The organism is Lysobacter sp. Root76 (assembly GCF_001428685.1).
In the GTDB taxonomy this organism is placed as follows: domain Bacteria; phylum Pseudomonadota; class Gammaproteobacteria; order Xanthomonadales; family Xanthomonadaceae; genus Lysobacter.
Genome location: NZ_LMIK01000001.1, coordinates 345,330 through 402,578, shown reverse-complemented (window position 1 = coordinate 402,578; position 57,249 = coordinate 345,330). Strand labels below are relative to the sequence as shown.

Here is a 57,249-nt window from a genome sequence, read left to right as displayed (position 1 = left end):
CAGCGAGTTGCCCTTGATCTTGACCTGGTTGCCGGCGTTGGCGACCGAGTAGATGCGGCGCAGCGTCACGTTGGTCGTGTCCGCACCGTCCATGTAGCGCAGGTCGAGGCCGTCGGAGGTGTTGTGATGGATGAAGGCGTCTTCGATCAGCCATTGGCCGCCGGTGTCGACCGTGCCGAAACCGTCGCCGTAGCCGCCGGTGGTCTGCGCCCAGCACGCCCACGGCTCGCCGGTCGCGACGCGCTCGCCGCAGCCGTTCCAGCCGATCTCGATGTCGCGCATGATCATCTGGCCGGAGTTCGAACCGGTGCCGACGTTGCCGTCCCAACCGGCGCTGCCGTTCTTGTTCATCTTGACGCGTTCGAGGGTCCAGTTGGACAGGCCGCCGGCGTTGAAGCCGCGCGCCGCCATGCCGTGCACGTTCACGTCATGCATCCACACATTGTTCGACGCGGTGGCGTACACGCCCACGCGGGCCCAGGCCATCGCGCTGGTGCAGGCCGCAGCGGCATTGGAATGGTTGTAGACGCAATCGCTGTTGTCGGTGATTTCGAGGTTGCCGACTTCGACGTTCGAGCTGCCGTCGAGGTTGAGCACGCGATGGGTGCCGGCGACGCCGACCAGCTTGGTGCCGGCCTTGCCGAGGATGCGGGTGCGCGAGGTCGCGCTCGGGCCGCTCGGGATCTTCTGCATGTAACCGCCGCTGCCGATCTGGAAGCTGCCGGCGCCGATCATCAGGGTGTCGCCGCCTGCGATGCGTGCGCTACCCGAAGAGGGCATGGCGATGTTGGGGTTCTTCCAGGCGCAGGCCTGGGCGGTTCCGCTGCCGGGATAGGCTGCATCGGCGCGGCCGGTGCATTGGGCGGCATCGCCACCATCGGTGCGGACATAGAAGGTTGCGGCTTGGGCGGAACCGATAGCGGCGAAGCCAAGCGACGGAAGCAGGAGCGAAAGGAAGGCTCTGGGCAGCTTGCGGCTGCGAAGGGTGGAAGGGGACATTTAGACGTGCGACTCCGGTTCGTGATTGGTGATGTGGTGGCACCTCCTATGTGGCCGGGGGCGGATGCTAGGGACGGGGGAGGGGGTGTTTTGTGCGCTACGTCACAGTTCACAAGATCTTCACGGGTCACATGTCGACCAAGAGCGTCTTTTGTGACGCGCAACCTGACAAATCTGGTCATATTCAGCTGGGGTTCGAAGACATAAAGGCTGAACAGGGGAATTGCGGCCGTATTTGCGGCGTGGCGCAGCCTCGCCCGGCCGCTGAGTCCTTAAGCGCGTAATGGAGGGGTTGCGGAAGCGTCCATTCCGATAGACCCGGAATAGAGCGTGCCAAGCGACAGGTATGCCTTCACCCGTAGGCGACTTGGCTGACTGCGTCTGTGACAATTGCGTCGCAATATAAGATGAGACGAGGGCCTGAATCTGGTCTCGTCAGACCTCTGCGCATCCGGTGAGGACGGAAGGAAACGCGCGGGGCGGCTCAGGTGACGCAGGGCCGGTATGGGTCGCGGCCGGCGTGGTGTCGCCGCTCTCGGGCGGCGAAAAGGCGGCCCGGCGGTTAGCCGAGTTTTCCGTCGTAATCCGTCCTGTTGACGTAACCCGCCGAGCCTTCCTGGGAAATGATCCTGCCCGGTACGCCGACCACCACCGAGTCGTCGGGGATGTCCATCGTGACCACGCAGTTGGCGCCGATCGCCACGTTGTTGCCGATGCGGACGCTGCCGGCGATCACCGCTCCGGGGCCGATGTAGATGTTGTCCCCCAGGACCGGATAGCCCCGATTCCTGCCGCGGTTCGCCCGCCCGATCGTCACGCCCTGGGAGATGTTGCAGTTCCGGCCGATCGTGGCCTTCTGGCTGACGACGATGCCGCCGAAGTGGCCGATGTAGAACCCGCTGCCGATGGAGGTGCCGGCAGGGATGGAGATTCCCAGTTTGTAGACCAGATGCCCGAGCACCAGGCGTGCGAATGGATACAGTGTGTACCTGAGCAAGGGACGGCCCTTCGCGTACGCACAGGTGCGCATCCAGAAATTGTATCGGTACGACTCGCCGTGGAAGACGTAACGAAGCAGCGAAGCACGCTTCGCGTTTCCGGTGATCCGGTACAGATCGGAAAGCACCAGGAATCTGTACTGCGCAAAGGTCATGGGCCTTCCCGCCTGCGAGCGCTCCGAGGACGCGTCGCCGATCCTCGAAGCATCGTCCGATGGCCGCACGCTGTCGCCCATCAGTCGCTCGCCTTCATGAGCGAAACCACGGCCTTGAATTTTCCGTTCGCGGATCGTGGTATCGATTCGACGGCTTCGACGATCACGGCGACTTCTCCAAGGCGCTGGCGAACGCGCCTCTCTATGTCGGCGGCATCGGTTGGGCCGAAAGCCGCGGCCGGCACGACCTTCACGCGGATGCGGTCGAGCGCTTCCTGGATGATCTGCCCTTCGACGACGTTGTCCTGGCCGATAAAGATGCCGTGGAACCGGACCATCTGGCGTCCGTCCGGTCCGACCACCACATCTTCGATCCGCCCGACCACCTCCTTCAGTACCGGCATCGAGCGTCCGCAAGCGCACGGCTGCGGATCCCACGAGGCGAGGTCGCCGACCCGATACCTGATGAAGGGCTGGTACTGCCGCACGAATCCGGTGGCCACCACTTCTCCCGCCTCGCCCGGATCGCAGGCGCGGCCGTCCGGGCGAAGGATCTCGACGACGCCCGCATCCGGACTCAGGTGCAGGCGCTGGTGCGCGCATTCGCTGGCGAAGACGGCGTTCTCGACCGTGCCGTACTCCTCGAACACCCGGCATCCGTATGCCCGCTCCATGACCGAGCGCATGCTCGGCGTTAGCTTTTCGCTGGTCGTCACCACGGCTTTCAAGGCAGGAACGCTGAGGTTGCGGTCCAGGATGTGGCGCGCGAGCAGGTAGTACGACATGGCGTACCCCGTCAGCCAATGCGTCCCGTGACGCCACAGCGCTTCCACGTACTGATCGGCGTTCTCGCGGCTCAAATGGAAGGCCGAAAAGTAGATCTGGTTTTCCACCCGATTGTAGCGATGGAAAGGGCCGCTGCTGTTCGCATCGGGAACGACGATGCGTCCGGAGAAGGTCGCGCGGCCCTCGCTGAAGGACGTGCCCGCCCAGTTCGCCGATCGCGCTTCGCGCAGCGCCCTGGCGTCGCGCGCTTCCCTGGCCGTCCATAGCGTCGATATCGGCGTGCCTGTCGAGCCGCTGGTGAGGAAGCGGTAACGCAGCAGCGGGCGAACGTCGTCGCGGGCGAAATCCTGCGGATCGCTACGGATCGGATCCTTCGACAGCAGCGGAAGCTCCGACAGGCGTCCCGCACGTGCCGCGGCTTTTTCCTCATCGCTCCAGGTCCGTCGATAGTAGGGAATGTGGTCCGCGGCATTGCCGAGCAGGATCTTCAGTTTTTCAGCCTGATAGGCGTTGAACCCGTCGAGCGGCCAAGAGTCGCGATCGCGGTAGCCATGGACCAGATCGCCGTATCCCGGTCCCGAGCGCAGCCAATGCCGATAGAGGCCGAACGCCGATGCGGCGACGTCCTGGCCCCGTTGCGGGAGATGCGCGTAGATCTTGTCCGTCAGGCCCATAGTGGATTCCGTCCCGCTAGCGGATCGGCGCCTTGCCGCAAGGCACCGCGCCGGCTTTGCCGCTTGCGGGGCTGCCGGCGAGCGGTTGGGCATCGAAGGCGGCCAGCGTCATGTTGGCGAGGTGGGGGTTCTGGTCGCAAACCGTGTCGCCGGGGCAGTCGCGCACGTGCCAGGCGATGTTGCCGGCGTAGCTGGTGATGGCCCAGGTCCTGCCGCCGCTGAACGCGGTCAGATTGTCGGGCCGCAGGTAGTACGGCGATCCGATCACGAGATTGTTTCTGACCTGGATGCGGTCGGTCGGGTTGCCCTCGCTGTGGCCGATCTGCACCGCGCCTTCGCCGCTGATGGTGTTGTGGCGGACGATCGCAGTGTCGTGGCCGGTCATCACCAGTTGCAGGGTGCTGCCGTCGGCGCGGCACAGGTCGCGATCCGTCATGAAGAACTTGTGCTTGAAGTAGCTGCAGTTGCCGACCAGAACCGAGTTCTCGATCAGGGAGTTGCCCTTCACCTTGACCTGATTGCCCGCGTTCGCCACGGCGTGGATGCGACGCAGGGTCACCCGGGTCGCGTCGGCCCCGTCCATGTAGCGCAGGTCGAGTCCGTCGGAGGTGTTGTGGTGGACGAAGGCGTCCTGGATCAGCCACTGCCCGCCGGTATCGGTGGTGCCCAGGCCGTCGCCGTAGCCCCCGGTCTGCTGTGCCCAGCACGCCCACGGCGCGCCGGTGGCCACGCGTTCGCCGCAGCCGTTCCAGGCGATTTCGACCTCGCGCAGGACGATCCTGCCGGAGTTGGAGCCGCCGTCGCCGATGTTGCCGTCCCAGCCCGCGGTTCCGTTCCGGTTGAGCTTGACGCGCTCGACCGTCCAGTCGCGGAGACCGCCTGCGTTGATGCCGCGCGCCGCGAGTCCATGGATGTCGAGGTCGTGCAGCCACACGTTGCTCGAGGCTCGGGCGTACAGCCCAACGCGGGCCCAGGGCATGGAGCCGGCGCAGGCCGCAGCGGGGTCGGGATGCTTGTAGACGCAGTCGCTGTTGTCGGTGACTTCGAGATTGCCGATTTCCACGTTGGAGCTGCCGTCCAGATTGAGTACGCGATGCGTGCCCGCGATGCCGACCAGTTTCGGAGTCGCGCCGGGTTTGCCCAACAGGCGTGTCGGATTCGCGCGGCTGGGCCCGCTGGGTATGGATTGCATAGGCCCGCCGTCGCCGATTTCGTAAGTACCGGCGCCGATCATCAGGGTGTCGCCACCGGCGATGCGCGCAGGGCCGGAGGCGGGCAAGGCGATGGCCGGATTGTTCCAGGCGCAGCCATCTGCGGCGCCGCTGCCGGAGTAGGCGGCGTCGACGCGGCCGTTGCACTGCCTGGCATCGCCGCCGTCGGCGCGAACGTAGTAGGTCGTTCCGCCTGCCGATGCCGTGGCCGCTACCGGAAGATCGGACTTGCCGGAATGGCCCGATGGACACAGTTCCGTTGCGGGTTCGGTTTCGTCCGCGCACGCGGCCAGCGAAGCGAACGCGAACGCCGCGAGCGCGAGTCGTGGCGTTCGGCGATGCGTGCTCCCGGTGTGGCTGCAATGGCGGCGGCAGATGCTGATGCTGTTCCCCCTGTCCACGCTCGAACATCAACGCAACAAACGCCGGGACCTCGCAACTCCGGCAAGGCGCGGCAGCGCCCGCGCCGCGAGCGGGAAGCGTTGCCCGGCAGGAATCGGCGCCGGGATGGGCGCGTCGGAGGCCGCGGCCTCCTGGCCCGCGTAGGCCTTGAGGATGCCGTAGCGTTCCATCAGTCCGCACAGGATCCAGAAGTTGGCCATGACGACGCTGTCGAAGAAGGGACTGCCATACATGTTGCCGAGCGCCATCGACAGGACCGCGAACGTGAAGCCGAGCTCCAAGGTGCGCGCCTGCGATGGCGCTACCGCCGCGGCGGAACGGCGCAGCGAAGCCGCCAGCCGCCATAGCCGCCAGAACACCCAAAGCAGTGCCAGCAGGCCGAGCGGCCCGCACTCGGCCAAGGTCAGCAGGAAACCGTTGTGCGCGTCCTTGCCGGCGTAGGTGGTGTAGTCGCCGATATGCTCGCTGAAGCGTCCCAGGCCGACACCGGCGGGATGGTCGCGCAACATGTCGATCGTGCCGTTCCAGATCGAGAAGCGGCTGGTGGTGCTGACGTCGAAGGTCACCGAGCCGGTGCCGGAGACCTGCTGGGTCTGCTGGACGCGGTCGACGACGCTTCCGGGCAGCAAGGTCGCCGAGGTCGCCACGAGCAGCAGCGCGGCCAGCATCGCCGCGGGAATGCTGCGCGATACCAGCAGGATCATGATCGAGAACAGGCCGATCAGGTAGGACTGGCGCGAGTAGGTGAGCAGAATGGCCATGGCCAGGATCACACTGCCCGCGAACGCCGCCCAACGCACCCACCGGCGCTGCCGGTACTGCAAGGTCGGTGCGAACAGCATCGGCAGGAACATCGCAAAGAACACGCCCGCGCGATTGGCCATCTTGATCTGGCCGAACGGGCCGGTGGCGCGTTGGGTTTCGGAAAATTCGCCCAGGTTGAACGACAGCCCCTGCAGGACGGCTTCCAGGCCCGCTCCCACGGCGACCAGCAACACCAGCAGGATGAGCTGCCTGGTCTGCTTCATGTCCAGGCCGCACTTGCGGTAGGCGATGTACAGCAAGGGATACAGGACGGCGACTTTGGCTTCGCGCAGATCTTTCTCCGCATCGGCCAGGTCGTGCCAATGGGCGGCGATGAAACCGATCAGCATCGCCAGGAACAGGGCGAGCAGCGGCGGAATGAGGTAACCCGGACGTTTCAGGTACTCGGGCTCGCGCCCGCCCACGAGCATCGCGAGCACGAGCAAGGCGACCGAAGTGCCGACACTGACATCCGGCGGCAGGTGCGCCGTGTTCGGAAGCAGGATGATCGGAATGGCATAGAGCAGGCGCATCGGATCAGTTCGTCCCGCCGGCGATGCCGGTCGCATGTTTCGCAGATGCGGATTGAGTGTTCATTTCGCCTGGCCGCGGGCAGCGCGCACGAGCACGCCGTTGTCGGTGGAGGCGTCCGGCCGGAGGCAACGCTCGTAGACGGCCGATGTCGCGGCGCCCAGCGCCTGCTGACTATGGTGCTGGCTCACGTGTTGCATGGCCGCCTGTGCGAGCCGCGAGCGCAGTAGCGGGTCGGCCATGCGCGACATCGCGACAGCCAGCGCCTTGGCATCGTCGGGGCGGAACAGCAGGCCCGTGCGCTCATCGTCGATCAGCTCGACATTGCCGCCCACGGCCGAAGCGATCACCGGACAGCCAGCGGCCATGCTTTCCAGCAGCGCGTTCGAGAGCCCTTCGAAATGGGAGGGCAACACCAGGAAATCGGCGGCCTGCATCAGTCCGGTCGCATCCGAGCGCTCGCCGAAGAAGCACAGGTCCGCTTCCACGCGGTGGTCCGCCGCAAGATCCTCGGTGGCGACCCTCAGCGGCCCATCGCCGGCAAGCGCGATCCACGGGCGCTCGCTCGGCCGCATCGTCGCCAGCGCCCGGACCAGGCAAGGCAGGTTCTTGGCCGATACCAGCCGTCCGACGAACAAGCCGAACTGGCGCCCCTCCGGTACGCCGAGCGAGCGCCGGAGCGCTGCGCGTTCCTCGAGGGAGATGGCCGCCGGAATGCCGACGCCGTTGGCGATGGTTACGAACATCGCCTCGCGCGCGCCGGTACGCCGGGCGGTAGCGCGGGCGCCCGCGCTCGAGTTCGCTATGACGGCGGCGCTTTGGCCAACGATGAGGCGCTTGAGCCACCAGAACCAGGCCGGTCTGTCGAGCGCAAAGCTGCGCTCGGACGCGACGAGCGCCGGCCGCCGGCGCGACAGCAGGCGCGCGAGGACCGTCGACCATTCGGCGGTCAACGAGAAGGCGTGAACGATGGCGTAGTCGCGATCCCGCAACAGGCGCGCGTAGGCGCGCAGGAACGCAAGGTCGATCCGGCGGCGCTTCGGCAGGTAGTGCACCGGAACGCCATCGCGCCGGATCGCGTCGGCCAGGAAGGAGTCGCAACGGAAGAACGCCAGCTCGGGCTCCCATCGCTGGCGATCCAGGCCCATGAGCAAATGCTGGACCTGGCGTTGGCTACCGCCTACTTCCATGCCGTCGATCACCACCAGGAGCCGGTCACGCCGCATGGTTGATGGCCCCCGTCATCAGGCCATGCAGCTTGACGGCTTCCTTGCGGGCATCGAACTCTATTTCTATACGCTGCCGTGCCGCGACCGACAGCCGCCTGCGCAGCGCAGCGTCGTCCAGCAAGCGCTGGAGCGCCTGCGCGAGCGATGCGGCGTCGCGCTCGGCCGCCAGAAGTCCATGCACGTCGTTGCCGATCAGTTCCGGCACACCGGAAACAGGGCAGCTGACGACAGGGCAGCCCGCGGCCATCGCTTCCATCAGGGCCACCGGGATGCCGTCGCGGCTGCCATTGGCGGCGATCTGGCAAGGAAGGGCGAATACCGTGGCCTGTTCCAGCGCCGTGCGCACGTATTCCTGCGGTTGGGCTCCGGCCAACTCCACGTGTTGCCGCAGTTCGTGGCGATCGATCAGGCCCAGCAGTTCCTGGCGTGCCGGGCCCTCGCCGACCAGGGTGCATTGGAAGGGCGTGCCGTTGTCGCGCAGAATCGCCAAGGCTTCGATCAGCGTGTGGAATCCCTTTTCGGGAGACAGGCGGCCGACCCCGAGTATCCTGTTTCCGGAGGGATCTTCCGTGCGCAGGGGAATCTGCCGCAGGTCGACGCCGCAATGCACGACCTTCAGTTTGTGCGGCGCCAGCGCGGATATGTTGCGATCGAGCCAACCGACGTTGTGGCGCGAAATCGTGACCGCCAGAGCGGCATCGGCGATCTTGCGCGGCAGCAGCTGATGGTTCCTGAACACATCGTGGGCGTGGCAGGTGAAGCCGAATGGACGTTGCATGGCGCGCGCCAGTACCCAGGCTGCCGTGGTCGGATACGTCGACCAATGCGCGTGTATGAATTGCGGATCGAATGCCTGGAGCCAGGGAATCTGGCTCAGGCTTCGGACCAGGGTCGCCAGCGATTTCGCCATGACGGCCGGAGTGCGCCAAGTGTCCGCGACGACTATGGCGACGCCGCTGCCGATGCGGACGGGATGTACGAACAGGGCGCGCAGGGTATTCCACAAGGTCGGCAGCAGACCCAGCGGCTGGCGAACGCGATCCAGCAGCGCTGCGGCGTCCGCCTGGACCATGGTTTCTTCGGAGCGCTTCAGGGAAAGAATTCGTACGTCGACCCCTACCTCGATCAGGGTACGGATCTCGCGAACGATGAATGTCTCCGACCAGCTGGGAAACTGCGAGACCACGTACACGACCCGGCGCAATGGCTGGGGCGAAGTCGCCGCGAACTCGGCGCAGGCCGTGTCCTGCGGCATCGCGGCCGGAGCGCCTTCGGAGTTGGTGAACTCATGGATTGCCCGCGACTGCATTGTCGTTTGCCCGACCGCTGTTCAGTAAAAAACAACGTTGCGTGGCGCCACCGACGGCCAGTGGCCGCGCGGCGGTCGGCGGCCGGCAGGAAGGGCGCTTTCGCTCAGCGCTGGGGAGTCCAGGTCACGATGCGTTCGCCGCGCAGGAACCGGAACAGGCTGACGGCGGAGGCCAGGTTGGTCAGCAGGAAGTAGTATGGCTTCGTGAGAAAACGCGACTTCCCCGACAGGCGCAGCGTGGTGAATCCAAGCAGGCCCGAAAACAGCAACGCGAGTTGCAGCGCCAACAGCCATACGTAGCGTCCCTGCAACGCGAGCGCCAGGTTGGCCAGCAGTGCCAGCATCCAGAACACCGGCGACAAATAGCGGAGCAGCTTGTGCGACCAGAGCTGCCAGGCGAACGCGCCGAATCTGAACGGGTTGAGAAAGCGTTTCTGGCTCGCCAGCGCCGACAGGCTGCGCATGCCGACGCGCACGCGCATGGCCAGTTCCCGATCGGGGTGGTCCAGGGTCTGTTCGTAACACATCGCATCGGGTTCGAGTACGGTACGCAGACCCTGCTCGCGGACCACCATCGCGACGACGAAGTCGCTGATCAGTTCCGGGGCGATCTCGCGGTAGGCGCTGCGACGGACCGCGTACAGGCAGCCGGAAACGCCGATGAGCGAGCCGAGATCGCTTTCCGCCATCCGCAGCATGATTTCGTAGTTCCAATAGGACGTCCCGCCCTGGCCGGTCGCATCGTCCTGCTGCGCGACATAGCTGAGGCGGCCGGCGACGCAGCCCACCGACGGGTCGTGGAAATTGCGGGTTATCGCCCGCAGGGCATGCGTTTCGATCCGGGTCGTGGCGTCGGTGAAGAGCAGGATGTCCCCGGATGCGGCGGCCGCGGCCGCGTTCTGGCAGGCCGTCTTGCCCTGGCGCCCTTCGATGCGGAGCAGACGTACATTGCGGGCGTCGAGGCCGCGCACGACGCGGTCGGTTCCGTCGCTGGAGGCATCCGAAGCGACGATGACGTCGATCTGCTGCCGTGGATAATCCAGGGCCAGTACGTTCCGGACCTTCTGCGCGATGTCCTTCTCTTCGTTGTACGCCGTGATGATCACGGTGACCGACGGAGTGATGGCTTGCTTGCGCGGCGCGCGCGGGCGGATGCGTGCGAGGGCGATCGCCAGGACCGGATAACCCGCGTAGACGTAAGCCAACAGGCAGACCGAACCCCAGAACAGAACTTCGAGCATGGCTCTGGGTCCTCCGTCAGCGCTGCCACCAGAGCGTCAGGAACACGGCGTTTTCCGTGTATTCCGGATCGGGAATATTGGACTTTCGCTCGTTCCGGATCGCTTCTGCGCGCCAGCCCCAGTGCTGCGTCATCTGATAGCTGATGCCCAGGCTGTACACGCGATCGCGGTCTTCTTCGTCTCGGGCCAGGAACTCGCGGTTGCGCAGCGAACCGGTGAGGAACACGGTGACCAGGGGGCGCGGCCGATAGTCGACCTGGAAGAACGCGCCGCGCTCGGTGCGGTCCGCATCGGTGCGGTCTATGTAGCGCAACTCCCTGTACAGCGGACGCACCCGGAAGCCGAAGCGCTCGCCCCTGTAGCGGTAGTCGAGTTCGACGTCGCGCTGCCGGTACACGCCCGACGACACCAGCGAGGAGGACGAGTCCACCAGGTCCGGAACCAGGCTTTCATCGGGGTCGCGCAGCCGCACCACTAGATCCTGGACCTGGTCGGCGAACTGATGGCGGGCGCGGAAACGAACGCGGCTGCGCGTATTCGGTTCCCACTGCACCGTCGCCCGGGCGATCGTCGTCGTGGGATCTTGGCCGACGTCGCGGTTCAGACGCGAATGGCCCAGGTCCAATTCATACTGGATCTTGCGCAGCCTGCCTTCATAGCGGACGAAGCCGTCGTTTCGCGTGTAGTCGACGGCCGTCGTGGCGTCGTCGAACTCGGCTTTCGTGGATACCACGTTGAGCGAAGCTTTCGAGGTGGGGCTCAGGTCGCGTTGCAGGGAGGCGGCCGCGCTACGGCGCTTGCCGTCGAAGTCGGGCGCCACTTCTGCATGCGTGCGGACCCCTCTGAGGTCCAGTTGGAAGCGGGTCGCATCGCCAAGTCGCGCGAAGAAGCTGGGGCCGCCGAGGAAGACGTTCACCCGTTGCAGGTTGCCCGGGTACCGTCCGCCGCGGAAATTGATCGGCTCCTCGCTCAGATAGTCCTCGGCTACGAGGTTCAGCCGCTGCGGCAGCAGCGACCAGTTGAGCTGTCCCGCGAACTCGCTCCGGCTCTCGTCGTCGAACCGGCTGCCGAAATAGTGGCGACGCTCGAGTTCGCCGCGTGCCTGCAACTCGACCGATGCGCCTTCTTCCTTGAAGTTGAACTTGACGCGGGGGACCAGGACCGTTTCCTTCGCCTGGTTGTCTTCGCTCTGGTTGATGTTGTCGCTGTGCAGCGTTTCCAACTCGAAGCGGTAGTCGAGCTTTCCAGCGTGGGCGCTGCCTGCCAGTGCCGCCGCGGCAAGGATCGCCACGTGCAGCTTTGTCCGACGCGCGCGCGTCCGGGGGAGGGGAGGGCACGCCGAGCGGCGGTCAGGCGCTCTCATTGAAAATCACGCCGGCGAACTTAGCGGGATCGAAATTGGCGGCGGCTGCGGCGATTTCCGAAGGGGTGTTGCGGCCGTATCCCGCAACCAGGACCACCACGTCCGCCAGGTCCGACAGGATGCGCGCATCGGGCGCGCCGAGCGTCGGCGGGCTGTCCAGGACGATGTAACGGTCGGAATAACTGCTGCGCAGCGAATCGAGCAGAAGACGCATGCGGAACGAGGAGAAGTACTCGGTCTCCATTTCGCTGTAGGCCGACCGTCCTGCCGGGATCAGCTTGAGGCGCGGGATGACGGTGCTGTAGATCATATCTTCCACGTCCGCATCCGGGTCTTCCAGATAGTTGATCAGGCTGCCGCGTGAGTCGTTGACCTTCATCACGGAATGCTGAACGGGATGAAGCAGGTTGCAGTCGATCAGCAGCGCGCTCCTTTCCTGGTCGAGGGTGATCGTGAGCGCGAGATTGCGGGCCACGAAGCTGCCCCCGCAGCCCGGCCCGACCGGCGCGACCAGGGTGATGAAGTTGTCCGTCGCGGTCGCCAGCAGGCGAGTGCGCAGTTCCCGGAAGGCGTTGACCAGTTGCCGGTTGGCACCGTCGGCGAAGGGAATGATCGAGCGTTCGACCAGTTGCTCTGGCGTCAGGGTCGTTCCCCCGTCGCGGCGCGCGACGCTTTTGTTCCCATGCTTGATATCAGTCATCTTGGCCGAGGCATCTGCTGCGTGGCGATTGAAATCGTTCATAGGACATCCGCCATTTTCAGGACGAACACGAGACCGTAGATAAGGGGCACGACTGCGAACAGGATCGTTCCGAGCTTCATCCGCTTGGCGTGCAGTTCGGTCTGGTCGTGCGTCAGGTGCAGCGGGATGACCGCGAGTACCGGCAGGCCCGCATCGCGTTCGATCTGCAGCGGCGAGCGCACGCGCGGGTCGTGCTTGACCAGCATCGACAGCATCACCAGCGGGATGACGACCGCCAGCAGCAGGCCGGCCACGGCGAAATGCATCAGGCGCAAGCCCGTGGCCTGCAGCGGGATCGAGGCGGGCTCGAGGATCTGGAAGCCCAGGCTGCGGCCGTCCGCGTCCAGGCTCATCGAAACGCGCGCGTTTTCGCGGCGCTTGAGCAGATCGTCGAACATTTCCTTGTTGACGTCATGCACACGGGTCAAGGCGGTGACGGTGCCCTCGTCGCTGATGATCTTGCGGCTGCGTTGGAGTTCCTCGCGAAGCAGCGCCTGCGCCGTGGCCAGGCGCGACGCCGAGGCCGCGCCCTGTCGGCGGACCTCCGCCAGCTGCGTGCGCAGCTGCTGGTAGACCGGATTCATCGACGCGGTCTCGCCGGGCAGCACCGCTATTCCGCTGGATCTCGCCCCCGGATTGTTGCGCAGCTCGCGAATCTGATTGCGGACCCGGACGACGTCCGGATGCTGGGCCGTATAGGTCAGCATCAGACGATCCTGCTCCGCCTGCAGCGTTGCGAGCTGGACATTGGTCTGCGTGGAACGCGAGATGGTATTGAGCTGGCTTTCGCGCGAGAGCTGGCTCATCACCTGACGCTCCTGCGCACCGACGTCGGCCAGATCCATGCTGGCGTTGTCGGCCGCCCGGCGCAGCTCGGCGATGCGGGCGGAAACGTCGGTATCGACGCCCGGCATCGCATCCGGGTTCGAGCTGCGGTATTCGCGCAGCTTCCGGTCGGCGTCGGAGAACGCGCGCTGGTAATTGTCCACCTGCGCATCGATGAACTGATACGCGGAACGGCTGGCGCGCGCCCTGGAGTCCAGCACCTGCTCGATCAGCGCCTCCGAGAACCGCTTGGTCACGGCATAGGCGCGCTTCGGGTCGGAATCCGAATAGGTGATCTTAACCAGGCTGAGCTTCGGGTCCGACGAGCGCGTCTGAGCGCGATCGGTGACCGCGATGTCCGTGCTGTTGATGATGGAATTGATCAGCTCCTGCTTCCGCAGCGGGCTGGGGTGCCCTTCCAGCCATCCACCGGCCTTCAGCACATCTTCCATGACGCGACGCCCGAACAGCACTTCGCGCGAAATGACCGCGCGGGCGACCTCGTTGGGCGCATTGGTGCGCCCCTCCATGAGCGGTGCGATCGGGGTGTTGTCCTGGACCAGTACCATCGCCGACGACTTGTACGTGGACGGGTTGAACAGTCCCCAGGCCAGGAAGAGCAGCGCGATCACCGCGAAAATGGTGGCGAGCGGCAGCAGATAGCGCCGGAATTCCCTGCGGGCGAGCGACAGCATGGTCAGCGCCGGCAGGCGCTCGGCCGACGGACCTGGCAACAGCGGTTGCCCATACGGGTTGTTCACAAGACGCGCTCCGGCACTGTGATCACGTCGCCAGGGGCGACCTTGTAGTTGGTGCTGAGATCACCGGCATTGAGGATGTTGTCGAGCTGGACGCCGTAGGCCTGCGCGCCGTCGCCGTTCCTGCGGTGCAGGCTGGAGCGGTCGGCTGCGGCGAACTCGGTGACGCCGCCGGCCGCAAGGACCGCATCCAGCACGGTCATGCCCTGGCGGTAGGGAATCGACACCGGCGTACGCACCGCGCCGGTGACCCGCACGCGCGACAGGTATTCGTGGCTGCGCAGTTCGGTGATGATCACCGTCACCTGCGGCTCGATCACGTAGGTCGCGAGCTTGCCCTGCAGTTCTTTGGCGACGGCATCGGGTGTCCGGCCGCCGGCCATGACGTCGCCGACCAGCGGAACCGAGATCTTGCCGTCCGGACGGACCGGGGCGGTGATGCCGAGTTCGGGATTTCGCCACACCGAAACCTGGACGATGTCGTCGACGCCGATCTGGTACTCGTCCACGACCGGGGCGGCGGCCGGTGGGGCGCCCGAGGTGAGGTTCCCCGAACTGACGCAACCGGCTAGCAGTAGGGGCAGACCCAAAGCCCGAAGGGAGGCTGCAAGGCGCATGGCGATTCTCCGATTGACCCCTCTTGAACAACGCCGAGCACCGTTGCGCCCGGCCAAAATCCAGCGGTGGCAGGAGCCCGTTCCTTCAGGCCCCGTAGTAATCGCGGTACCAGTCGACGAACCGCGCGACCCCGACTTCCACCGGAGTCGACGGCGAGTACCCCACGTCCCGGCGCAGCGCCTCGACGTCGGCGCAGGTGTCGGGCACGTCGCCCGGCTGCATGGGCAGCAGGCGTCGTTCAGATTTGCGGCCCAGGCAGACCTCGAGCACCTCGATGTAGCGCAACAGTTCGACGGGCCGGTGGTTGCCGATGTTGTAGAGCCGGTAGGGCGCGCTGGAGCTGGCGGGCGAGGGCGCCGCCGACGGCTCGTCCAGGTCGGGGGCCGGGATCCGGTCCAGCGTGCGGACGATGCCCTCGACGATGTCGTCGATGTAGGTGAAGTCGCGGCGGTGATGGCCGTGATTGAAGATGTCGATCGGCTCGCCGGCGAGGATCTTGCGCGTGAAGAGGAACAGCGCCATGTCCGGCCGTCCCCAGGGGCCGTAGACGGTGAAGAAGCGCAGCCCCGTCGTCGGCAGGCCGAACAGGTGGCTGTAGGTGTGCGCCATCAGCTCGTTGGCCTTCTTGGTCGCGGCGTACATGCTCAGCGGATGGTCGACGTTGTCGTCGACCGAGAACGGTAGCTTGCGATTGGCGCCGTATACCGAACTGGACGAGGCGTACACCAGGTGTTCGACGGTGCGATGGCGACAGGCTTCCAGGATGTTCAGAAATCCGACGACATTGCTGTCGACGTAAGCGCGGGGGTTTTCCAGCGAGTAGCGCACGCCGGCCTGCGCCGCCAGGTTCACGACCCGTTGCGGTCCGAATGAGGCGAAGGCGGCGTCCACCGCCGCGCGGTCTTCGAGCGAGCCGAGCACGAAGCGGAAATTCGCCTGCGGCAGCAGGCGTGCCAGGCGCGCCTGTTTCAGGGTCGGGTCGTAATACGCGTTGAGGTCGTCGAAGCCCAGGACTTCGTCGCCTCGTGCAAGCAGCACCTCGCTCAGCTTTGCGCCGATGAAGCCTGCCGCGCCCGTGACCAGGATGCGCATGGCCGTCACAGGCAACCGTCGACGCTGGCGCGCGGCAAGGCGCGCTTGACGTCGAAGAGCACGGCCCCGGGGACGCCCAGGCTGCGGATCCGCTCCGCGCCCATGGCGACGAACTCCCTATGCGCCACCGCCAGCACGATCGCGTCGTAGCGGCCGGGCTCGGGTTCGGCGACCAGGTTCACGCCGTACTCCTCGTGTGCGTGTCCGGCGTCGACCCAGGGATCGTGCACGTCGACCCGGGCGTTGTAGCAGCGCAGTTCGCGAACGATGTCGACCACCTTGGTGTTGCGCAGGTCCGGGCAGTTCTCCTTGAAGGCCAGGCCCAGAACCAGCACCCGTGCCTGGGTCATGTCCTGGTTGCGCTGGCGCATCAGCTTCACCACCCGGCGCGCCACATGGCTGCCCATGCCGTCGTTGATGCGGCGTCCGGCCAGGATCATGTCCGGGTGGTAGCCGATCTGCTGCGCCTTGTGGGTGAGGTAATAGGGATCCACGCCGATGCAGTGGCCGCCGACCAGGCCGGGCCGGAACGGCAGGAAATTCCACTTGGTGCCGGCGGCTTCGAGCACCTCGTGGGTGTCGATGTCGAGGCGATGGAAGAGCAGGGCCAGTTCGTTGATCAGGGCGATGTTGACGTCGCGCTGGATGTTCTCGATGACCTTCGCCGCTTCGGCCACGCGGATGCTGGAGGCCTTGTGGGTACCCGCCTTGATGATCCGCCCATACAGAGCGTCGACTAGCGCGGCCGCCTCCGGCGTCGAACCCGAGGTGACCTTCATGATGGTTTCCAGGCGGTGCTGCGGGTCGCCCGGGTTGATGCGCTCCGGGCTGTAGCCGGCATAGAAGTCCTGGTTGAACGCCAGCTTCGATTCGCGTTCCACGATCGGGACGCAGATCTCCTCCGTCGCGCCGGGATAGACCGTCGACTCGTAGATCACGATGCCGCCGCGGCCGATCGCCCGGCCCACCGTCCGACTGGCCGACTCCAGCGGGCGCAGGTCGGGGCGCTTGTACTCGTCGATAGGCGTGGGCACGGTCACGATGAACACGTTGCAGCCGGCCAGCGACGACGGATCGCTGCTGAACGACAGCAGCGCGGCCTCACGCAGCTCTTCCGCCGTGATCTCGCGGGTGTGGTCGCGGTGGGCTTTGAGCTCGGCCACGCGCGCGGCGTCGATGTCGAATCCGACGGTCGGAAAGCGCTTTCCGAAGGCCACGGCGAGCGGCAGGCCTACATAGCCCAAGCCCAGAACCGCGATACGGGCCTCGTCCAGCGAGGCTAACGGGGCATAGCTTGTCAAGCAGACCTCCCCTGGTGGTCGACTTCCGAGCCCGTGGTGCGGCCTCCGGTCTAGTGGTTAACGCCAGTCGAGCGCCATCGCGGACACGGTGCGACCGGCGGAGGGCGAGAGGGGGCGGCGCGGGCAGGCGGCCGCAAGACTGGACGCTCGGACCTCCATCCCGCGTTGTTCCGGAAATAGGGGCAGCAGTGGCGAACCCAGATGGCCGGCCAGAAAACGAGGTGCGTCCTGGTATGCGGTGGCGCCGGCTACATCGGCAGCCATGCCTGCGTTGCGCTGGCGGAGCGGGGGCATCGCGTCGTCATCGCCGACAATTTCTCCAACAGTTCGCCGCGTGTCCTGTTGCGCCTGCAGCGCATCATGGGCGCACCGGTGGAGTGCGAGCGCCTGGACTTCCGCAGCAAATCGGCCGTGACCCGATTGTTCAAGCGTCACCGGTTCGATGCCGTGATTCACTTCGCCGCGCTCAAGGCCGTCGGCGAATCGTTCGTCCGGCCATTGGCGTACTTCGAAAACAATATCTCCGGCACGATCAACCTGCTGATGGCGATGCAGGAAGCGGGCGTGGCGCGGTTGGTGTTCAGCTCGTCGGCTACCGTCTACGGCGATCCGCAGAGCGTTCCGATCGACGAGCAGGCCCGGCTGGACGTGACTAACCCCTACGGCCGCACCAAGCTGGTGATGGAGCAGCTGATCAACGATCTGTGCCACGCGGATACCTCCTTCCGCGCCGCCAATCTGCGCTACTTCAACCCCGTGGGTGCGCATCCATCCGGTCTGATCGGCGAAGATCCGTCGGGCATTCCCAACAATCTGATGCCTTACATCTGTCAGGTCGCCGCGGGACGGCGCAGCAAGCTGAGCATCTTCGGCGACGACTACCCGACCCCCGACGGCACCGGAATCCGCGACTACATACACGTCATGGACCTGGCGCAGGCGCATGTGGTCGCGCTGGATTACATCATGTGCGGCGACGGCAACCTGACCGTCAACCTGGGCACCGGTCGCGGGATCAGCGTGCTGGAGTTGGTGAATGCCTTCGAACAGGCATCCGGCTGCAGCATCCCCTACGAAATCGTGGGGCGCCGGCGGGGCGATGTCGCCCAGGTCTATGCGGATCCGTCGCTCGCGCATCGTCTGCTCGGATGGCGGACGCGGCTGGACCTGCACGCCATGTGCCGCGACGCATGGCGGTGGCAGTCGATCAATCCCGATGGCTATCAACGGCCGCTGGGAAAGCTCAAGTCGTTGCCACTGGACGTCCAAAGAAGCGAAGGCTCCGGCCGTTCGGAGTGACGATGCGACGGCGCGCTCGCGCTGTCCGATTCCCGGTGCACGTTCAGGCCAGCGAGGCGCCGGCCTGCGCACCGCCACGGGCCCGCCCGTCGCGGCGGTGAGGTTGGCCGCCGGCGATCGGCTGATACCGATGCCGAAGGTCAGGGGCTCCCCGCTCTCGAACACAGGGGCAGTGCGACCTCTTCTATAGCAGCGGCATCCACTTGACGCCGGATCCTTTCCACGGCCGAGGCGTGCAACCAGGGCGCTCAATCGCCGCCCGTCCGGGTCACGACGAGACGAACGGTCGTGCGATTGCTGCTGCGCCGCATGACGCACGCGACGGGCGTGCTAGCTTCGGCTATCTTTTTTGTGCGCAGCGTCAATTATCCTGACCGTCGTCCCGGTCGGCACACGTTGACGCTGGTGGTTTGCACGGGGGCGCGTCTAGGGGGCGCGCCGGCGCGGTTCGCGTCGCGGTCTGCAGGTCGTCAATTCGCAGGGCCAGGTCTCCGCCGGCAGATGCCGGCGGTATAACAATGTCAGGGGAGGTCGCGATGAGTGCTCGCAAGTCGGCTAGCCAGGGAACAAGGAAGCATGGGCGTCTCGCTTTTGCGGTGGCGGCAGCGTTGGCGGCGATCACCGCCGCACCGTTGCACGCGCAGCAGGCGTCGCCGGATGCAACCGCTAAGGACGAGGAGGAAGCGACCACGCTCGCCGGTCTGACCGTGACCGCGCAGAAGCGCGAGGAAGCCCTGCAGGACGTGCCGATCGCGATCACCGCCTTGCCCCAGCAATTGCTGCAGGACACCGGCGTACGCGATGTCAAGGATCTGCAGGTGCTGGTGCCCGGCCTGACCGTCACCAGTACCCAGAGCGAAGCCCAGACCACCGCGCGCATCCGCGGCATCGGCACGGTCGGCGACAACGCCGGTCTGGAATCGTCGGTGGGCGTGGTGATCGACGGCGTGTACCGGCCACGCAACGGCGTCGGCTTCGGCGACCTGGGTGAGATCGAGCGCATCGAAGTGCTCAAGGGGCCGCAGGGCACGGTGTTCGGCAAGAACACCTCGGCCGGCGTGATCAACGTCATCAGCCGCCGCCCCGACTACAACACGTCGGTCGAGGGCGAGTTCACCGTCGGCAACTACGGCGCGCTCGGCCTGGCCGGTGCGTTCAATACGCCGATCGGCGACAACGCTGCGTTCCGCATCTACGGCGCCCAGCGCAAGCGCGACGGCTTCCTCGACGTACGCACCGGCGTCGGCCCGCGCCAGGACAAGGAAGACACCGACCAGAACTTCCACACCCTGCGCGCGCAGTTGCTGCTGGAGCCGACCGAAAACCTCGATATCAACCTGATCGGCGACTTCACCAGCCGCGAAGAGAACTGCTGCGCCGCCGTGACCACCAAGCGCGGCGCCACCGGTGCGATCATCGATGCGCTGTCGCCGGATTCCGGCGTGGCTCCGGTCGCCGACCCGTTCGCGCGCGTGGCCTACAGCAACCGCAGCACCGAGCAGGACATGAAGGACAAGGGCGTCTCGGCCGAGGTCAACTGGATCACGCCCTGGTTCAACAACGCCACTCTGACCTCGATCACCGCCAAGCGCGAGTGGCGCTCGATCAACGGCCTGGATTTCGACTTCACCAGCGCCGACCTGCTGTATCGCAACGCCGACGAAGACGAGTCGCTGACCGAGTTCAAGACCTTCAGCCAGGAGTTCCGCCTGACCGGTTCGACCGCCAAGGTCGACTGGATGTTCGGCCTGTTCTTCTCCGACGAGGACCTCAACCGCAACGAGACCTACCGTATCGGTGCAGCCTACGAGCCCTATCTGTCGACCGCGCTGCTGGCCCTGATCAACCCGGCGCTGGCGCAGTCGCCGACCGCGGCGACCTTCCTGTCGCAGACCACCGGGCGTCCGTTCGGCACCGCTTTCATCGGCTTCGGCGCCGACGACAAGTACCGCCAGAACGCCAAGAGCAAGGCCTTCTTCACCAACAACACCTGGCATGCGACCGATGCGCTCGACGTCACCATGGGCGTGCGCTACACCCAGGAGAACAAGGAACTGGATTCGCGCTACAGCAATCCCAACGGCAGCGCCGGCTGCGCTTCGTACTTCGGTCCCAACGGCCAGGTCAGCCCGGCCGCGCAGGGCCGCATCGCCGCGGCCTTGACCGGGCGCGGATTGCCGTTCGCCTCGCTGCCGCCGGCGCAGCAGGCCGCGATCATCAGCAACATCGTCGGCTTCAGCTGCCTGCCCTGGGCCAATCCGCTGCATAACGGCCGCGCGACCCATCAGGAGAGCGACGAGAAAGAATGGTCGGGCACGCTGAAAGTGGCGTACCGCTGGAACGAGCACGTCATGACCTACGTCTCCGGCGCGCGCGGCTACAAGGCCGGTGGTTTCAACCTCGACCGCGTGCAGTCGGCCAACGGCCTGTCCAGCGCGGGGCAGGGCATCCGGCCGGTCGACGACACCTCGTTCCCGGGCGAGTTCGTCAACAGCTTCGAGCTCGGCGCCAAGACCACCTGGGCCGACGGCAACCTGCTGCTCAACGCGACCCTGTTCCACCAGACCTATTCGGACTTCCAGCTCAACAGCTTCCTCGGCACCAGCTTCGTGGTGCGCTCGATCCCGGAAGTGATCTCCCAGGGCATCGACACCGAAGTGCTGTGGCAGCCGCAGAAGGGACTGATGGTCCAGGCCGGCCTGACCTACGCCGACACCCGCTACGGCGACGAGCGTCCCGGCGGCGACTTCATCGCGCCCGGCGGCACCGCGCCGGCCGGCGCGCTATACAAGCTGCCGGGCAGCCAGGTCAGCTTCGCGCCGTACTGGTCGGGCTCGGCCTCGATCACCTACGACTGGAACTTCGCCAGCGACCTGGTGGCGCGCTTCAACCTCGGCGCCAAGTACATGTCCGACTACAACACCGGCTCCGACCTGGATCCGGAGAAGGAGCAGGGCGCTTTCACCGTGGTCAATGCGCGCGTCGCCATCGGCCGTCGCGACCGCCGCTGGATGGTCGAGCTGTGGGGTCAGAACCTGTTCGACGAGGAGTACGCGCAGGTCGGTTTCGACGCGCCGCTGCAGAACGTGTCGCCGTTGCCGAACAACGCCTTCAACTCGTTCAACGCCTTCCTGGGCGCGCCGCGTACCTACGGCGTGACCTTCCGGGTGGCGTACTGAGGCCGTAGAACGCTGCGGCCGGCATCTTGCTGGCTGGGGCATCAGACACGACGCGCGGGCCGCAAGGTCCGCGCGTCGTCGTTTTCGGGATGGTGCGCCGCTTCGGGGTAGGAGCGACGCTTTGGGGTAGGAGCGACGTAAGTCGCGACTGCGCTGCCGCGCTGGCGCTCGCAGGTCGCGGCTGACGCCGCTCCTACCCCAAGGCAGAACGACGCNGCGCTGCCGCGCTGGCGCTCGCAGGTCGCGGCTGACGCCGCTCCTACCCCAAGGCAGAACGACGCTCATTGTGGGAGCGGCGTAAGCCGCGATCGCACGACTTCGACAACGCCGGAATCGCGACTCACCTGCTCCTGCGGACGGCGACGATTCGGCGCCCGAAGGCAAAACCTATCTGGAAGCCGCCCCCCTCGGGGCGAACCCGCTTTGGGGTAGGAGCGACGTAAGTCGCGACTGCGCTGCCGCGCTGGCGCTCGCAGGTCGCGGCTGACGCCGCTCCTACCCCAAGGCAGAACGACGCTCATTGTGGGAGCGGCGTAAGCCGCGATCGCACGACTTCGACAACGCCGGAATCGCGACTCACCTGCTCCTGCGGACGGCGACGATTCGGNCCCGCTTTGGGGTAGGAGCGACGTAAGTCGCGACTGCGCTGCCGCGCTGGCGCTCGCAGGTCGCGGCTGACGCCGCTCCTACCCCAAGGCAGAACGACGCTCATTGTGGGAGCGGCGTAAGCCGCGATCGCACCACTTCGGCAACGCCGGAATCGCGACTCACATGCTCCTGCGGACGGCGACGATTCGGCGCCCGAAGACAAAACCTATCTGGAAGCCGAACCCCTCGGGGCAAATCCGCTTTGGGGTAGGAGCGACGTAAGTCGCGACCGCGTCGCCGCACTGGCTCTAGCAGGTCGCGGCTGACGCCGCTCCTACCCCAAGGCAGAACGACGCTCACTGTGGGAGCGGCGTAAGCCGCGATCGCGGGCCCGGCTGCATCGCAGTTGCGGCTTACGCCGCTCCCACAGGAAGCGGCACCTGGCTTCGATCCGACGGTTCGGTCGGGCCGAACCTGGTCCGCCCGCCGTTCCACCGGCGTCACCCCAGCGTTGCCCGATCCCGCAAAGCGCAAGCGCGGCGGGCCGTTATAGTGCGCGCATGACCGACGTCTCCGATGCCGCCCTGCAACGCCTTGCCGAACAGGTCGGCGAGGCCGCCCGCAGCCACCACCACATGCTGGTCACCGCCGAAAGCTGCACCGGCGGCTGGATCGCCAAGACCCTGACCGACATCGCCGGCTCCTCCGGCTGGTTCGAATGCGGCATGGCCGCCTACAGCTACGAAGCCAAGCAGTCGCTGCTGAGCGTGCGCCCGCAGACCCTGGAGCAGTTCGGCGCCGTCAGCCGCGAGACCGTCATCGAAATGGTCTCCGGCGCCTTGGCCAACACCGGCGCCACCTTGGCGGTCGCGGTCACCGGCATCGCCGGTCCCGGCGGCGGCACCGAGGACAAGCCGGTCGGCACGGTCTGGATCGCCTGGAAACGCCGCGGCGGTTACCCCCAGGCCGAGGTCTTCCATTTCGCCGGCGACCGCGAGGCGGTGCGCCGGCAGACCGTCGCGGCGGCCTTGCAGGGCATGCTGGCGCTGGCGGTCTGAGCTTCGCAGTCGCGCAGGGACGCTCGCCCGCCCCGGCGCGGGGATTCAATCCAGCTCGAGCTTCCACACCTGTCCGACCAGGTCGTGGCCGAAACTGTGGTGGCGCTCCTCCTCGGTCAGTACGAAGCCGCAGCGCTCGTAGATGTGCCGCGCCGAACTCAGGATGTCGTTGGTCCACAACAGCATGCGCCGGTAGCCGGCCTCGCGCGCGAACGCCAGGCAGGCTTCGACCAGGCGCCGGCCCACGCCGAGGCCGCGCGCGCGCGGATCGACCAAGAGGCAACGCAGCTGCGCCGCGTCGGGATCGTCGGCGTTGCGGATCACGAACACGCAGCCGATGCGCTCGCCGTCGAGCTCGGCGATCCAGCAACGCTCGCGCCACGGATCGTGGCTGCTGGCGAAGCGCGCGAACAGGGTCGCGACCAGGGCCTCGAAATCCCCGTTCCAGCCGTATTCGTCGGCGTAGAGCCGGCCGTGGCGTTCGATCGCCCAGCCGATGTCGCCGATCCGGTGCCCACGCAGCACGACCCGCTGCGCTTCCGGCACGGTTTGCGGCGACAGCGCCAGCTCGGCCTCGCCGATCGCGCGCAACAGGCGCTCGCGTTGCAGCGGCGACAGCGCCGCGAGCATCGCCGCGGTGGCCTGGTGCGAGCTGCGGTCGAGCCCGCCGAAAGCCTCGCGGCCTTGCGCCGACAGGGTCAGCACGAAGCTGCGCGCGTCTTCCTCCGAGCGCGTCCTCTCGATCAGCCCGGCGTCGGCGAAGCCCTGCAGGATCCGGCTCAGATAGCCCGGATCCAATCCCAGCGCATCGCCGATCGCGCGCGCCGCGACCGGCTCGCGCTGCGCCAGTTCGAACAGCACCCGCGCCTGGGTCAGTGGGAACTTGCTGTCGAGCAGGTCTTCCTGCAGCACGCCGATGCGGCGGGTATAGAAGCGGTTGAAGGCGCGGACGGCATCGACTTCGGCGGTCGCGATATCGGCGGTCATGGCGGGCGCTCCAGCGGGCAGGGCACCAGCCTCGGATGGTTAGTTGACTAAGTCAAATAAAATCCGGGGAGACGGTGTTGCTGCGGCCGTTTGTTAGTGGTAATACTACTAACCATGGACCTGACCGATACCCAGCAAGCCATCCTCGAGTTGATCGCGGAACGGATCGAAGCCGAGGGACTGCCGCCGTCGCAGGCCGAGATCGCCAAGGCCTTCGGCTTCAAGGGCGTGCGCGCGGCCCAATACCACCTGGAGGCGCTCGAGGCCGCCGGGGCGATCGAACGCACCCCGGGACGCGCGCGCGGCATCCGCGTGCTGCAGCCGCCGCCGTCGCAGCAGGGCCGGCTGGCCTTACCCGCTGCCGCCAACGACGACGCCCTGCGCCTGCCGGTGCTGGGCCGGGTCGCGGCCGGCCTGCCGATCGGCTCCGGTGCCCAGATCGAGGCCGACGATTACGTGCTGCTCGACCGCAACATGTTCTTCCCGTCGCCGGACTACATGCTCAAGGTCAAGGGCGACTCGATGCGCGACGAAGGCATCTTCGACGGCGACCTGATCGGCGTACACCGTACCGGCGACGCGCGCTCGGGCCAGATCGTGGTCGCGCGCATCGACGACGAGATCACCGTCAAGCTGCTGAAGATCGGCAAGGACCGCATCCGCCTGCTGCCGCGCAACCCCGATTTCGCCCCGATCGAGGTCCAGCCCGATCAGGACTTCGCGATCGAAGGCCTGTACTGCGGCCTGGTCCGGCCGAACCGCTGAGCGCCGCGCAATGAACGACCGCCGCCGCCGCGCCGCCGCTTCCGACCGCCGCGCGGGGGAAAATCCGACAGCCCGGCCGGCGTTCTCCCGACTGCGCCGGCCCGGCCCGCCGGAATAAATTTTCATCGAAGGCGCGCCGGTCTCAGTCCGTGCGATCCGCGTCCTCTAGATTGCCTACCAACACGACACGACTTACTTAAGGACATCACGATGGACGAGAACAAGAAGCGCGCCCTTTCGGCGGCCCTGGGCCAGATCGAAAAGCAGTTCGGCAAAGGCTCGGTGATGCGCATGGGCGACCGCGCGGTCGAAGCCACGGAAGTCATCGGCACCGGTTCGCTGATGCTCGACATCGCCCTGGGTATCGGCGGCCTGCCCAAGGGCCGCGTGGTCGAGATCTACGGCCCGGAATCCTCGGGCAAGACCACCCTGACCCTGCAGGCCATCGCCGAATGCCAGAAGAACGGCGGCACTGCCGCCTTCATCGACGCCGAGCACGCCCTGGATCCGATCTATGCCGCCAAGCTCGGCGTCAAGGTCGACGATCTGCTGCTGTCGCAGCCCGACACCGGCGAGCAGGCGCTGGAAATCGCCGACATGCTGGTGCGTTCGGCCGCGGTCGACATCGTGGTGATCGACTCGGTCGCCGCCCTGACCCCCAAGGCCGAAATCGAAGGCGAGATGGGCGACCAGCTGCCGGGCCTGCAGGCCCGCCTGATGAGCCAGGCGCTGCGCAAGCTGACCGGCAACATCAAGCGCTCCGGGACCCTGGTGGTGTTCATCAACCAGCTGCGCATGAAGATCGGCGTGATGATGCCCGGCCAGAGCCCGGAAGTGACCACCGGCGGCAACGCGCTCAAGTTCTACGCCTCGGTGCGCCTGGACATCCGCCGCATCGGTGCGATCAAGAAGGGCGACGAGATCATCGGCAACCAGACCAAGATCAAGGTCGTCAAGAACAAGCTGGCCCCGCCGTTCAAGCAGATCGTCACCGAAATCCTCTACGGCGAAGGCATCTCGCGCGAAGGCGAACTGATCGACATGGGCGTGGAGGCCAAGCTGGTCGAGAAGTCGGGCGCCTGGTACAGCTGCGGCGACGAGCGTATCGGCCAGGGCAAGGAGAACGCTCGCCAGTACCTCAAGGAGAACCCCGAGGTCGCGACCCGTCTGGAGGCCGCGCTGCGCGAGAAGTTCGTGCCGACCGACGTCAAGCGCGACGAAGTCGACACGGAAGGCCTGGACGACTGAGGCCACGCGTCGGCGGTTGCCGTCGACGCAAGGCGCTAGCGAGGGCAGCCGGGCATGCGTGAGGCAAAGCCGCAGGGTTTGGAGCTGGATTCCGGCTCCATCGAAGCCGGCCGGACCGATGGCGGCCGCCCTGAGGGCGACCTTCCTGAGGGCGACCGTCCCAACGACGGCAGTCCCGAAGAAGCCAGCCCCCAAGACGCCAGCCCCGAAAACGGCCGTGGCGGACGCCGCCGCCGCGGCATGCGCGAACAAAGCGCCACCCAACGCGCACTGGGTCTGCTGACCCGGCGCGAGCACTCCAGGAAGGAGTTGCAGCGAAAACTCACCTCGCGCGGCATGGACGCCGCCGAGGTCGAGACCGCCGTCGAGACCTTGTCCGGTCTGGGCTGGCAGGACGATGCCCGTTTCGCCGAAAGCCTGGTCCGCAGCCGCGCCGGCAGCGGCTACGGCCCGATCCGGCTGCGTGCCGAACTCGCCACCCACGGCCTGGACTCCGAGGCCATCGCCCGGGCGCTGGACAGCTACCAAGGCGACTGGCTGGAGAACGCCCGCGACCTGGTCCGGCGTAGGTTCGCAGGGCTGTCCGGCGAGGCCGGAAGCGAGGATTTGGCCCTGCGCCGCAAGGCCGCCGACTTCCTGATACGCCGCGGTTTCGACGGCGAGCGGGTGCGAAAAGCGATTCGTTTCGATCCGGACGACTGAACGCAAGCCCAAATAGGCTGCGGACCCCGCGCAACCGGGCCCGGAGCCTGTTAGGCTACGCGGCTTTCGGGTTTTGGGTTGCCTGTTCCAGTCGACGCCCCCATCGTGAGGGCAGAGGCCCTGGACCGCTCAGTCCGGCCCGGTCCTATCGAGTTCGCGCGTCAGGCATGAAAACCACCAACGAAATCCGCAGCGATTTCCTCGAGTTCTTCCGCAGCAAGGGGCACACCATCGTGCCGTCGGCGCCTTTGGTGCCGGCCAACGATCCGACCCTGCTGTTCACCAACTCGGGCATGGTCCAGTTCAAGAACGTGTTTCTCGGCAGCGAGAAGCTCGGCTTCGTGCGCGCGGCCGACGTTCAGCGCTGCCTGCGCGCCGGCGGCAAGCACAACGACCTCGACCAGGTCGGCTACACCGCGCGCCACCATACTTTCTTCGAGATGCTCGGCAACTGGTCGTTCGGCGATTACTTCAAGGAAGACGCCATCGCCTGGGCCTGGGAGCTGCTGACCCGGGTCTGGAAGCTGCCGGCCGAGCGCCTGCTGGTCACGGTCTATCACACCGATGACGAGGCCTTCGACCTGTGGCACAAGAAGATCGGCGTGCCGGTCGAGCGCATCGTCCGCATCGGCGACAACAAGGGCGCGCCGTACGCCTCGGACAATTTCTGGCAGATGGCCGACACCGGCCCCTGCGGTCCCTGCACCGAGATCTTCTACGACCACGGCGAGCACATCGCCGGCGGCCCGCCGGGCTCGCCCGACGAGGACGGTGATCGCTACATCGAGATCTGGAACCTGGTGTTCATGCAGTTCGACCGTCAGCCCGACGGCAGCCTGATGCCGCTGCCGGCGCCCTGCGTCGATACCGGCATGGGCCTGGAGCGCCTGGCCGCGGTGCTGCAGCACGCTCACAGCAACTACGAGATCGACCTGTTCCGGCGCCTGATCCAGGCCGCGGCCGAGTTCACCTCGACCCCGGACCTCGACAACAAGTCGCTGCGGGTGATCGCCGACCACATCCGCGCCTGCTCGTTCCTGATCGTCGACGGCGTGCTGCCCTCCAACGAAGGTCGCGGCTACGTGCTGCGCCGGATCATCCGCCGCGCCCTGCGCCACGGCTGGATGCTGGGCCAGAAGCAGCCGTTCTTCCACCGTATGGTCGCCGCGCTGGTCGAGGTGATGGGCGAGGCCTATCCCGAGCTGGCCGCCAAGCGCGACCTGGTCGAGCGCGCCCTGCAGGCCGAAGAGGAGCGTTTCGCCGAAACGCTGGACTCGGGCATGCGCATTTTCGACGAAGTCGCCGCGCGCTCCCAGGACGCGATCCCGGGCGCCGACGCCTTCCGCCTGTACGACACCTACGGCTTCCCGGTCGACCTGACCGCCGACATCGCGCGCGAGCGCGGCCTGTCGGTGGACATGGCCGGCTTCGATGCCGCCATGGAAGAACAAAAGCGCCGCGCGCGCGAAGCCGGCAAGTTCGGCAACGCCACGACCATGCCGGCCGAACTGGCCGCGCAGCTCGCGCCGACCCAGTTCCTGGGTTATGAGCGCCTGACCGAGGGCGGCCTGGAAGTCGTGGCCCTGCTCAAGGACGGCCGCCCGGTCGAAAGCATCGAAGCCGGCGACGAGGCGGTGGTCATCCTCGACCGCACCCCGTTCTACGCCGAAAGCGGCGGCCAGGTCGGCGATGCCGGCGAACTGGACGAGGCCGGCACTCGTTTCGTGGTCCGCGATACCCAGAAGTTCGCCGGGCAGTTCCACGGCCATATCGGCACCCTCAGCGCCGGCGTCCTGCGCCGCGGCGACCGGGTGCTGGGCGCCGTCGACGCCCCGCGCCGCGCCGCCACGGTGCTCAACCATTCCGCCACCCACCTGCTGCACGCCGCGCTGCGCCAGGTGCTGGGCGACCACGTGGTGCAGAAGGGCTCGCTGGTTGCGCCCGACCGCCTGCGTTTCGACTTCGCCCACTTCCAGCCGCTGACCGATGCCGAGCTCGCGCAGATCGAGCGCCGGGTCAACGCCGAAGTGCGCGGCAACCACGAGGCCGAAGTCCATCAGATGGGCATGCAGGAAGCCCTGGATTTCGGCGCCCTGGCGCTGTTCGGCGAGAAGTACGGCGACCGCGTGCGCGTGCTGCGCATGGGCGAGACCTCGACCGAGCTGTGCGGCGGCACCCACGTCTCGCGCACCGGCGATATCGGTCTGTTCAAGATCCTCGCCGAGGGCGGCGTCTCGGCCGGCGTGCGCCGGATCGAGGCCGTGACCGGGCAGGGCGCTCTGGACCACGTCTCCGAGGAGGAGCAGCGCCTGGAAGAGGCCGCGCGCCTGCTCGGCGGCAACCCGTCGGACTTGTCCGACAAACTGCGGTCGCTGTTGGATCGGCAGAAGAAACTCGAGCGCGAACTCGAAGCCATCAAGGCGAAGGCGGCCTCCGGGGCGACCTCCGACCTGGCCGCCTCGGCGGCCGAAATCCAGGGGGTCAAGGTCATCGCGACCCGTCTGGAAGGCTTCGATGCCAAGGCCCTGCGCGAGGCGGTAGACCGTCTCAAGCAGCAGCTGGGCGACGCGGTGATCCTGCTGGCGGGTGCCAGTGAGGGGAAGGCGGCTTTGGTCGCCGGAGTGAATGGAAGCGCGACCGGCAAGGTCAAGGCGGGGGAACTGCTCGCCCACGTTGCCGGTCAGATCAACGGCAAGGGCGGCGGCCGCGCCGACATGGCGCAGGGCGGCGGAGACGACGGCCCGGCTTTGTCGCAGGCCCTGGCCGGTGTCGCAGGCTGGGTCGAGAGTAGGTTAATCTGAACGGCGAACAGTGACTTCTATCGCTTGCGGCCGATTTTGGCCGCTGGCTAATATGGTTCACGTTTGTGTACAAAACTGTAAGCGCTTTCCGTGACCTTTTTTTGCGGATCGTCGCCAACGCCGGCAAACGAATTGCCGGCACGAGGAGGTTTTCCAATGCTGATCCTGACGCGTCGCGTCGGTGAGACCCTGATGATCGGCGACTCGGTGACCGTCACCGTGCTCGGCGTCAAGGGCAACCAGGTGCGTATCGGTATTACCGCACCGAAAGATGTCGCTGTGCATCGCGAAGAGATCTACCAGCGCATCCAGCGCGGCGAAGAACCGGCGGACGACTCCGGCAAAAACGCGGCAGGCTGATAAAAAGGTTTGCCGCGCGCGGGACGAGCCGTTATGCTTCCCGCCCGCGAACGCTGTACGTGTTTCCGCGGAGACTTGCCCGAGAGGCCGAAGGGGCTCCCCTGCTAAGGGAGTATGGGGTCAAAAGCTCCATCGAGGGTTCGAATCCCTCAGTCTCCGCCAGTTGTAACGAAGGCCGCCTTGGGGCGGCTTTTGTCTGCGGAAGGTTTCGTACGCGAGCGGTCATGCGAACGAAATCCGACGCAGAAACGGCATCGAAAGGTTTGACGATTTAATGCGGTTCCGTCATAATTCTTCGACTGCGCGCCCGTAGCTCAGCTGGATAGAGCACCAGGCTACGAACTTGGGGGTCGGGAGTTCGAATCTCTCCGGGCGCACCATATAAAGCGAAAGGCCGACAAGGAAACTTGTCGGCCTTTTTGCTTTTCTTGGTCTTCGCAACGCCCACGCGATCCAGGCCGGCGATGCGGCCCCGCACATGTGCCGACGTCGTTCCATTGTGGGAGCGGCGTAAGCCGCGATCCGCTGGCTTACCGAAACAGGCAGCCCGCCGGCGACGCGCTGGGCCGAAGCCGCGCGACCGGCGGCGTCGCAGCCGATCGGGCTTGCGCGATCGCGGCTTACGCCGCTCCTACAGGAAGCAGCGACGTGTTTCGTGCGGGGCGACTCCAACAGGAAATAGCGACGCGTTTCGCGCCATGCGACTCCCACAGGAAGCGGCGACGTGTTTCGTGCGGGGCGACTCCCACAGGAAGTGGCGACGTGTTTCGTGCGGGGCGACCCGGGGGGCGCGATACGGTGAGCCCGTACTTTTCTGTCAGGGCTGTGTCGAGACGCTCCCGCTGCCTTCTGTGGGAGCGGCGTAAGCCGCGATCGCGGCACAGCATTCGTTGCGTCGGCCGCGACCAACGCCGCTCCTGCCTCAAAGCGGCACTCACGCTGAAGCCACGTCCGAGCTGCGCCGTTCGAGTGCCGTCTCGCCGAATCAGCGCTCGATAAAGCGCAGCCCCACGCCCGGTTCGGTGACGATGTAGCGCGGCGCGGCCGCGTCGTCGCCGAGCTTGTGGCGCAGTTTGCCGACCAGGATGCGCAGGTAGTGGGTGTCGTGCTGGTGGGTCGGGCCCCAGAGTTCGCGCAGTAGCTGCGGCTGGGTGACCACGCGGCCGGCATGCTGAACCAGCAGCGCCAGCAGCGCGTATTCCTTGCGCGCCAGGGCGACGCTTTCGCCGTCCAGGCGCACCTCGCGCCGGGCCAGGTCGATGCGCAGGCGGCCGTCGTCGAACACCGGCAGGGCCTCGCCCTGGGTCGCGTGCGAGCGCAGCAGCGCGCGCACGCGCGCCATCAGCTCCTGTACGCCGAAAGGCTTGGTCACGTAGTCGTTGGCGCCGGCGTCGAGCGCGGCGACTTTCTCGGCTTCGCCGGCGCGCACGGTCAGCAGGATCACCGGCACCGACGACCACTGGCGCAGCTCGCGCAGCACTTCGTGGCCGTCGCGGTCGGGCAGGCCGAGGTCGAGGATCACCAGATCGGCGCCATGCGTCGCCAGCGCCTCCAGGCCGCCGGCGCCGGTGTCGGCGGTTTCCACGGCGTAGCCCTGCGCGCGCAGGCTGATATCGAGGAACTTGCGGATTTGCGGCTCGTCGTCGACCACCAGCACGCGTGCGGTCTGGGTGGCGACGTCGGCGGCGGTGTCCTCGGTCATGCGGTTGCGGGCGCGGCGGGTTCGATGAGTGGCAGGGTAATGCGGATCGTGGTGCCGCGGCGATCATGCTCATCCGGGGCGCCCGGTAGCGCCTCGACGCTGCCGCCGTGGGCGCCGATCATGCCCTGGCAGATCGCCAGGCCCAGGCCGGTGCCTTGGCGGCCGCGGTCGCCTCGCTCGACGCTGTAGAACATGTCGAAGATGCGCTTGCGCTCGTCCTCGGGAATGCCGGGGCCGCGGTCGCGCACGTCGATGCGCAACTGGCCGTCGACGTGGCGCGCTTCGACGGTGACGGCTTCGCCCGCGGGCGAGAACTTGGCGGCGTTCTCCAGCACGTTGAACAAGGCCTGCTCGACCAGGGCCGGGTGGACCCAGATCGGACCCAGCTCCGGTTCCAGCCGGATCTCGAAGCGCGCGCCCGGTTCGTAGCGCTGCAGGCGCGTCACCGCCGAGCCGATCAGTTCGTCGACGCCGATCCAGTCGCGGTTGAGGGTGAGCCCGCCGTGGCCGAGCCGGGTCATGTCGAGCAGGTTCTGGATGTAGCGGTCCAGGCGCTCGCCTTCGATGCGCACCGTTTCCAGCAGGCTGTGGCGGTCCTCGCGACTCATCGCCTCGGCGTAGTTGTCCAGGCTGCTGGCTGCGCCGATGATCGCCGCCAACGGCGAGCGCAGGTCGTGCGAGACCGACGACAGCAGCGCCGAGCGCAGGCGTTCGGTCTCGCCGCTGACGCGGGCGTTTTCCAGGTCGGCGACCAGGCGCGTGCGCACCGCCGCCTGGGCGATGTCCTCGGCCATGGCTTCGGCCAGTCGCTGTTGCTCCGGGCCGAGCCGGCCGCCGCGTTGCGGGAAGCGCAGGCCGATCACGCCGCCGTCGCCGCCGGCCAACGGCAGGAACCACCAGTCCGAGCCGGCGAGGGTGTCGGTGTAGCGCCCGGCCGGCCGGCGGTGGCGCAGGCTCCAATCGGCGGCGGCGCGGTCCTTGTCGGTCAGTTCGGGCAGGTCGGCGCCGTGCAGGCCGGTGTCGCCGAAGCGCACAATGGCGTCGGCGCCCAGCGAGCGCCGCAAGGCGTCGCGCGCGGCCTGGGTCACTTGGCCCAGGTCGGCGGCGGCGGCGAGTTGGCGCCCCAGGGTCTGCAGCGCGATCGCGTGCGCATTGGCCGCGCGCAGCGCCAGCACCTGCATGCGCAGCTTCGACGCCAGGCGGCCGGCGACCAGGGCCGCGACCAGGAACAGCACCACCGTGGTCACGCCCTGGCTGGCGCCGATCAGCAAGGTGTAGCGCGGTTCGATGAAGAAGAAGTTGTAGGCGAAGAAGCACAGCACCGCCGCGATCACCGCCGCGGTCATGCGCGTGCGCGCGGCGACCACGACCACCGCGACGATGAAGATCAGCGACAGATCGTCCAGGCCGATCCAGCGTTCGGCGATCCAGGCCAGCGCGGTCGCCAACGCCGCCGCGATCACCGCCAGGCCGGCGTCGGAGCGGGTCAGCAGGCCGCCGAGCGGACGCAGCGCGCGGCGCGCCTTGGCGCGCGCCTCCGGAGTGCTGACGATGGTCAGTTCGTAGTGCGCGCCGCGCTGGATCAGCTGCTGGGTCAGGGTGCGGTTGAACATGCGCGCGACCGGGCGCTCGCGGGTGCGGCCGAGCACGATCGCGCTGATGCCGGCGCGCGCGGCGTGATCGAGCAGCGCGTCGACGATGCTGGCGCCATGCAGCACCGCGGTGTCGCCGCCGAGCCGGCGCGCGAGCGCGAAGGCGCGGTCGAGTTCGACCTGCTGCGCATCCGCCGGCGCGGCGCCGGTCTGCACCGTGACCACGGTCCAGGGCGCGTCGCGGCGTTCGGCCAGGCGGCGCGCGATCCGCACCAGGTATTCGGACTGGCCGCGCCCGTCGATCGCCACCAGCACGCCACGGCGCAGCGGCACACCGGGTAGGCCGCGCGCGGTCTGGGCCTCGCGCAGATCGCTGTCGACGCGGTCGGCGGCGGTCTGCATCGCCAGTTCGCGCAGCGCGGTCAGGTTGCTGGGCGAGAAGAACGCCTGCAGCGCATGCGCGGCCTGATCGGGCACGTAGACCTTGCCCTGTTGCAGGCGCTCGATCAGTTCGCGCGGCGGCAGATCGACCAGCACGATGTCGCGCAGGCGGTCGAACAGCGCATCGGGCACGGTCTCGCCGACGCGCACACCGGTGATGCGGTGGACGACGTCGTTGAGGCTTTCCAGGTGTTGGATGTTGACCGTGCTGTAGACGTCGATGCCGGCGTCCAGCAGTTCGGCCACGTCCTGCCAGCGTCGCTCATGGCGGCTGCCGGGCGCGTTGCGGTGCGCCAGCTCGTCGACCAGGGCCAGCTTGGGCCGGCGCGCGAGCAGGGCGTCGAGATCCATCTCCTCGATCGTGCGGCCCTGGTACTCGATGCGCTTGCGCGGCAGCAGCTCCAGGCCGTCGACCAGGGCGCCGGTTTCGGCGCGGCCGTGGGTTTCGACGATGCCGATCACGACATCGGCGCCGCGGCGCTGCAGTTCGCGCGCGCGGCTGAGCATGGCGTAGGTCTTGCCCACTCCGGGCGCGGCGCCGAGAAAAACGGTCAGGCGGCCGGCGCCCTGGCGTTGGAGTTCGCCGATCAGGGCGTCTGCCTGAGCGCTGCGGGCATCGGTCATGGGCGGCATTGTGCGCTCTGTTTCGTGGGCGGCGTAGTGAAAACCGCGGCGACGCCCTGCTCGCCGCGATCGCTCCCTCTCCCGCGGTCGGCGGGAGAGGGTCTTGTGACGGACTTAGCGGCGGGCATCCAGCGCTAGGTTGAGTTCGAGCACGTTGACGCGCGGTTCGCCGAGCAGGCCGAACTGACGCGGCAGTGTGTGCGCGACGACCATCGCGTCGACATCGGCGGCGGACAGGCCGCGCGCCTTGGCCACGCGCGCGACCTGGACCTGCGCCGCGCGCGGCGACAGGTGCGGGTCGAGGCCACCGCCGGACTGGGTGATGAGCTCGGCCGGAACGTCGCTCACCGCGATGCCGTCGCGCTCGGCCACCGCGATCGCGGTCTCGGCCATGCGCTTGCGCAGGTCCGGATTGGTGCGCGCCAGGTTGCTGCCGGCGGCGGCCATCGGATCGTAGTTGGCCGCCGACGGACGCGGCTGGAAGTAGCGCGCGTCGGCGAAGGGCTGCGCGACCAGGGTCGAGCCGCGCACCTTGCCGTCCTGCAGCGCGAGGCTGCCGGTGGCCTGCCAGGGGAAGGCGAGCCGGCCCAGCGCGGTGCCGGCGAGGCAGTACAGCAGGCCGAAGCCGAGCAGGACGACCAGGGCGAACAGCAGGGGCGCGCGCAGCGGGGTGCGGTCGTCGATGGTGCGGGTTTGGGAAAGGCTGGTGGTGTTCATCGCAGTTCCTGGAAAACGTAGGGGCGCGGCGGTTTCAGGCGATCGCGGCCAAGGCCATGTCGATCAACTTGATGCCCACGAACGGCAGCAGCACGCCGCCGAGGCCGTAGATCAGCATGTTCCGGCGTAGCAGCACGACCGCGCTGGCGGGCTTGAAGCGCACGCCCGCCAGGGCGAGCGGAATCAAGGCCGGGATGATGATCGCGTTGAAGATCAGCGCCGCCAGCACCGCATTGCCCGGGCTGGACAGCCGCATCACGTTGAGCGCGGCCATCTGCGGAATCGCCGCGGCGAACAGCGCCGGCAGGATCGCGAAGTACTTGGACACGTCATTTGCGAGCGAGAACGTGGTCAGCGCGCCGCGCGTGATCAGCTGCTGCTTGCCGACCTCGACCACCGCCAGCAGCTTGGCCGGATCCGAGTCCAGATCGACCATGTTGCCGGCTTCCTTGGCCGCCTGGGTGCCCGAGTTCATCGCCAAGCCGACGTCGGCCTGGGCCAGCGCAGGGGCATCGTTGGTGCCGTCGCCGACCATCGCGACCAGGCGGCCGCCGGCCTGCTCGGCGCGGATGCGCGCGAGCTTGTCCTCCGGACGCGCCTCGGCGATGTAGTCGTCGACGCCGGCCTCGGCGGCGATCGCCGCGGCGGTCAGCGGGTTGTCGCCGGTGATCATCACCGTGCGCACGCCCATCGCGCGCAGCCGGGCGAAACGCTCCCTGACGCCGTGCTTGACCACGTCCGACAGCTCGACCACGCCGAGCACATGGCGCCCTTCGGACACCACCAGCGGAGTGGCGCCGCCGCGCGCGACCTGCTCGATGCGCGCGGTCAGCTCCGGCGCCACGTCGCCGCCGAGACCGCGCACGTACTGGCCGATCGTGTCGCCGGCGCCCTTGCGGATCGCGCGGCCGTCGTCGAGATCGACGCCGGACATGCGTGTCTGCGCGGTGAACTGCAGGTAGCGGGCATGGTCGGGTTCGGCCACGGCGCTGTGCTGCTCGCGTGCCAGGCGCACGATCGACTTGCCTTCGGGCGTGGGATCGGCGAGCGAGGCGAGCAGGGCCGCATCGCGCAACTGCGAGCGGTCGACGCCGGCCAACGGGTGGAATTCGGTCGCCTGGCGGTCGCCGTGGGTAATGGTGCCGGTCTTGTCGAGCAGCAGTACGTCGACATCGCCGGCGATCTCGACCGCCTTGCCGGATTTCGCCAGCACGTTGGCCGACAGCGCGCGGTTCATGCCGGCGATGCCGATCGCCGGCAGCAGGCCGCCGATGGTGGTCGGGATCAGGCACACCAGCAGCGCGATCAGCAGCAGCGGATCGAGCTTGGCGCCGACGAAGCCGGCCAGCAGGGGCAGGGTCGCGACCACGATCAGGAAGGTCAGCGTCATCGCCGCCAGCAGCATGGTCAGGGCGATTTCGTTCGGCGTCTTCTGGCGGTTGGCGCCTTCGACCAGGGCGATCATGCGGTCGAGGAAGCTGCCGCCCGGCTCGGCGCTGACCCGCACTACGATTTCGTCCGACAGCACCTTGGTGCCGCCGATCACGCCGGAGCGGTCGGTGCCGGCCTCGCGCAGCACCGGTGCGGATTCGCCGGTGACCGCCGATTCGTTGATCGTTGCCACGCCTTCGACGATTTCGCCGTCGGCCGGAATCAACTCGTTCTCCGAGACGATCACGCGATCGCCGCGCTTGAGTTGGGTGGCCGCCACGCGCGTTTCCACGCCGTTGTCGTCGATGCGGCGCGCGACCAGATCGCGGCGCGCGGCGCGCAGCGACGCGGCCTGGCCGCGGCCGCGCGCTTCGGCCACGGCCTCGGCGAAGTTCGCGAACAGTACGGTCACGAACAGGACCAGAGTGACAGCGATACCGAAGCCGACGTTGCCCGGCACGGCCGCGGTGATCAGCGCCGACAGGATCGTGCCCAGCAGCACGACCGCCATCACCGGACTGCGCAGGGCCTGGCGCGGCGACAGCTTGCGGAAGGATTCGAGCAGGGCGATGCGGAAAGCCGCGCCGTCCAGCCCGGCCGCGGCATGGCGGCGTTGGGTACCCAGATGTTGTTGTTCGCTCACGGTCATTACCTCAGAGAGCCGGCGACGGCGTAGCGGCGGTCGACACGGCGGCCAGCGACAGGTGATCGGCCACCGGGCCCAGCACCAGCGCAGGCATGAATTGCAGTACGGTCAGGATCACGATCACCGCGATCAGGGTCAGGGCGAAGGTCGGCGTTTCCACGTGCAGGGTTCCGCTGCCTTCCGGCGCGACGCGCTTGCGCGCGAGCAGGCCGGCGACGGCCAGCGGCACGATCAGGGCCGGATAGCGGCCCAGCGCCAGCACCGCCGAGCAGCTCAGGTTCCACCAATAGGTGGCGTCGCCCAGGCCCTCGAAACCGGAACCGTTGTTGGCGAAGGCCGAGGTGTACTCGTAGAACACCTGAGCGATGCCGTGGAAGCCCGGATTGGAATTGCCGGTGATCGACGGCAGCGCCACGGTGATCGCGGTGAAGCCCAGCACCACCAGCGGCTGCAGCAGGATCAGCAAGGCCAGCAGGCGCACCTCGGGCGCTTCGATCTTGCGTCCGAACAATTCCGGCGTGCGTCCGGTCATCAGGCCGGCCAGGAACACCGCCAGCAGCAGATACACCAGGAACTGCTGCAAGCCGCAGCCGATGCCGCCCCAGATCGCGTTGACCAGCATGTTGACCAGGGCCACGCCGCCGGTCAGCGGCGCCAGCGAGTCGTGCATGGCGTTGACCGAGCCGTTGCTGGTCTGGGTGGTGACCGCGGCCCACAGCGCCGAAGTGGTGGCGCCGAAGCGGACTTCCTTGCCTTCCATCAACGCTGCGTCGGTGCTGGTCGGCGAGTACGCCTCCGACACCACCGCGGCGCCGGTCGAGATCACCGACATCAGCAGCATGCTGCCGAACACCATCGCGGTGAGGCGGCGGCGTCCGGTGAACGGTCCGACCATGAAGGTCACCGCGATCGGGATTAAGATGATCGCGAGGATTTCCAGCAGGTTGGAGAACGGGGTCGGGTTTTCCAGCGGCACCGAGCTATTGGGGCCGTACCAGCCGCCGCCGTTGGTGCCCAACTGCTTGGCTGCGACCATGGGCGCGACCGGACCCAGCGGAATCTTCTGCCCCTTCATCTCCACGCTGGCGTCGACCGGCTGCACGCTGGGGCCGGCGCTCAAGGTCGAGGGCACGCCCTGTGCGGTCAGCAGCAGCGCCCACAGCAGGCACAGCGGCAGCATGAAGCGCAGGGTGGCGCGGGTCACGTCGACCCAGTAGTTGCCCAGGTCGCGGGCTTCGCCCTCGGCCGGAAGCTTGGCCTTGGCGGCGCTGCGCGCGCCGTACACCGGGCCGGATGCGGGCACCTGGTCGGCGGGCGCTTCGCAAGCCGCCTCGCAGGCCTCGCGGCCGGCGTCCATCGCCTGGCGGCCGCCGAACAATCCGCGCAGCGTGGCCACCACCATCGCCAGCCCCATCATCGGCGTCGCCACCTGCAGGCCGACGATGCCGACCATCTGCGAGAGATAGCTCAGCTGCGCCTGGCCGGAGTAGTGCTGCTGATTGGTGTTGGTCAGAAACGACACCATGGTGTGCAGGGCCGTGTCCCAACGCAGGTTGGGGATGCCGTCAGGATTCAGGGGCAGCCAGGCCTGGGTCATGAACTGCAGCCACACCAGCACCGCAAGAACCAGATTGCTCAGCACGAAGGCGCGGGCGTAGCCGCGCCAGCTCATGCCGCGCGCCGGGTCGGTGCCCAGCGCGCGATAGATCGCGCGCTCGAACGGCCCGAACACGCGGTCGAGCTTGGAGGGCGCGCCGCGCATCACGCGCGCCAAATACAAGCCCAGGGGCCAGCCCAGGCCGATCGCGAGCGCGAATACCAGAAAGATGTCGATCATCGTCGTCAACCAAACAGAAAGTGATCAGCGCCGCCCCTCCAGGGACGGCGCCGATGGGGCGCGAGGCGGCGTGACCGGCCTCGCACCATGAGGGCCGCGGCGAGGCCGTCCCGGCCTCGCGCGTCGCCGCTACGCCTAGAAGTCTTCAGGGCGCAGCACGACGTAGAGGAGGTAGGCGGCGACCACCAGTACCGATACCGCGCAAACCATGGCTAGCCAACCGGGCATGCTCGTGTCTCCTTAGAAGGACGCCTGCAGCGCCGCTTCGATGCGGTTGCCGGCGTAGTCGTCGCCGAAGATCCGCTTGGCGCCGGAATCGGTCGCGTGCGCGGTCAGGCGCAGTTCCAGCGGCGCCTTGACCGCCCACACCGCGCTGAGCTGCGCATGCGCGTAGCTCTCGTCGTAGACCTCGTCGAGGTAGTAGTAGCCGGCGGCGGCTTCGAAGCGGAAACGGTCGTTGATCGGGAACTTGGCGCCGAGTTGCGTATAGACGCCGCTGTCGCGGCTGCCCAGCGCCTCGTTCGAGTAACCCAGCGACAGCCAGTAGTTGTCGGCGTAGGTCAGGGTGCCGTTGAGTTCGGTCCAGTTGAGATCGACCGTGGTCGAGGGGTAGCGGTAGTGCAGGACGTTGACGTCCAGCGCGCAGTCCTGCGACAGCTTGCCGGCCCAGCCGACGGTGAAGTCGAGCTCGCTGCTGGCGTGGGTCGCCGGCGCGAACTCGACGTTGGAGCCCCACACCGAGCCGTAGAAGCCGGAATCGCCGGCGAATTTGAAGCCCGCCTGCGCGGCGGGATCGCCCTGGGTCTGGGTACTGCCGCGCCAGACGTAGTCGCTGGTCAACGCGGCGTTGCCGGTGAGCGTGGCGGCATCGGCGCGTGCGCCCAACGCCAGCAGGCCGGCGCCGGTGCAGACGGCGAAAACCAAGGGAATGGACGCCTCACGCAGGCGCAGCGGTTGCATCGACATTTCGGGTTCCGAGTTGCGAACGAAGCCGGATCGGCCACGTCGCCATTCTCGAAACCGCTGCCGTAAAACCTCTATTCCACCCGCGCCGGCGGGCGTAAATTCAGCGTAAAACCCGCGCAACGGCCGCATGACGGCGCGTTGCGGCGCCGGCGCGGTTCAGCGCATCAGCACTGCGGCGACCGCGCCGGGCTGCTTCATCCAGGCGAAGTGATCGGCGCGCGTGCCGAGCATGCGGCCGTCGAGCGTGTCGATGCGGCTCTGCGCGCGCGGCAGCTTGGTCAGCAGGAAACGCAGCGAGGATTCCGGCGCCAGCCAGTCGCTGTCCAGCGTCAGCGCACGCGCCTCGACTTCGACCTGCGCCATCGCGGCCTCCAGATCGATGTCGACGCCGGCCGCGGCGTAGCGGCCGCTGAGCGCGCTGCGCGCCCAGTCGCGGATCAGTCCGCGCGCCTCGTCGCCGCCGAAACCGACGCGGCGGCCGGGCAGGGCGCCGCGGCGATCCGCGAGCCAGGGCAGGAAGCGGTAGGCGAACGGCAGCCACCAGCGCGAACGCGGCGGAAACGCGCGCCAGTACGGTGCGCCGCTGGCGACCAGCCACAGGCGCGTCGGCCGTTCGGCCGCACCGTCGCGGGCGAGCAGGCCGAGCCGACAAGCCGCCAGCTGCCCACCCAGGCTGTGGCCGCCGAGGATGCGCGGCAGGTTCGGTAGCTGCGCGGTCACCGCGGCCTCGCTGTGCGGCAGATCGTGCAGCAGCAGTTCGCGATACCCCCAATTGTTGGCTCGATTCGCGCGCAGGCTGCTGCCGCCGTTGCCGCGCCACTCGTGCACGAACACCGCGATGCCGCGCGCGGCCAGGGCTTCGGCGAACGGCAGATAGTGCCTGGCGGCGACGCCGAGCGCGGGCAGCCACAGTAGGCTCGCCTGCGGCGCGCGCGGCAGACGCGCGAGCAAGGCCCAGCGGTGGCCGCCTTCGGCTTGCAGCGGCAGTTCCAGGGTCTGGATTTGCGGCGGCTGGGTTTCCAGCGTCGGGGTTTCCAGAGGAGGAGTCGGGTCAGTCATGCGGCGCGGCACCGTAGTGGTCGAGGACGACGACATCGCCGCGTCCGGGGCGGTAGCCGCCGCGCAGCGCGGCGTGCACGTAGTCGGCGGCGGCGACGCAGCTCTCGCGCAGGTCGCGTCCGCGCGCGAGGTTGGCGGCGACCGCCGAGGCCAGGGTGCAGCCGGTGCCGTGCGCTTCCAGGCGCAGGCGCGGATGCGCGATCGCGTGCACCCCCTGATCGTCACCCAGGTAATCGACCACGTCGCCGTCGTCGCGCAGGTGGCCGCCCTTGAGCAGCACCGCGTTCGCGCCCATCGCGCGCAATCCGGCGATGGCCTCGCGCATCGCGGTCTGGTCGGGGATCGGCCGGCCCAGCAGCAGCTCGGCTTCGGGCAGATTGGGGGTGATCACCCCGGCCAGCGGCAGCAGGCGCGCGCGCAGCGCGGCCAGCGCTTCGGGTTCGAGCAGGCGCGCGCCGGAGGTGGCGACCATCACCGGGTCCAGCACCACCTGCGGCGGCCGGTAACGCTCCAGCGCATCGGCCACGGTTTCGATCACCGCGGCATTGGCGAGCATGCCCAGCTTGACCGCGCCGATAGCGAAATCGTCGAAGCAGGCGTCGATCTGGGCGCGCAGGAAGCCCAGATCGGGCACGTGCACCGCGGTCACCCCGCGGGTGTGCTGGGCGGTCAGGGCGGCGATCGCGCTGAGCCCGTGCACGCGGTGCGCGGCGAAGGTCTTGAGGTCGGCCTGGATGCCGGCGCCGCCGCCGGAGTCGGAACCGGCGATGGTGAGGGCGGAAATCGGGGGAGGCGTCATTGCGGGGGCGGGGCGGCCGGGCGTCGGTACGGGTCGGGAGACGATATCGCATCGCCCGGGGCGGGTCGCGGCGGGCGCTTCGCGCAGAATCGGCCTTGCGGCGCCCGGCGACCCGGTTTCGCCGCGCCGATATTATTCTGCGGACCGCGATTTCCTATTTGCACCGGCCATGGGGGTTTTTGCCCATGCCGGGCGGCTAATAATTGCGCGATACCAGGGAAATGATTCCGACCAGCTGTTTCCTGATCTGGAAGGGGATTTTTCGGAGCGAATCCAGGCATTCGGACTCGATATCGTCCTGGGCGTAGTCGTCGGTGCGCATCGCCGGGGTCCAGGCGTCCTCGCCCGGCTTGACCGGGCCGCGCCCGGTGCCCAGCCATTCGAGGCAGACGCCGGTGGCCAGGGCGATCGCGATCAAATGGTGCATCGAGGGATGGCTGCCGTCCTTGCGCTCCCACTGCGCCACCGCGCTGCGCTGCACCCCCACCATGTTGGCCAGCGCCAGCTGGGAAATACGGGACAAAGTACGGGCGCGCCGTATGCGCTCCGGTAGTGCCGCCATGAGTGATCTCCCCTAGTACCCAGGGATCATGCCTCAGTGTTTCGGTAACGCGATAGCGGTACGCGACGCGATTGGTGCGGATTGGGTAACGCGTCACAGGCACGGCCCTGTGCAGGTTGCTCATGCCGGAAACCGCCGGCTCGCCGGCTATTCATGTTAGCGGGATCGGACGTTGCAGCATTATCGGACGGTAGATGAGCATTCTCGCCGCCGATGCATGCGCCCGCACTCGGTGTTTCTGGTGAATATGTCCGCTGGTCAAACGCAACCTGGCGCCCTCTCAAAATTACGGATACGGGGGTTATATGCGTAGGAAAGGCAAAATACTGATCGCACTGCTGGCTGTGGCACTGCCGGCAGCGGCCGTGGGTGTCGGGCTGTTCGGCACCAACACGACCGGGCTGGCGCCTGAAGCGATGCGCGGAGAGCTGGCGCAGGATATCGTCGACCGATGGTCGCCTTATGTGGAACGCAGTTACGGGGCGATGGGAGCCGGCTGGGGTGAGCGTATGGAAGGCACGCTGCAGTCCGCCGACATCAGCAACCTCGAACTCGCTGCCAGCGCGACCAGCTTCGAACAAATGAACGCGGCGCTGTTGGGCGCAGGCGGCGGATCGGGCATGGCCACGGCCAAGGGCGCGCCCGACGTGCAGCCGACCAGCCTGGGTGCGCCGGGCGAGGACCTGGTCTACACGCCGTTGAACCCCTGCCGCATCGTCGACACCCGCGTGGTCGGCGGGCCGATCGCGGCCAACGGCACGCGCAGCTTCAAGTCCTACACCACCACCGACTTCACCTCGCAAGGTGGCGAGACCTCCAACTGCAACCTGCCGCAGAACGTCTCGGCCCTCACGGTCAAGATCACCTCGGTGTACCCGGCCAACGACGGCTACTTCACTGCGTATCCGTTCAACGAGGCCAAGCCGCTGGCGTCGTCGTTGAACTACAGCGCGGGGTTGATCCTCTCGGACGAGTCGCATATCCGTCTGTGCCGTCCGGCCTGCCCGAGCGAGTTCAACGTCTACAGCTACGCTCAGTCCGAAGTCGTGATCGACGTGACCGGCTACTTCATCGAACCCGAAGCGACCGCGCTCGACTGCACCATCGCCCAGGAGAGCGGAAGCCTGGCCCTGCTCAGCGGCCTACAGACCAAGGACGTGCAATGCCCGACCGGTTACGCGGCCACCGGCGGCGGCTGCGGCGGCGTGCTCGGCATCGGGGTCAGCAACTCCGAGCCGATGGTGGTCAGCGGCCAGCCGGTGGGCTGGCAGTGCGACCTGGTGGGTTCATTGCTCAGTGTGCTCGGCTATCAGGTCAACGCGACCTGCTGCCGCGTGCCCGGACGCTGACGGAACGAGCGAGCGCAAGGATGCGGGTACCTGGAAGCCGGCCGCGAGGCCGGCTTCCTTTTTTTGGGCTTGTTTCAGGGCTTACAGCACTTCCGAAGCATAGTCGGCCAGGCGCGAACGCTCGCCGCGGCGCAGGGTCACGTGCGCGCTGTGCGCCCAGCCCTTGAAGCGGTCGACGGCATAGGTGAGGCCGGACGTGGTCTCGGTCAGGTAGGGCGTGTCGATCTGTTCGACATTGCCCAGGCAGACGATCTTGGTGCCGGGGCCGGCACGCGTGATCAGGGTCTTCATCTGCTTGGGCGTCAGGTTCTGCGCCTCGTCCAGGATCAGCCAGCGGCTGAGGAAGGTACGGCCGCGCATGAAGTTCATCGAACGGATCTTGATCCGCGAGGCCAGCAGGTCGTTGGTCGCCGCGCGGCCCCAGGCGCCGCCGTCCTGATTGTGGGTCAGCACTTCCAGGTTGTCGGTGAGCGCGCCCATCCACGGGGTCATCTTTTCCTCCTCGGTGCCGGGCAGGAAGCCGATGTCCTCGCCGACGCTGACCGTGGCGCGGGTCATGATGATCTCGCGGTAACGCTGCTGGTCCATGGTCTGGGCCAGGCCCGCCGCCAACGCCAACAGCGTCTTGCCGGTGCCGGCGGTGCCGAGCAGGGTGACGAAGTCGATCTCCGGGTCCATCAGCGCGTTGAGCGCGAAGTTCTGTTCGCGGTTGCGCGCGATGATGCCCCACACCGCATGCTGGTTGTGGCGGTAGTCGTCGACGATCTGCAGGGTCACGCGGTCGTCGCCGACCTTGCTGACCTTGAGTTCGGATTCTTCGTCGCCGGGCAGGAACAGGAACTGGTTCGGATACCAGTCGTCGTCCTTGGTGCGGGCGATCTCGTAGTAGGTGCGGCCCTTCTCGGTCCAGGACTTGAGGTCCTTGCCGTGGCGCTGCCAGAAGTCTTCCGGCAATGCGGTCGCGCCGGTGTAGAGCAGGCTGAAATCGTCGAGCGCGCGGTCGTTCTCGTAGTCTTCCGACGCGATCCCGGCGATCGCCGCCTTGATCCGCAGGTTGATGTCCTTGGACACGAACACCACCGGCGCGCCGGGCTCGCTCTCCTTGAGGGCGAGGATCGCGCCGAGGATGTGGTTGTCCGGGATCACTGCGCCGAAGCGCTTGCCGCTGTCGAAGGCCTCGGTCTGGAAACGCAGCTTGCCGATGCTCTGCTCGCCGCGCAGTTGCAGGCCCTGCGGGCGCTTCAGGGTGAGGCCGACGGCGATCTTGTCGGTGCCCTCGGCTTCGATCAGTTCGTTGAGGAAACGGCTGACCTGGCGCGCGTTGCGGCTGGCTTCGGAGGTGCCTTTCTTGCCGTTGTCGAGCTCTTCGATGACCTGCATCGGCAGATAGACGTCGTGCTCTTGGAACTTGAACAGCGCGGTGGGGTCGTGCATCAGCACGTTGGTGTCGAGGACGTAGATGCGCTTGCTTCGGGTCATTCCGATGCCTCGTGGCAGGTGGGTACGGCGCTGTGCGGATACGACGGGTGGAACTCGGGGACGCCGCCGTGCGGGCAGGGCGGCGCCGCCGTGGCCCGCGGGGCGGGACGGCGGAGAACGGGTGACGGGGCGACGGTCACTGGGTTTGTGCAGCCTTCAGCGCGTCGAGCACGGCCTGTGCATGGCCGGGCACTTTCACCGGGCGCCATGACTGGGCGATGACGCCCTTGGGGTCGATCAGGAAGGTGCTGCGTTCGATGCCGATGTACTTGCGGCCGTACAGGCTCTTTTCCTTGATCACGCCGAAGGCCTGGCATAGGGCTTCGTCCTTGTCGCTGATCAGGTCGAACTTGAAGCCCTGCTTGGCGCAGAAGTTCTGGTGCGACTTGACCGAATCGCGCGACACGCCGAGCACGCTGGCGCCGAGCTTCTTGAACTTGGCCAGCAGGGCGTTGAAGTCCAGGCCCTCGGTGGTGCAGCCCGGGGTGCTGTCCTTGGGGTAGAAGTACAGCACCAGCCATTGGCCGGCGTAGTCCTTCAGTTTCGCGGTCTCGCCGCTGGACAGCGCCAGGGGCAGGGAGGAAACGGTCTTGTCGAGGCGGTCGCCGGTGTCGAGCATGCGTGCTGTCTGATCCTTAGAACTTCATCGGGTCCATGATGGCATCGAGATTCAGGTGATCGCAGAACTCCAGGAAATCGTCGCGCAATGCGGCGATGTGCATGCTCGACGGTACGCCGATGGTCACCTGCGCGGAGAACATGTCGGCGCCGGTCTGCATGGCGCGGTAGCGCGAGCAGTGCAGGCTCTCGATGGTGATGCCCTGGCGGTCGAAGAAGTCGGCGAGCTGGAACAGGATCCCCGGCTTGTCGGCGGCGACCACTTCGACGATGTAGGGCAACAGGTTGGATTGCACCTGTTTCGGGCCGGTGCGGTACCAGACCAGCTTCAGGCCTTCCTCGCGCTCCAGGCGCGTGAGCATGGCTTCGAGCTTGGCGACCGCGTCCCAGGAGCCAACCGCGAGCGCGGTCACGGACACGTCGCGGCCCACCGTGGACAGGCGCGCGTCGACCAGGTTGCAGCCGGAATCGGCGATCCGCCGCGTCACCGACAGCAGCGGCGACTCCGGATGCGTCGTATAGGCGTTGATCAGGAGGTGGTTTTCGTTCGGCGACGGCCGGGCAGCGGAATCGGTCAAGGCGGCGCCTGCAAGGGGAGCGGGTGGCTCGGATACTGAACGGCGGCCCGCGCACGGGCTGCGGCTTGAAGCCAGCATACTTGCCCGCGCTTTCGGCCCGCAAGTAACATCGCTAGGCGGTAACATGCGTTATTGGCGGCGTATCGTGCCGCCGCTCACACAGCGCTTTGCGCGAAGGCCTCCCTTGCGACTTTCCGGCAGCATCACCGCGCTGGCCACGCCGTTCGACGCGGCCGGCGAACTCGACCTCGACGCCTGGCGCGCCCTGCTGGCCGCGCAGCTCGACGGCGGCACCCAGGCCATCGTGGTCGCCGGCTCCACCGGCGAGGCGGCGGCCCTGCACGATCCCGAATACGACACCCTGCTGCGCACCGCCGTGGAGCAGGTCGGCGGCCGGATTCCGGTGCTCGCCGGCACCGGCCTGTCCAACACCGCCAAAACCATCGAGCTGACCCGCCGCGTCGCTGCGCTCGGCGCCGACGCTGCGCTGGTGGTCGCGCCGCCCTACGTGCGCCCGACCCAGGCCGGCCTGGTCGCCCACTACCGCGCGATCGCCGACGACGGCGCCTTGCCGGTGGTGCTGTACAACGTGCCTGGCCGCACCGGCTGCGACCTGCTGCCCGAGACCGTGGCCCAGCTCGCCGGTCATCCGCGCATCATCGGCATCAAGGAAGCGGTGAGCGAGCCCGAGCGCATGAGTGCGCTGCTCGCTTTCCAGGATTCCGGCTTCGCTGTGCTCAGCGGCGACGATCCGACCGCCTGCCGGGCCATGCTGGCCGGTGCCGACGGCATCGTCTCGGTCGCCTCCAACGTGCTGCCGGCCGCGTTCCGCCGTCTCGCCGACCTGGCCCGCGCCGGCCGCCGCGACGAGGCCCTGGCCTGGGACGCGCGCCTGGCGCCGGTCTACGCTTTCATGGGCATCGAGTCCAACCCGATCCCGGTCAAGGCCATACTCGCCCGCCAGGGCATCGGCCACGGCCTGCGCCTGCCGCTGACGACCCTGTCGGCTGCCCACCACGATGCCGCCGCCAGCGTCCATGCGCTGGCAAGCGAACTCGAACACGACTGCCGCGCTACGCTCGCGGCCTGAACCCCGCAGGAGATTTGCCCATGCGTTCCAACGTTTCCCTGTCCCGCGTCGCTGTCGGCGCGCTGCTGATCGGCCTGGTCGCCACCGCCGGCTGCAGCTGGTTCCGCAAGGGCACCAATCCGCTGTACTCCGAAACGCCCGAACAGCGTCCGCTGGAAGTGCCGCCGGACCTCGACCGTCCGCGCACCGACGGTGCCATGGCGGTGCCGAACGGTTCGGTGAGCGCGTCCGAACGTGCGCCGGTCGCGGCCCCGACCGCCGCCTCGCCGATCGGCTTCACCACCGCCGGCAGCCGCGACGACGCCTATGCCAAGGTCGGTACCGCTCTGGCCAAGGTCGACGGCCTGACCATCGCCAGCCGTGCTCAGCTGCTGGGTGCCTATGACGTCAACTACGAAGGCGCCAACTTCCTGGTCCGGGTGAGCGCGGTCGAAGCCGGCGCCTACGTGTCCGCGGTCGATCCGCGCGGCCTGCCGGCCACCGGCGAGCAGCCGGTCAAGCTGATCGAGGCGCTGAAGGAAGCGATCGGCAGCAAGTAATCCGCTGCCATGCCGCAAAGAAAACGGGCGCCCTGGACGCCCGTTTTCGTATGCGGTTTCGGCGTCGGCGACTGCCGCCGCGCCTGGGCTCAGCGTTCGAGCAGGTCGAGCTTGTCCGGCTTGCCTTCCCAGTCCTTGGCGTCGGCCAGGCCGTCCTTGCGCGTGGTGATCACCGGCCAGGCCTTGGCGAGTTCGGCGTTGAGCGCCACGAACGCCTCCTGTCCGGCCGGCACGTCGTCCTCGGGATAGATCGCATTGATCGGGCATTCCGGCTCGCACAAGGTGCAGTCGATGCACTCGTCCGGATCGATCACCAGGAAATTCGGGCCTTCGTGAAAACAGTCGACCGGGCACACCTCGACGCAGTCGGTGTACTTGCACTTGATGCAGTTCTCGGTGACGACGAAGGGCATGGAACGGTCTTCCGTGGATGGTCGGCGTGGCTAGTTTAGCGACAGGCGAGGGCGCAAACCTAGCGTTTCGCGGCCGCCCGGCGTTGTTGCGAGCGACTCTCATCGCCGCGCCTGCAGCGCCTGTAAAGCCGCCTGTACTAAAGAAAAAGCCCGCGCATCGCTGCGCGGGCTTTCAAGATTTGGCGCTCCCTACGAGATTCGAACTCGTGTTTTAGCCTTGAGAGGGCCACGTCCTAGGCCTCTAGACGAAGGGAGCTGAGGTAAACCCGCATCCGACTCTCAATCGTATGCGGCCTGCTAGTATATGGGGCTGAATAGCGCTCGGCAACCGGTTCCGACCGGCCGCCGTTCACCTCCCCACAGCGATCCGCTGCCCCGCAGCAACGATCCCAACCGCGGCGACGACCGCTCGATGCAGCCCGAAAATCCCAACGGTCATGACCACGTCCATCCCATGCTGCGGGTGATCCCGCGCGAACAGCACAACGTCTCGCGCAAGGAGATCAGTCCCAACGCGCTGCGGGTGCTGTACCGACTTCGCGACGCCGGCTTCGGCGGCTACCTGGTCGGCGGCGCCGTGCGCGACATCCTGGTCGGCGGCCACCCCAAGGACTTCGACGTCGCCACCGACGCCACCCCGGAGCAGGTCAAGGGCCTGTTCCGCAACTGCCGCCTGATCGGCCGCCGCTTCCGCCTGGCGCACGTGGTCTACGGCCGCGAGATCATCGAGGTCGCGACCTTCCGCGCCAACATCGACGACGGCAGCGGCGATCGCGAGACCGACAACGGCGGCCGCCTGGTCCGCGACAACGTCTACGGCAGCATCGAGGACGACGCGGTCCGCCGCGACTTCACCGCCAACGCGCTGTACTACGCGGTCGAGGATTTCTCGGTGCGCGATTACGTCGGCGGTTTCGAGGATGTGCAGAACCGCCTGATGCGCCTGATCGGCGATCCGGAAACGCGTTACCGCGAAGACCCGGTGCGGATGCTGCGCGCGGTGCGCCTGGCGGCCAAACTCGGCTTCGAGATCGAGGCCGCGACCGCGGCGCCGATCCCGGCCCTGGCCTCGCTGCTCAGCGAAGCCGCGCCGGCGCGTTTGTTCGAGGAATGCCTGAAGCTGTTCCTGTCCGGGCACGCGGTGCAGAGCTTCCTCGGCCTGGAGCGTTACGGCCTGTTGCCGGCGCTGCTGCCGGAGACCGCGGCCGCGCTCAAGTCCAATCGCAGCGGCGCTCTGCGGCGCATGCTGCTGGAGGGCCTGCAGGGCACCGATACCCGCGTCGCCAACGACGAGCCGGTGTCGCCGGCGTTCCTGTTCGCGATGCTGCTGTGGCCGGCCTATTGCCGCGCGTTGATGGCGCTGCAGGCGCAGGGCATGCATGCGGTCGAAGCCCAGCGCCGCGCCGCCGACCGGGTCACCGTGCACCAGTTGGAAACGATCGCGCTGCCGCGGCGTTTCTCCCTGCCGATGCAGGAGATCTGGCTGCTGCAGACGCGCTTCTCCCAGCGCCAGCGCAAGCGCGTATTCCGGCTGCTGTCGCATCCGCGTTTCCGCGCTGCCTATGATTTCCTCAACCTGCGCCTGGCCGCGTCCGACGAGCATGCGGCCGATGTCGCGTTCTGGAGCGAAGCCCAGGGCAAACCCGACGACGAACTGGCCGCGCAGCTGGACGCGCAGCCGCCGTCCGACGCGGAACCGGGCGCCGCGCCGCGCAAGCGCCGCCGCCGTCGCCGTAGCGGCGGCGGAGCCGAGGCCGGTGCGGTCGGCCACGACGGCGAATGAACCCGGCCGAGGTCGCGTTCGTCGGCCTGGGCAGCAACCTGGGCGATAGCGCCGCGATCCTGCGCGGCGCGTTCGCGGCCCTGGCTGAGTTGCCGGGCACGCGCCTGCTGCGCGCGTCCTCGCTGTACCGCACGCCGGCCTGGGGCGTGACCGCGCAGCCGGATTTCGTCAATGCCGCGGCGATGCTGGAGACCGGACTGTCGCCGCAGGCCCTGCTGGCGGCGATGCTGGCGATCGAACGCGAGGCCGGTCGCGACCGCCGCGACGACGGCAGCGACCGTTGGGGCCCGCGCACGCTGGACCTGGATCTGCTGCTGTACGGACAGCGCAGTCTCGACGAACCCGGTCTGCGCGTGCCGCATCCGCACCTGCATGAGCGCGCGTTCGCGCTGCTGCCGCTGCTCGAAATCGCGCCGGATGCGCACATTCCCGGCATCGGGCCGGCGCGCGAAGCCTTGGCCGGACTCGAACCGGGCGACATACAAACGCTGGCTTAGGCGTTAAGTTATAGGGCTACCCCCCGCGAGCGTCCGGCGATCGGCCGGGCGAGACCCACCGACCATGTACACCTCGGCCCCCACCGACACCCCGCGCAAGACCGCCTGGACCGTGCCCATGCTCGCCGACGCCAAGCGCGAAGGCCGCCCGCTGGTCATGCTGACCTGCTACGACGCCGGCTTCGCGCGCAGCATGGACGCGGTCGGCATCGACCTGGTGCTGATCGGCGATTCCCTGGGTATGGTGGTGCAGGGCCACAACAGCACCTTGCCGGTGCGCGTGGCCGACATCGCCTACCACACCGCCTGCGTCGCGCGCGGCCTGTCCAAGGCCTTGCTGATCGCCGACCTGCCGTTCCAGTCCGACGCCACGCCCGAGCGCGCGCTGGAGGCTTCGACCGCGCTGCTGCAGGCCGGCGCGGCGATGGTCAAGCTCGAAGGCGCGGGCCACAAGCTCGAGGTGATCCGTTTCCTGGTCGAGCGCGAGATTCCGGTCTGCGCGCATCTGGGCCTGACCCCGCAGTCGGTGTTGCGCCTGGGCGGCTACAAGGTCCAGGGCCGCGACGAAGCCGCTGCGGCGCGCCTGCGCGAGGATGCGCGCGCGGTCCAGGACGCCGGCGCCACGCTGCTGGTGCTGGAATGCGTGCCCAATCCGGTCGCCGCCGCGATCACCGCCGATCTCGCGATCCCGACCATCGGCATCGGCGCGGGCCTGCAATGCGACGGCCAGGTGCTGGTGCTGCACGATCTGCTGGGCGTGAATTCCGGCCACCGCAGGCCCAAGTTCGTCAAGGATTTCCTCGCCGAAGGCGGCTCGATCGAGGGCGCGTTCCGGGCCTACGCCGACGCCGTACGCGAGCGCCGCTTCCCGGACGAGGCGCATTCCTACGCCGGTTGAAGCCAGCCAGTTGAAGCCAGCCGGTCGAACCCAGCGTTGCGCGCGCGGCCGTTGTGATCGCCGCCGTATCGGCGTGTAATCCGCAGCCTGCGGTGGCGGCGCCACCGGATTTCGCCGCCTCCACCTTATCCACGAGCAAGACATGCTGACCGTCGACGATCTGGCCGTACTGCGTTCCACCATCGACGCCTGGCGTCGCGAAGGCCTGCGCGTGGCCTTCGTGCCGACCATGGGCAATCTGCACGCCGGCCACCATTCGCTGGTGAAACTGGCGCGCGTACGCGCCGACCGGGTCGTGGTCAGCGTGTTCGTCAATCCGACCCAGTTCGGCCCCAACGAGGACTACGGCCGTTACCCGCGCACGCCGGAGGCCGACGCCGCCGGCCTGGCCGCGGCCGGCGCCGACCTGATGTGGCTGCCGTCGGTCGAAACCATGTACCCCTACGGGCCGCAGGCCACCGTCCAGGTGCAGGTGCCGCACGTCACCGATGGCCTGGAGGGCGCGCACCGCCCCGGCCATTTCGACGGCGTCGCCACCGTGGTCGCGCGCCTGTTCAACCAGGTGCGGCCGGACGTGGCGGTGTTCGGGCGCAAGGACTACCAGCAGCTGGCGGTGATCCGCTATCTGGTGCATGACCTGGCGTTCCCGATCGAGATCGTCGCCGGCGACACCCTGCGCGAGGCCGACGGCCTGGCGATGAGCTCGCGCAACCAATACCTGTCCGCCGAGGAGCGCCCGCGCGCGGCCGAGATCCACCGCTGCCTGCAATGGATGCGGCAGGCGCTGCAGGCCGGCACCCCGCGCGATGCGGTCGAGGCCGAAGCCGCGCTGCGCCTGGAAACGGCCGGCTTCGTCGTCGACTATGCAGCGATCCGGCGCCAGGACCTGGGCCTGCCGGAGACCGGCGCGGCCGACGCGCCACGGGTCGCCCTGATCGCGGCCCGGCTCGGCCGCACCCGCCTGATCGATAACCTCGAATTCGCCGCCTGAACGCGGATACACCGTTCCAGGGCCGGTCGGTCCCGCCGATGTTGCAGCGCGCCATGCGCTGCTAGACTTCGGTTTTTCGCGCCCGCGCGTCCGCGGACGGAGTTAAGAACATGCAACTCAACCTGCTCAAGGCCAAGATCCACCGCGCCACGGTCACCCACGCCGAGCTCCACTACGAAGGGTCCTGCGCGATCGACGGCCGCCTGCTCGATATTTCCGGCATCCGCGAGTACGAACAGGTCCACATCTACAACGTCAACAACGGCCAGCGCTTCGTCACCTACGCCATCCGCGGCGAAGAGGGCAGCGGCGTGATCTCGGTCAACGGCGCGGCCGCGCACCGGGCCCAGCCGGGCGATCTGGTCATCATCTGCGCCTATGGCGTCTGCGACGAGGCCGAAGCGGCGAAGTACAAGCCGACCCTGGTCTATGTCGACCGCCACAACCAGCTGACCCACACCAACACTTCCATGCCGGCCCAGGCGGCCTGAGAGAACGCATGAGCGACGAATCCCGACTGAGCCCACTGAGCGCCCAGGCGGGGCGCGTCGCCCGCACCGGGCTGCCGCAGCTGATCGCCGCCGACCCGGCCCGCGCGCAGGATTTCGCGCTGCGGGTCGGCCCGGTCTACGCCAGCTTCGCGCGCCAGCACTACGACCGCGAGGCCCTGGCCGCGCTGTTCGCGGCGGCCGAAGGCGCCGGCTTCGGCCCGCGCCTGCGCGCGCTGTTCGACGGCCAGACCGTCAATATCACCGAAGGCAGGCCGGCGCTGCACACCGCGCTGCGCGGCGATTTCTCCCAGGCGCAGGTCGCGCGCGACGCCCACGCCCAGGCGCTGCAGGCGCGCAAGCGCATGCGCGCGATCGTCGACGAACTGTCCGCCAGCGACGTCACCGACATCGTCAGCGTCGGCATCGGCGGCTCCGATCTGGGGCCGCGCCTGGCCGCCGACGCGCTCAGCGGCGCCGTCCCGGGCCGTTTCCGGGTCCACTTCCTGTCCAACGTCGACGGCCACGCCGCCCAGCGCACCCTGGCCGGCCTCGATCCGGCGCGCACCGCCGCGCTGCTGATCTCCAAGACCTTCGGCACCCAGGAAACCCTGCTCAACGGCGGCGTGGTCCGCGACTGGCTGGGCGCGCACGCCGGCAATCGCCTGTACGCGATCAGCGCCAACGTCGAGCGTCCCGCGGCCGCGTTCGCGATTCCGCCCGAACGCATCCTGCCGATGTGGGACTGGGTCGGCGGGCGTTATTCGCTGTGGTCGGCGGTCGGCCTGCCGATCGCGCTGGCGATCGGCATGGACGCGTTCGAGGCCTTCCTCGACGGCGCCGCCGAAATGGACGCGCACGTGCTCGACACGCCGCCGCCGCGCAACCTGGCGGCCTGGCACGCGCTGACCTCGGTCTGGAACCGCAACGGTCTGGGTTACGCGACCCAGGCCGTGCTGGCCTACGACGACCGCCTCAAGCTGCTTTCGAACTACCTGCAGCAGCTGGTGATGGAGAGCCTGGGCAAGTCGACGCGGCTGGACGGCAGCGCCATCGTCGGCGACACCGTGCCGGTGTGGTGGGGCGGCGTCGGCACCGACACCCAGCACAGCTTCTTCCAGGCCCTGCACCAGGGCAGCTCGATCGTGCCGGGCGATTTCATCGGCGTGATCCGCGCCGATGCGCCGTATCCCGAAAATCATCGCGCGCTGCAGGCCAACCTGCTGGCGCAGACCGAGGCCTTCGCCAACGGCCAGGCCAGCGACGACCCGCACCGCGCCTATGCCGGCGGCCGGCCGAGCACCACCATCCTGCTCGACGCGCTTAGCCCGCGTTCGCTGGGCGCGCTGCTGGCGCTGTACGAGCACAGCGTCTACCTGCAGTCGGTGTTCTGGGACATCAACGCCTTCGACCAGTTCGGCGTCGAGCTCGGCAAGCAGGTCGCCAGCCGTCTGCTGCCGGCGCTGTCCGGTGAGGCCGAGGCTGAGGATCCGGTTACGCGCGAGTTGATTCTGCAGCTGCGCGGTTGAGGCGGCCGCCATAGCGCGGCCCACAGATGATCGTCCGGTCGCCAAAGCATGGCGCGCAGGTTGGCGTAGGGTGCGGTAAGCCAACGGCGCATCGCAGCGTCCCGCGATCCATCCCCCGGTCGCGGCATCGCAACGGTGCGGTTATCACCGCACCCTACGCTTCACAGCTCGTCATTTCGGAAGGCGGGCATCCCTACCCGCGGGGTGCGGTAAGCCAAAGGCGCACCGCGGCGTCCCGCGATCGACCTGCGTAGCGACGCTCTATAGCTCGTCATCCCCGCGAAGGCGGGGGTCAAGTGACTTCGCGGCGCTGCGAGCGCAGTCGAATGGCGACTGACGTCGGGAGCGCCTCGTAATAGGGACGCTCGCGGCGCCTCGCGAATCTTCGGTCGCGGCTTACGCCGCTCCTACCCCAAAGCGCCTGCGGCAATCTCAATCGACGCCATGCCGCGCCAGCGCCCACTCCACGTGCTCGCGCACCACCGCGCTGTCGGCGTCGCGGCGCGAGCGCAAGGCATCGATCACCTCGGGCGTCCCCGGCGCATTGCCCAGCGCGACCGCGATGTTGCGCAGCCAGCGCTCGTGGCCGCTGCGGCGGATCGCCGAGCCTTCGGTGCGCTGCAGGAACTCGGCTTCGCTCCAGGCGAACAGCTGCGCCAGGCTGGCGCGGTCGAGATCGTTGCGGGCGCGGAAGTCGGGCTCGTCGGTGCGCTTGGCGAACTTGTTCCAGGGGCAGACCAGCTGGCAGTCGTCGCAGCCGAAGATGCGGTTGCCGATCGCCGGCCGCAGTTCCTCGGGGATCGCGCCTTCGTGCTCGATGGTCAGGTAGGCGATGCAGCGGCGCGCATCGAGCCGATGCGGGGCGACGATGGCCTGGGTCGGGCACACCTCGATGCAGCGCACGCAGGTGCCGCAATGCGCGCTGGCCGGCGCGTCGACCGGCAGCGGCAGGTCGACGTAGATCTCGCCCAGGAAAAACCAGGAGCCGCCGTCCTTGTCGATCAGGCAGGTGTGCTTGCCGATCCAGCCCAGGCCGGCGTTGCGCGCCAGGGCGCGTTCCAGCACCGGCGCCGAATCGACGAATACGCGATGCCCGAACGGGCCCACGGTCTCGCCGATGCGGTCGGCCAGACGCTGCAGGCGCTGGCGCATCAGTTTGTGATAGTCGCGGCCCAGCGCGTAGCGGGCGACGTAGGCGCGTTCGCGGTCGGCGAGGGTGGCCCAGGCGTCGTCGTCGTCGTTGCGGCCGTAGTCCAGGCCGACCGAGATCACCCGCAGGGTTCCCGGGATCAGCTCCTGCGGCCGCGAACGCAGCTCGCCGTGGCGCGCCATCCAGTCCATCGAGCCGTACAGGCCCTGGGCCAGCCAGTCGCGCAGATAGTCCTCGTCCGGCCCCAATTCGATCCCGGCGATGCCGCAGCGCTGAAAACCCAGCTCGCGCGCCAGATCGCGGATACGCAGGGCCAGCGCCGCGTAGTCGGGTGCGGCGGCGGGTGTCGGTTCCGGGCTGGCGGGGTGCGGGCTCACGATGAGGCAAGTATAGAATCGTGCGATGCCAGTGCCCGTTTTTGCCGACGATTCCGCTCTTTACGACGCTGCCGCCCTGCGCGTGGCCGAGGCGCGCGCGGCCGCCGAGCTCGGCGACGCGTTCGAGCCGATGCGCCGCGCCGGCGCGGCGGCCTGGCGCGAGTTGCTGCGGCGTTGGCCGTCGGCGCAGCGGATCGTGGTGGTCTGCGGGCCCGGCAACAACGGCGGCGATGGCTACGTACTGGCCGCTCATGCTCATGCGGGCGGGCGCGACGTGTGCGTGCTGCATCTGGGCGCGCATGCGCCGCGCAGCGATCTCGCACGCCGCGCCGCCGGCGACTACGCAAACGCCGGCGGACGCAGCGAGATCTACGACGGCGGCGCGCTGCGGGCCGATGTCGTGGTCGATGCTTTATTCGGTATCGGTCTGTCGCGCGCGCCAGATAGCCAGGCCGCGGTACTGATCGAAGCGATCAATACGCAGCCGGCGCCGGTGCTGGCCTTGGACGTGCCCAGCGGCATCGATGCCGATCGCGGCGCGGCGTATTCCCCGGCCGTGGTCGCGGACTGCACCATCGAATTCATCGCGCGCAAGATCGGTTTGACCACCGGCGCGGCGCTGGACCATATCGGCGAGCGCACCCTGGCGGATTTACAGATCGGACCCGGTGCATTCGATCGCGCGCCCGTCGCGCGAGCCGTGCGCGCCCAGGATCTGCGCCGCTGGCTGTCGCCGCGCTCGCGCGACAGTCACAAGGGCCGCAACGGTCGCGTGCTCTGCGTCGGCGGCGATCACGGCAGCGGCGGCGCGATCGTGTTGTGCGCGCAAGCGGCGCTGCGTAGCGGCGCCGGTCTGGTCGAAGTCGCCACGCGTGCCGAGCATGTGACCGCGCTGCTGTCCCGTTTGCCCGAAGCGATGCCGCGCGAAGTGCGCGATGCGGCCCAGTTGCGCGAGGCTTTGCAACGCGCGGACTTCGTCGCTTTGGGCCCCGGCCTGGGGCAGGCGGATTGGGGCCGGGAGCTGTATGCCTGCGCGCTCGATAGCGGAATGCCTTTATTGCTCGACGCC

At 67.8% G+C, this 57,249-nt stretch carries 48 protein-coding genes and 3 tRNA genes (2 of these 51 running past the window's edge); 20 read left to right on the top strand and 31 right to left on the bottom strand.

What is annotated here, in order from left to right; translation table 11 throughout:
- From ASE10_RS01630 to ASE10_RS01565, 14 genes are all read right to left on the bottom strand, one after another.
- Positions 1-780, bottom strand: partial view of a choice-of-anchor Q domain-containing protein gene (locus ASE10_RS01630; protein WP_162250418.1) — the 5' portion only. Its footprint begins 1,203 nt before the window's first position; only the first 780 of its 1,983 coding nucleotides appear in the window; the start codon lies at positions 778-780; its stop codon lies beyond the left edge, outside the window.
- A 781-nt stretch (positions 781-1,561) separates the two neighbouring features.
- Complete coding sequence (locus ASE10_RS01625; protein WP_200945808.1) at positions 1,562-2,233, bottom strand: serine acetyltransferase; 672 nt, start codon at positions 2,231-2,233, stop codon at positions 1,562-1,564.
- Positions 2,233-3,612 carry a phenylacetate--CoA ligase family protein gene (locus ASE10_RS01620; RefSeq protein ID WP_055900021.1) on the bottom strand — a complete coding sequence of 460 codons (1,380 nt, stop codon included), beginning with the start codon at positions 3,610-3,612 and terminating at the stop codon, positions 2,233-2,235. The genes ASE10_RS01625 and ASE10_RS01620 overlap by 1 nt, the downstream gene beginning before the upstream one ends.
- A 16-nt stretch (positions 3,613-3,628) precedes the next feature.
- On the bottom strand, positions 3,629-4,891 hold the full coding sequence (locus tag ASE10_RS01615) for a hypothetical protein (RefSeq protein WP_157480961.1): 1,263 nt from the start codon (positions 4,889-4,891) through the stop codon (positions 3,629-3,631).
- Between the two features lie 342 nt (positions 4,892-5,233).
- A complete protein-coding gene (locus ASE10_RS01610) occupies positions 5,234-6,562 on the bottom strand; it encodes an O-antigen ligase family protein (protein WP_055900015.1) in 1,329 nt (442 codons plus the stop codon).
- Positions 6,563-6,622: 60 nt separating this feature from the next.
- A complete protein-coding gene (locus tag ASE10_RS01605; protein WP_055900012.1) occupies positions 6,623-7,786 on the bottom strand; it encodes a glycosyltransferase in 1,164 nt (387 codons plus the stop codon).
- Positions 7,776-9,098, bottom strand: coding sequence for a glycosyltransferase (locus tag ASE10_RS01600; protein WP_055900009.1), 1,323 nt, complete (start codon positions 9,096-9,098; stop codon positions 7,776-7,778). Before ASE10_RS01600 ends, ASE10_RS01605 begins: the two co-directional genes overlap by 11 nt.
- 104 nt (positions 9,099-9,202) lie before the next feature.
- Positions 9,203-10,339 (bottom strand): glycosyltransferase family 2 protein, encoded by a 1,137-nt coding sequence (locus tag ASE10_RS01595; RefSeq protein WP_055900006.1) that lies wholly within the window; start codon positions 10,337-10,339, stop codon positions 9,203-9,205.
- 16 nt (positions 10,340-10,355) lie between these two features.
- On the bottom strand, positions 10,356-11,630 hold the full coding sequence (locus ASE10_RS01590; RefSeq protein ID WP_157480960.1) for a hypothetical protein: 1,275 nt from the start codon (positions 11,628-11,630) through the stop codon (positions 10,356-10,358).
- Between the two features lie 58 nt (positions 11,631-11,688).
- The gene (locus ASE10_RS01585; protein WP_055900000.1) at positions 11,689-12,444 is read right to left on the bottom strand and encodes a CpsD/CapB family tyrosine-protein kinase; all 756 of its coding nucleotides are present in this window, start codon (positions 12,442-12,444) and stop codon (positions 11,689-11,691) included.
- Positions 12,441-14,030 (bottom strand): hypothetical protein, encoded by a 1,590-nt coding sequence (locus ASE10_RS01580; protein WP_055899997.1) that lies wholly within the window; start codon positions 14,028-14,030, stop codon positions 12,441-12,443. The genes ASE10_RS01585 and ASE10_RS01580 overlap by 4 nt, the downstream gene beginning before the upstream one ends.
- Positions 14,027-14,536, bottom strand: a complete 510-nt coding sequence (locus ASE10_RS01575) for an XrtA/PEP-CTERM system exopolysaccharide export protein (RefSeq protein WP_235565762.1) — start codon at positions 14,534-14,536, stop codon at positions 14,027-14,029. The genes ASE10_RS01580 and ASE10_RS01575 overlap by 4 nt, the downstream gene beginning before the upstream one ends.
- Positions 14,537-14,729: 193 nt before the next feature.
- Positions 14,730-15,737 carry an NAD-dependent epimerase gene (locus ASE10_RS01570; RefSeq protein ID WP_055899991.1) on the bottom strand — a complete coding sequence of 336 codons (1,008 nt, stop codon included), beginning with the start codon at positions 15,735-15,737 and terminating at the stop codon, positions 14,730-14,732.
- 5 nt (positions 15,738-15,742) lie between these two features.
- Positions 15,743-17,011 carry a nucleotide sugar dehydrogenase gene (locus ASE10_RS01565; protein ID WP_200945812.1) on the bottom strand — a complete coding sequence of 423 codons (1,269 nt, stop codon included), beginning with the start codon at positions 17,009-17,011 and terminating at the stop codon, positions 15,743-15,745.
- Between the two features lie 228 nt (positions 17,012-17,239).
- Here ASE10_RS01565 and galE point away from each other — a divergent pair, with 228 nt between their 5' ends.
- The 3 genes from galE to ASE10_RS01550 all read left to right on the top strand — a co-directional run bounded on the left by galE (position 17,240) and on the right by ASE10_RS01550 (position 23,162).
- Complete coding sequence (gene galE, locus ASE10_RS01560; protein ID WP_056305605.1) at positions 17,240-18,337, top strand: UDP-glucose 4-epimerase GalE; 1,098 nt, start codon at positions 17,240-17,242, stop codon at positions 18,335-18,337.
- 608 nt (positions 18,338-18,945) lie between these two features.
- Positions 18,946-21,516, top strand: coding sequence for a TonB-dependent receptor (locus tag ASE10_RS01555; RefSeq protein WP_235567530.1), 2,571 nt, complete (start codon positions 18,946-18,948; stop codon positions 21,514-21,516).
- Positions 21,517-22,664: 1,148 nt separating this feature from the next.
- Positions 22,665-23,162, top strand: a complete 498-nt coding sequence (locus tag ASE10_RS01550; RefSeq protein ID WP_055899979.1) for a CinA family protein — start codon at positions 22,665-22,667, stop codon at positions 23,160-23,162.
- Between the two features lie 45 nt (positions 23,163-23,207).
- On the opposite strand, the gene ASE10_RS01545 is transcribed toward ASE10_RS01550, so the two are convergent.
- A complete protein-coding gene (locus ASE10_RS01545; protein ID WP_055899976.1) occupies positions 23,208-24,149 on the bottom strand; it encodes a helix-turn-helix domain-containing GNAT family N-acetyltransferase in 942 nt (313 codons plus the stop codon).
- Between the two features lie 114 nt (positions 24,150-24,263).
- On the opposite strand from ASE10_RS01545, the gene lexA reads away from it, so the two are divergent.
- From lexA to ASE10_RS01510, 7 genes are all read left to right on the top strand, one after another.
- Positions 24,264-24,914: a transcriptional repressor LexA gene (gene lexA, locus ASE10_RS01540; RefSeq protein WP_055899973.1), complete on the top strand. Its 651-nt coding sequence runs from the start codon at positions 24,264-24,266 to the stop codon at positions 24,912-24,914.
- Positions 24,915-25,124: 210 nt separating this feature from the next.
- Positions 25,125-26,162, top strand: a complete 1,038-nt coding sequence (gene recA / locus ASE10_RS01535) for a recombinase RecA (RefSeq protein ID WP_055899970.1) — start codon at positions 25,125-25,127, stop codon at positions 26,160-26,162.
- Between the two features lie 240 nt (positions 26,163-26,402).
- Positions 26,403-26,864, top strand: coding sequence for a recombination regulator RecX (recX, locus tag ASE10_RS01530; protein ID WP_056305656.1), 462 nt, complete (start codon positions 26,403-26,405; stop codon positions 26,862-26,864).
- Positions 26,865-27,031: 167 nt separating this feature from the next.
- A complete protein-coding gene (alaS, locus tag ASE10_RS01525; RefSeq protein WP_055899967.1) occupies positions 27,032-29,665 on the top strand; it encodes an alanine--tRNA ligase in 2,634 nt (877 codons plus the stop codon).
- 156 nt (positions 29,666-29,821) lie between these two features.
- Positions 29,822-30,025 (top strand): carbon storage regulator CsrA, encoded by a 204-nt coding sequence (gene csrA / locus ASE10_RS01520; protein WP_055899964.1) that lies wholly within the window; start codon positions 29,822-29,824, stop codon positions 30,023-30,025.
- Between the two features lie 69 nt (positions 30,026-30,094).
- Positions 30,095-30,187, top strand: a tRNA-Ser gene (locus ASE10_RS01515).
- A 141-nt stretch (positions 30,188-30,328) separates the two neighbouring features.
- A tRNA-Arg gene (locus ASE10_RS01510) sits at positions 30,329-30,405 on the top strand.
- A 605-nt stretch (positions 30,406-31,010) separates the two neighbouring features.
- Here ASE10_RS01510 and ASE10_RS01505 read toward each other — a convergent pair.
- The 10 genes from ASE10_RS01505 to ASE10_RS01465 all read right to left on the bottom strand — a co-directional run bounded on the left by ASE10_RS01505 (position 31,011) and on the right by ASE10_RS01465 (position 42,401).
- Positions 31,011-31,727, bottom strand: coding sequence for a response regulator (locus ASE10_RS01505; RefSeq protein WP_055899961.1), 717 nt, complete (start codon positions 31,725-31,727; stop codon positions 31,011-31,013).
- On the bottom strand, positions 31,724-34,384 hold the full coding sequence (locus ASE10_RS01500; protein WP_056305603.1) for a sensor histidine kinase KdpD: 2,661 nt from the start codon (positions 34,382-34,384) through the stop codon (positions 31,724-31,726). Before ASE10_RS01500 ends, ASE10_RS01505 begins: the two co-directional genes overlap by 4 nt.
- 114 nt (positions 34,385-34,498) lie before the next feature.
- Positions 34,499-35,101 carry a potassium-transporting ATPase subunit KdpC gene (kdpC, locus tag ASE10_RS01495; RefSeq protein ID WP_056305601.1) on the bottom strand — a complete coding sequence of 201 codons (603 nt, stop codon included), beginning with the start codon at positions 35,099-35,101 and terminating at the stop codon, positions 34,499-34,501.
- A gap of 34 nt (positions 35,102-35,135) precedes the next feature.
- Positions 35,136-37,157, bottom strand: a complete 2,022-nt coding sequence (gene kdpB / locus ASE10_RS01490) for a potassium-transporting ATPase subunit KdpB (RefSeq protein WP_235567536.1) — start codon at positions 37,155-37,157, stop codon at positions 35,136-35,138.
- A 28-nt stretch (positions 37,158-37,185) separates the two neighbouring features.
- The gene (gene kdpA, locus ASE10_RS01485; RefSeq protein ID WP_056101732.1) at positions 37,186-39,015 is read right to left on the bottom strand and encodes a potassium-transporting ATPase subunit KdpA; all 1,830 of its coding nucleotides are present in this window, start codon (positions 39,013-39,015) and stop codon (positions 37,186-37,188) included.
- Between the two features lie 135 nt (positions 39,016-39,150).
- A complete protein-coding gene (locus ASE10_RS19360; RefSeq protein ID WP_082559519.1) occupies positions 39,151-39,243 on the bottom strand; it encodes a potassium-transporting ATPase subunit F in 93 nt (30 codons plus the stop codon).
- Between the two features lie 12 nt (positions 39,244-39,255).
- On the bottom strand, positions 39,256-39,981 hold the full coding sequence (locus ASE10_RS01480) for a TorF family putative porin (RefSeq protein WP_235567529.1): 726 nt from the start codon (positions 39,979-39,981) through the stop codon (positions 39,256-39,258).
- 156 nt (positions 39,982-40,137) lie between these two features.
- On the bottom strand, positions 40,138-41,040 hold the full coding sequence (locus tag ASE10_RS01475) for an alpha/beta hydrolase (RefSeq protein WP_082559533.1): 903 nt from the start codon (positions 41,038-41,040) through the stop codon (positions 40,138-40,140).
- Positions 41,033-41,839, bottom strand: coding sequence for a bifunctional hydroxymethylpyrimidine kinase/phosphomethylpyrimidine kinase (gene thiD, locus ASE10_RS01470; RefSeq protein WP_055899946.1), 807 nt, complete (start codon positions 41,837-41,839; stop codon positions 41,033-41,035). Before thiD ends, ASE10_RS01475 begins: the two co-directional genes overlap by 8 nt.
- A 196-nt stretch (positions 41,840-42,035) precedes the next feature.
- Positions 42,036-42,401, bottom strand: coding sequence for a helix-turn-helix transcriptional regulator (locus ASE10_RS01465; RefSeq protein WP_082559518.1), 366 nt, complete (start codon positions 42,399-42,401; stop codon positions 42,036-42,038).
- 305 nt (positions 42,402-42,706) lie between these two features.
- On the opposite strand from ASE10_RS01465, the gene ASE10_RS01460 reads away from it, so the two are divergent.
- The gene (locus ASE10_RS01460) at positions 42,707-43,750 is read left to right on the top strand and encodes a hypothetical protein (protein ID WP_157480959.1); all 1,044 of its coding nucleotides are present in this window, start codon (positions 42,707-42,709) and stop codon (positions 43,748-43,750) included.
- 81 nt (positions 43,751-43,831) lie between these two features.
- On the opposite strand, the gene ASE10_RS01455 is transcribed toward ASE10_RS01460, so the two are convergent.
- The 3 genes from ASE10_RS01455 to ASE10_RS01445 all read right to left on the bottom strand — a co-directional run bounded on the left by ASE10_RS01455 (position 43,832) and on the right by ASE10_RS01445 (position 46,503).
- Positions 43,832-45,229, bottom strand: coding sequence for a PhoH family protein (locus tag ASE10_RS01455; protein WP_055899937.1), 1,398 nt, complete (start codon positions 45,227-45,229; stop codon positions 43,832-43,834).
- Positions 45,230-45,365: 136 nt separating this feature from the next.
- The gene (locus ASE10_RS01450) at positions 45,366-45,848 is read right to left on the bottom strand and encodes a peroxiredoxin (protein ID WP_055899934.1); all 483 of its coding nucleotides are present in this window, start codon (positions 45,846-45,848) and stop codon (positions 45,366-45,368) included.
- Positions 45,849-45,864: 16 nt separating this feature from the next.
- A complete protein-coding gene (locus ASE10_RS01445) occupies positions 45,865-46,503 on the bottom strand; it encodes a glycine cleavage system protein R (protein WP_156087727.1) in 639 nt (212 codons plus the stop codon).
- 106 nt (positions 46,504-46,609) lie between these two features.
- Between ASE10_RS01445 and dapA the strand changes: the two genes are divergently transcribed.
- Together dapA and ASE10_RS01435 are read left to right on the top strand one after the other, a co-directional pair.
- Complete coding sequence (gene dapA, locus ASE10_RS01440; protein WP_055899928.1) at positions 46,610-47,515, top strand: 4-hydroxy-tetrahydrodipicolinate synthase; 906 nt, start codon at positions 46,610-46,612, stop codon at positions 47,513-47,515.
- A 20-nt stretch (positions 47,516-47,535) separates the two neighbouring features.
- Positions 47,536-48,054, top strand: a complete 519-nt coding sequence (locus tag ASE10_RS01435; protein WP_055899926.1) for a hypothetical protein — start codon at positions 47,536-47,538, stop codon at positions 48,052-48,054.
- An 89-nt stretch (positions 48,055-48,143) separates the two neighbouring features.
- On the opposite strand, the gene fdxA is transcribed toward ASE10_RS01435, so the two are convergent.
- Complete coding sequence (gene fdxA, locus ASE10_RS01430) at positions 48,144-48,467, bottom strand: ferredoxin FdxA (protein WP_055899923.1); 324 nt, start codon at positions 48,465-48,467, stop codon at positions 48,144-48,146.
- 180 nt (positions 48,468-48,647) lie between these two features.
- A tRNA-Glu gene (locus tag ASE10_RS01425) sits at positions 48,648-48,723 on the bottom strand.
- Positions 48,724-48,879: 156 nt separating this feature from the next.
- Here ASE10_RS01425 and pcnB point away from each other — a divergent pair.
- The 6 genes from pcnB to pgi all read left to right on the top strand — a co-directional run bounded on the left by pcnB (position 48,880) and on the right by pgi (position 54,653).
- Positions 48,880-50,250 (top strand): polynucleotide adenylyltransferase PcnB, encoded by a 1,371-nt coding sequence (pcnB, locus tag ASE10_RS01420; RefSeq protein WP_055900224.1) that lies wholly within the window; start codon positions 48,880-48,882, stop codon positions 50,248-50,250.
- Positions 50,247-50,747, top strand: coding sequence for a 2-amino-4-hydroxy-6-hydroxymethyldihydropteridine diphosphokinase (gene folK / locus ASE10_RS01415; RefSeq protein ID WP_055899920.1), 501 nt, complete (start codon positions 50,247-50,249; stop codon positions 50,745-50,747). Before pcnB ends, folK begins: the two co-directional genes overlap by 4 nt.
- A 64-nt stretch (positions 50,748-50,811) precedes the next feature.
- Positions 50,812-51,645 (top strand): 3-methyl-2-oxobutanoate hydroxymethyltransferase, encoded by an 834-nt coding sequence (panB, locus tag ASE10_RS01410; RefSeq protein ID WP_055899917.1) that lies wholly within the window; start codon positions 50,812-50,814, stop codon positions 51,643-51,645.
- A gap of 142 nt (positions 51,646-51,787) precedes the next feature.
- Complete coding sequence (gene panC / locus ASE10_RS01405; RefSeq protein WP_055899914.1) at positions 51,788-52,636, top strand: pantoate--beta-alanine ligase; 849 nt, start codon at positions 51,788-51,790, stop codon at positions 52,634-52,636.
- 110 nt (positions 52,637-52,746) lie between these two features.
- Positions 52,747-53,127, top strand: coding sequence for an aspartate 1-decarboxylase (gene panD, locus ASE10_RS01400; protein WP_055899911.1), 381 nt, complete (start codon positions 52,747-52,749; stop codon positions 53,125-53,127).
- An 8-nt stretch (positions 53,128-53,135) separates the two neighbouring features.
- A complete protein-coding gene (gene pgi, locus ASE10_RS01395; RefSeq protein ID WP_056101705.1) occupies positions 53,136-54,653 on the top strand; it encodes a glucose-6-phosphate isomerase in 1,518 nt (505 codons plus the stop codon).
- A gap of 432 nt (positions 54,654-55,085) precedes the next feature.
- On the opposite strand, the gene queG is transcribed toward pgi, so the two are convergent.
- Complete coding sequence (gene queG / locus ASE10_RS01390) at positions 55,086-56,180, bottom strand: tRNA epoxyqueuosine(34) reductase QueG (protein ID WP_055899905.1); 1,095 nt, start codon at positions 56,178-56,180, stop codon at positions 55,086-55,088.
- Between the two features lie 25 nt (positions 56,181-56,205).
- Between queG and ASE10_RS01385 the strand changes: the two genes are divergently transcribed.
- Positions 56,206-57,249, top strand: the 5' portion of a protein-coding gene (locus ASE10_RS01385; protein WP_055899902.1) for a bifunctional ADP-dependent NAD(P)H-hydrate dehydratase/NAD(P)H-hydrate epimerase. Its footprint extends 447 nt past the window's final position; the window shows 1,044 of its 1,491 coding nt (coding positions 1-1,044); it begins with the start codon at positions 56,206-56,208; its stop codon lies beyond the right edge, outside the window.

What these genes read in the sequence shown, in the direction of transcription:
- ASE10_RS01625 (WP_200945808.1), bottom strand. Translation starts at nt 2,233, where the DNA reads ATGGGCGACAGCGTGCGGCCATCGGACGATGCTTCGAGGATCGGCGAC.
- ASE10_RS01620 (WP_055900021.1), bottom strand. Translation starts at nt 3,612, where the DNA reads ATGGGCCTGACGGACAAGATCTACGCGCATCTCCCGCAACGGGGCCAG.
- ASE10_RS01610 (WP_055900015.1), bottom strand. Translation starts at nt 6,562, where the DNA reads ATGCGCCTGCTCTATGCCATTCCGATCATCCTGCTTCCGAACACGGCG.
- ASE10_RS01605 (WP_055900012.1), bottom strand. Translation starts at nt 7,786, where the DNA reads ATGCGGCGTGACCGGCTCCTGGTGGTGATCGACGGCATGGAAGTAGGC.
- ASE10_RS01600 (WP_055900009.1), bottom strand. Translation starts at nt 9,098, where the DNA reads ATGCAGTCGCGGGCAATCCATGAGTTCACCAACTCCGAAGGCGCTCCG.
- ASE10_RS01595 (WP_055900006.1), bottom strand. Translation starts at nt 10,339, where the DNA reads ATGCTCGAAGTTCTGTTCTGGGGTTCGGTCTGCCTGTTGGCTTACGTC.
- ASE10_RS01585 (WP_055900000.1), bottom strand. Translation starts at nt 12,444, where the DNA reads ATGAACGATTTCAATCGCCACGCAGCAGATGCCTCGGCCAAGATGACT.
- ASE10_RS01570 (WP_055899991.1), bottom strand. Translation starts at nt 15,737, where the DNA reads ATGCGCATCCTGGTCACGGGCGCGGCAGGCTTCATCGGCGCAAAGCTG.
- galE (WP_056305605.1), top strand. Translation starts at nt 17,240, where the DNA reads ATGGCCGGCCAGAAAACGAGGTGCGTCCTGGTATGCGGTGGCGCCGGC.
- ASE10_RS01550 (WP_055899979.1), top strand. Translation starts at nt 22,665, where the DNA reads ATGACCGACGTCTCCGATGCCGCCCTGCAACGCCTTGCCGAACAGGTC.
- ASE10_RS01545 (WP_055899976.1), bottom strand. Translation starts at nt 24,149, where the DNA reads ATGACCGCCGATATCGCGACCGCCGAAGTCGATGCCGTCCGCGCCTTC.
- lexA (WP_055899973.1), top strand. Translation starts at nt 24,264, where the DNA reads ATGGACCTGACCGATACCCAGCAAGCCATCCTCGAGTTGATCGCGGAA.
- recA (WP_055899970.1), top strand. Translation starts at nt 25,125, where the DNA reads ATGGACGAGAACAAGAAGCGCGCCCTTTCGGCGGCCCTGGGCCAGATC.
- recX (WP_056305656.1), top strand. Translation starts at nt 26,403, where the DNA reads ATGCGCGAACAAAGCGCCACCCAACGCGCACTGGGTCTGCTGACCCGG.
- alaS (WP_055899967.1), top strand. Translation starts at nt 27,032, where the DNA reads ATGAAAACCACCAACGAAATCCGCAGCGATTTCCTCGAGTTCTTCCGC.
- csrA (WP_055899964.1), top strand. Translation starts at nt 29,822, where the DNA reads ATGCTGATCCTGACGCGTCGCGTCGGTGAGACCCTGATGATCGGCGAC.
- ASE10_RS01505 (WP_055899961.1), bottom strand. Translation starts at nt 31,727, where the DNA reads ATGACCGAGGACACCGCCGCCGACGTCGCCACCCAGACCGCACGCGTG.
- ASE10_RS01500 (WP_056305603.1), bottom strand. Translation starts at nt 34,384, where the DNA reads ATGACCGATGCCCGCAGCGCTCAGGCAGACGCCCTGATCGGCGAACTC.
- kdpC (WP_056305601.1), bottom strand. Translation starts at nt 35,101, where the DNA reads ATGAACACCACCAGCCTTTCCCAAACCCGCACCATCGACGACCGCACC.
- kdpA (WP_056101732.1), bottom strand. Translation starts at nt 39,015, where the DNA reads ATGATCGACATCTTTCTGGTATTCGCGCTCGCGATCGGCCTGGGCTGG.
- ASE10_RS19360 (WP_082559519.1), bottom strand. Translation starts at nt 39,243, where the DNA reads ATGCCCGGTTGGCTAGCCATGGTTTGCGCGGTATCGGTACTGGTGGTC.
- ASE10_RS01480 (WP_235567529.1), bottom strand. Translation starts at nt 39,981, where the DNA reads ATGTCGATGCAACCGCTGCGCCTGCGTGAGGCGTCCATTCCCTTGGTT.
- ASE10_RS01475 (WP_082559533.1), bottom strand. Translation starts at nt 41,040, where the DNA reads ATGACTGACCCGACTCCTCCTCTGGAAACCCCGACGCTGGAAACCCAG.
- thiD (WP_055899946.1), bottom strand. Translation starts at nt 41,839, where the DNA reads ATGACGCCTCCCCCGATTTCCGCCCTCACCATCGCCGGTTCCGACTCC.
- ASE10_RS01465 (WP_082559518.1), bottom strand. Translation starts at nt 42,401, where the DNA reads ATGGCGGCACTACCGGAGCGCATACGGCGCGCCCGTACTTTGTCCCGT.
- ASE10_RS01460 (WP_157480959.1), top strand. Translation starts at nt 42,707, where the DNA reads ATGCGTAGGAAAGGCAAAATACTGATCGCACTGCTGGCTGTGGCACTG.
- ASE10_RS01455 (WP_055899937.1), bottom strand. Translation starts at nt 45,229, where the DNA reads ATGACCCGAAGCAAGCGCATCTACGTCCTCGACACCAACGTGCTGATG.
- ASE10_RS01450 (WP_055899934.1), bottom strand. Translation starts at nt 45,848, where the DNA reads ATGCTCGACACCGGCGACCGCCTCGACAAGACCGTTTCCTCCCTGCCC.
- ASE10_RS01445 (WP_156087727.1), bottom strand. Translation starts at nt 46,503, where the DNA reads ATGCTGGCTTCAAGCCGCAGCCCGTGCGCGGGCCGCCGTTCAGTATCC.
- ASE10_RS01435 (WP_055899926.1), top strand. Translation starts at nt 47,536, where the DNA reads ATGCGTTCCAACGTTTCCCTGTCCCGCGTCGCTGTCGGCGCGCTGCTG.
- fdxA (WP_055899923.1), bottom strand. Translation starts at nt 48,467, where the DNA reads ATGCCCTTCGTCGTCACCGAGAACTGCATCAAGTGCAAGTACACCGAC.
- pcnB (WP_055900224.1), top strand. Translation starts at nt 48,880, where the DNA reads ATGCAGCCCGAAAATCCCAACGGTCATGACCACGTCCATCCCATGCTG.
- folK (WP_055899920.1), top strand. Translation starts at nt 50,247, where the DNA reads ATGAACCCGGCCGAGGTCGCGTTCGTCGGCCTGGGCAGCAACCTGGGC.
- panB (WP_055899917.1), top strand. Translation starts at nt 50,812, where the DNA reads ATGTACACCTCGGCCCCCACCGACACCCCGCGCAAGACCGCCTGGACC.
- panC (WP_055899914.1), top strand. Translation starts at nt 51,788, where the DNA reads ATGCTGACCGTCGACGATCTGGCCGTACTGCGTTCCACCATCGACGCC.
- panD (WP_055899911.1), top strand. Translation starts at nt 52,747, where the DNA reads ATGCAACTCAACCTGCTCAAGGCCAAGATCCACCGCGCCACGGTCACC.
- pgi (WP_056101705.1), top strand. Translation starts at nt 53,136, where the DNA reads ATGAGCGACGAATCCCGACTGAGCCCACTGAGCGCCCAGGCGGGGCGC.